The following is a 57,671-nucleotide window of genomic DNA, read 5'->3' as shown; positions in this document are numbered from 1 at the left end:
TTCTGGCATACTCATCGTAGTTACTATTTTCTATGTCGGAACATCCATTGCTCCTGAATTCACAAAAGCAGCTGCTCAATCAAATGTTAGTTCTATAAAAGCTTTTAGTTCCATTACCAATTTAGTTGGATCTGCAACAACTTGGATTGGATGGATTTTTATTAAAGGCAGCGAATGGATTGCCACACTTATTTAAATAGCAAGCTAACACAATCAATTTTTTATATGCTTATAAATCTTCATTTAAAGTATTAACGTATCTTAAAAATTAAAGTGTTTAAAATAATTAAGTATAAATTAGATGTGAATTTTAAAATTAGGTCGTTTTATTAAATTTAAAACTGAGGACTAATTCCCGATATTTAATCGGGGTTAGTCCCCTTTTGTCTCTGTCTTGATTCTTTTCCAACTGCTGTTCCCAATTTTTAAATTATTTTTTAAGCTGTAAATTGTCTCTAGTTTAAATTGCCAAAGAAGCCTTTTATCAACCTATTCAATATGTGATTGTCAAAAGTACCAGATTAAGTATGGACGACCAACTAAAGTTACTAGTTACATTACATTAATATGATGGGTAATACTAAACATTTATATCATAAGTACTAAAACTAGTATTACCCATAATCAAAATTCTCTATTTCTTATTTTTTAAATAATTTAGTAATAGAAGCTGTACTAATTATAGGGAACATTTCAAATAACGAATACTAGTTTTTTACTTAAAAGCCAATTAATCAATTTAATACAAATATTTTTTTACAGCTTCTGCAGGAGCCATTCCCGCACGAATTTTTAATTCCAATTCAATTGCTACATCCGCAATAATTGATTGGGGATCAATTATATTATACGGGTGGTCTGCCGCCTTTTCTTGTGCCAAAGATAACTCGGTACAACCCAGCAAAATAACCTCGCAGCCATACTCATCATGCATTTTGCGCAATATGCGGTGATACAACTCAGCATCAACAACACCCTTTTGCTTGATGTTGTCGTAGATTAATTCAGTTACTAACGGTTGTATTTCTGGGCCGCCTAATTCAGCTTTTCGCCCTACTTTGGCTAATTCATCAACATAAAGATGATCATAAATTGATCCTTCAGTCGCAATTAAACCAATTTTTGTTTCGTCCGGGTAATCTTGCACAAACCGGTGAACAGCAATCCGCATCATATGCAAGAAAGGAACATCGGTCAGCGCTGCCAAGTCATCATAAAAATAGTGTGCAGTGTTACACGGCATAATAAAGAAATCTGGCTTAAGTTGCGCTTGCTGTAAAACATCTTCACGCAAATTAAGAAAGAAATTAGGTTGCGAATGATCTTTAATATATGCTGTTCTATCAGGAATTTGAGCATCATTGACCAGAACGTAATTTAAGTAGTCCTGATCCTTAGTAATCTTAATTCGGTGATTTAATTGGCGAGCTAGGCTCTCCGTCGCAATCGTTCCCATTCCGCCAAGAATGGTAAAAAAGTTTTTCATATGTTCTGCTTTTCTCACTAATTAAAGTGCTCGTCTTGTCCTTCTAACTCGTTAATTATTTGCTGAGCAACAGTAATATCTGAAGGATAAGGGGTATTAATACCACGTACTTTCTGGAAGCCATCTTCACCCTTGCCACAGACTAAGACAACATCACCTTTTTTCGCCATGCTGATTGCATCGTGAATGGCCTTTTGCCGGTCAAGTTCAATTGTTACGTCCACTTTTGAATGATCAATACCAGCATCGATTTCCTGGCAAATTTCTAGTGGATCCTCAAAGCCAGGATCATCAGTAGTCAAGAAGGCCTTGTCGGCGTACGCATTCAGGCTTTTACTAAAACCGGGACGGCGAGAAACGCCTTTATCTCCAGGTGCACCGACAACCACAATGATTTTTGGATTATCAAATTCACGTTGCATGAAGCCCATCAGTGCCATCATTGAGGCTTCATTGTGTGCATAATCAACTACTACCACACCATGGTCCTTAGTTACTTCTGTCTGCATTCTTCCGGGAACACTAACATCGCGAATGCCCCTAGCAGCAGCATCATGTTCCATTCCAGCTAAGCCTGCACCAATCACAGCAGCTGTTCCGTTGGACTCATTAAAATCACCTAACATCTTTAGCTCGTAATCACCCGCAATTTTTAGCTTTTTAGCTTGGTCACTGATACATGAAACTTTGAACTTAGTCCGTGCCATATCAAGTTCTTCAGAAGAATACCGGAAATCAATTATTTGCGGTAAAGCAGGATTTTCAAACTTCTCATCAGCAAATAAATAAATGCTGTCAGGATCAGTCGTAGTGGTAGCTGCCGCATAAACCTCGTTAAAGTGCGCAGTTTGTGCATTGATTATACACTTACGTGCATTAACCAATAACTGCAGCTTGCAGTGTAAGTAATCCGCAAAATTAGGATGCTCGTTTGGACCAATATGATCTGGAGAAATATTCAAGAAGAACCCGAGATCATAAGTTAGGCCAAATACCCGGTTACGTTTATAAGCTTGACTAGAAACTTCCATTACTAAATGAGTCATGCCATTATCGACTGCATTACGCATGTCACGGAACAAATCAAGTGATTCTGGTGTGGTCAGGCTAGACTTGAATGTATCTTCTGGTTTTTTCCCCACAACATTATTAACGGAAGAAATTAATGCCGTTCTGCCGCCATTAACTTGGTCAAGCATCCCCTTTAAAAAGTATGCCGTCGTTGTCTTACCCTTAGTTCCAGTAATGGCAATTACGTATAAATCATCCTGTGGAAACCGGAAGAATGCTGCCGATAACAAGGCCATTGCTTTGGCAACATCACGTACAATCAAGGCGTGCATTCCTTTTCCTTCCGGATAAGGCTGTTCAGCAACATAACAATTAGCACCGTTATCTTTTGCCATTGATAAATAAGTTGGTCGAAAACCTGCTCCTTTGCAGAAGAACAAGGTATTAGTTTGGATATCACGTGAATCATATGAAACATATTCCATCCGCGTAATCACCGTATCTTGAACTGCACTGGACTTAAGCAGGTGATGTTCTTTTAAAATTAAAATACAGGTATTTAAAGAAATACTCATGCTATACCCCTCTATTAGTTATCTAGTCAAAATTATATCACAGCTAGGCGTGAGTTTTTGCATTCTTTGGATCTAATGGCAAACAAATGATAAAACGTGTCCAATTATCATCTGATTCGCAGTGAATTTTGCCATGATGCAAGTCGACAATACTCTTAGTAATCGAGAGTCCAAGCCCAGTTCCGCCAGTTTTGGTATTTCGGGAAGTCTCCATCCGGTAAAAACGCTCAAAAATCTTTTTTAATGACTCTTCGGGAATGCGTGCACCGTTATTTTCTACCCGCAGTTCAACTTCGTTATTATTGACTAAATTAGCTATCAAGTTAATTTGCGTTGCCCCGGTACCATATTTTAAAGCATTAGAAATCAAGTTATTATAGACTCTAACAAGCTTTTCTGGATCGGCTTGAATCGTTAGGTCCTTAGGTCTTGTTTCAATATTAAAAATAATTCCCTTTTCATCCGCTTCAAATTCGAAGCCAGCAGCAACTTGTTCTAGCATCGAAAAGATGTGTAAAGAAGACAAACTAAGCTTAGTACTAGTTGACTTAAGTGTCGTATATTCAAGCAGGTCATGAGCAAGTGATTTCATTTGCTCGGCTTTCATGTACGCAATATTGAGGTATCTTTGCTGGTCTTCAGGATCTGAGACCCCTGATTTCAATAAGCCCAAATAGCCAATAATTGAGGTTAGCGGCGTTCTAATATCATGAGAAACATTACTAATTAATTCATCTTTGGACTTTTCAATTGTTCTTTCTTCATTAATAGCAGTTACCGTGCTATCAACTAGCGAATTAATCGAGTCGATAACTTTTTGCAGGTCTGTTTTCACTTTAAAAGAAATGGTGTGATCAAAATGACCCTGAGCAATATAATGCAGTTCTGAAATAACGTGACGCAGCTGCATCTGGTGATAACGCCTGATGAGTCGCCAATAAAGGACAATTAAATCCCCAATACCCATAATCACCAAAAAGGTGTTTTGCCAAGACCAGAGATGCCGTCCGCCAGCAAAAGTAATTGTTTTCTTTAAAAAATAAATACCGTTTACCAAGTTTTTATTTTGCAGAATGGTCAGATTGATTAAAATAACGATTGATAAATTGAGCAGCAATAATAATACAACCGTAATTACGCCTTCAGCGAAAAGTTCACTTTTTTCCGCGGCTGTTAACTTGACACGTTCTTTTTTCATTTAGCTAAGCCTCAACCTTATAGCCTACGCCCCAAACAGTTTGAATGACATCTTCGCCACCAGTTGCTTTTTGAATCTTGTCACGCAAGTGCGAAACGTGAACCATGACGGTTTTGGCAGAAACAATGGATTCTTGCTGCCAAACACGTTCAAATATTTCATCGGCTGAAAATACCCGGTTAGGGTGACTGGCAAGTAAATATAAAATTCCAAATTCCAGTGCCGTCAACTGAATATCCTTACCGTCAATCGTTTTCACCTCATGTGAATCACGGTTAATAATGAGCGGTCCAATTTCAAGAACATCAGGTTCATCATCTTTAACCTGCTTTTGACTTCGACGTAACAGTGAACGTACACGGGCCATTACCTCTAACGGATTAAATGGTTTGGAAACATAGTCATCGGCACCAGTAATTAGTCCCTGGATTTTATCCATGTCGCCGGTCTTAGCGGAAACGATAATAATCGGAATATCCGAGTCTTTCCGAACTTCCTTAATTACATCAATTCCACTCATGCTAGGCATCATTACGTCCAAAATCATTAGAGCAATGTCAGGAGTAGTAGTGAGCTTAGTAATGGCTTCTTTGCCGCTATAAGCTACAACAGGGGTATAACCTTCATTTTTAAGGTAAATACTTAATAATTCAACGATTTCTTTATCGTCATCAACTACTAAAATTTTCATCGGGCATATTCCCTTCTTTAATTTTTTTTGTTAGATTTATCTAAATTTTTTTCGTTTTATTTTTGCTAACTATAGTGTAGCAGACTCTTTGCCATCTATTTTAGCCAATTATCTGATAATCACCTAATATTCAAGCATAACTTATCTTTTTATTAAAAAAGTTGGACAACCTGGTCCAACTTAGCTAGTTAAAATCATTTATTCCACTCAAATACCTGATAATCCATTGCCGGTCAATATAGCCCAGTACTTCATGATTCGAATTTTGAACAGCAATTGCTGGATGGTCGCTTAAAAGAGCTAATAAGTTAGCTAATTTATCATCAACACTAATTACAGGCGCCGCTTTAGTACTATCTCCTTGCTCCTCTTTAAGTGCATTAAACAGGATTGCTTGACGCACAGGCGTTTCGTATAAATCTTTGCCAAGACTTCCTTGGAAGAATTCGCGGACAAACTGGTTAGCAGGATGACGCAGAATCTCTTGCGGCTCAGCAACTTGCAATAAATTGCCATCTTTCATAACACCAATTCGGTCAGCCAGTTTAAGTGCTTCACTCATATCATGTGTAACAAAAACAATGGTATTATGCAGCTCCCGGTGAAGCTTAATAACAAGATCTTGGAGATTAGTCCGCGACAATGGATCAAGGGCACTAAAGGGCTCATCCATTAACACAATTGGCGGCTTAAAAGCAATTGCCCGTAAGATTCCAATCCGTTGCTGCTCACCACCAGATAGTTCTCGCGGATAGCGATCATAGTAGTTATCTGGATCGAGGTTGACTTGCTTTAATAAATTGCGTACCTTTTCGCGTTGTTCTTGTTCTTTACCCTTCACTTCGCCCTTGATTTCAGGGATTAAAGCAATATTCTTAGCAACAGTCATATTAGGAAAAAGGGCAATTTGCTGCAGCACGTACCCAATGTTCCACCGCAGTTTTTGGACATTATAATTAGTGGTGGGCTGATCATTAACTAGTACCCTACCGGAACTGGGGTCCTCCAACCGGTTAATCATTTTAATTGAGGTCGTTTTGCCACTACCAGAATTACCTACCAGAACAAATAGCTCACCTTGCTGAATGTCTAAATTGAAATCATTAACTACCACTTGATCAGCAAAGGCTTTTTTTACGTGTTCAAATTTAATTGCTGTTGTCATGGCTAGTTCTCCTTAATTAAATGATGTCGCACTAGATATTTATGGGCCACTTGGCTTGGATCCGCATTTTTGACGTTCACTTCATAATTCATTTCCTGCATTTCTTTTTCCGTAATTCTGCCTGCCAGTTTGTTCAAACTAGCTACAATCTGTGGGTGCCGTTTAGCAAAATCAGACCGCATGAGTGGTGCCCCCTGATAGATTGGGAAGTTATGCTTATCATCTTTTAAAATATTTAAGTGATATTGCCGCAGTTCACTATCAGTGGAATATGCGTCAACAATATTAACTTTTCCCTGCTCAATTGCCTGGTAGCGCAGTGCCGGTTCCATCGATTTAACCGGGAAATTAATCTGGTAAAGCTTTTTAATACCCTTAAAGCCATCACCACGATCAATAAATTCCATGGTCATTCCACCCTTTAACTGGTTCTGAATGTTTGCTAAATCACTGATTGTCTTTAGCTGGTGTTTTTTCATAAAACTGGCTTTAACCGCGAGCGCATAAGTATTATCGTAGGCCATTGGCTTAAGCAAAGTAAGGTTATCTTGCTTAGCAAGAATTGCACGCGCTTGCTGATAAGTTTGCTTTTCGGTTAAATTAGTCGTCGTGACCGGCTTTTTGGCTAAAGTTTCCAGTACTGTTCCGGTAAATTCCGGATAAATATCAATTTTGTCATTTTTAAGTGCACTAAACAAAAAAGTTGTCTTCCCAAAATTGGGCTTAAGGGTTACTTTGACGTGCTTATCACCGTCTTCAATCAATTCTTTGTACATATTAATTAAGATTTCTGGTTCTGCACCTAATTTACCGGCAATCGTCACCGTTTCCGTCTGGCTATTGATTGTTTGATAAACACCTGAACCGACCAAAAAAAGCAGGCAGACGCCGAAAACACCAAGGGTGATTCTAATTGAGGTATGTTCAAGCCACTTGATTAGCGCACTTAAAGTGATTGCCAATAGGCCGGAACAAACAGCACCGATAATGATTAAGGCAGTGTTATTGCGATCAATTCCTAGTAAGATAAAACTTCCTAATCCACCTGCACCAATTAACGCAGCCATCGTTGCTGTACCGATGATTAAAATTAGCGCAGTCCGAATTCCCGAAATAATTGTTGGCATCGCAAGCGGTAATTCAACCTTAGTCAGTTTTTGCAGTCTAGACATCCCAAAAGCATTGGCAGCTTCTTCAAGCGCGGGATCAATGCCGGTTAGTCCAACATAAGTATTTTGAAAAATTGGCAACAGGGCATAAACAACTAGGGCAATCACTGCCGGAACCGTGCCAATCCCAACTAACGGAATCAAAAGACCTAAAAGGGCTAAGGACGGAATTGTTTGTAAGATACTGGTTAACTGTAATAAAAATTCAGCCGCCTTTTTATGCTTAGTTGCCCAAAAGGCAAGCGGCATTGCTATCAACATTGCTAATAACAATGATACTAACGATATTTGTAAGTGCTGCAACAGGGCAACCCATAAATCTCCCCGGCGATCATTGAGGATTTGTATAATTTGGTTCATTGATAATTTCCTTTTTACTCAGCACTGCACTAGTTAACGGCTAAATCATTGCTAGGTAGCACTTTAACCGCAATAACACGTTAACGTAAATTTATTCTTTTATTACAATAACACAAACTGATGTTTTCATCTAAAAATGTGCTCTGATTAGATACTTTTTTAGTAGAAAGTTAATTTTACTTTGTTAACCTTAAGCTTCTTTAACCTTGCTCGCGTAAGCTTTAAGTGTACTAATATCAGCAATTATTCTTAAAAATCAGCAAACAAAAAATCCTAATATCTTTGACAAATTATTGCAGATATTAGGATTCTTATTAATTTATTTTATTCAATTTCTTTCTTGCCAGTGTAGAGTTCGTAGTAGTAACCCTTCTCCTTGAGAAGCTCTTCGTGGTTACCAGCCTCAATAATATGACCGTGGTCAAGAACTAAAATTAAGTCTGAGTTAACAATTGTCGATAAACGGTGCGCAATGACAAAACTTGTCCGCCCTGCTAACAGGTTATCCATTCCGGCTTGAACCAACTTCTCCGTTTGAGTATCAATGCTTGAAGTTGCCTCATCCAAAATCATAACCGGTTCATCAGCAATCATTGCCCTTGCAATACTTAATAGCTGCATTTGTCCTTGGGATAAATCGCCACCACTACCATCAATCACAGTCTTATATCCCTCATCTAAATTATGAATAAACTCATCAGCGTGTGAAAGGTGTGCTGCCTGGTAGACGTCATCATCGCTAGCTTCCATGTTACCGAAGCGGATATTGTCCATAATAGTTCCGGTAAACATGTGCGTTTCCTGCAGAACAATCGATAGTGACCGTCGCAAGTCATCTTTTTTGATCCGTTTAATTGGAATGCCATCATAGGTAATTGTTCCTGAACCAATTTCATAAAAACGGTTAAGCATGTTGGAGATAGTGGTCTTACCTGCACCAGTTTCACCAACTAGAGCAACTTTCATGCCTGGTTTGGCGTCAAGCGAGATGTTGTACAAAATCTGCTTATTAGGTGAGTACCCAAAGTTTACCTTGTCAAAAACAATGTGACCTTTAACGGTAACCTTCTTGACTGAACCATCTTTTTGCGGGACATTCCAGTACCATGAACCCTTGACATCGTTATTTTTCGAAATGGTGACATCGCCGTCATCAATTTCAACCGGTTCATCTTCCAAGTCGAAAATTCTTTTTGCACCAGCTAACGCCATAACAATTGAGTTTAATTGTTGCGAGATCTGCGCAATCGGCATAGCAAACTGCTTAGATAGCTGCAGGAAGGCACCAATTACCCCCAAAGACAAGGGAGCAATATGGTTAAGCGCAACAGCACCACCCAAAACGGCGATTAAGACGTAAAGCAAGTTACCAACATTTCCCATAATTGGGAATAAGACAGTAGCGTAAGTATTAGCTTTCCCTGCTGCATCTTCTAAGGCCTTGTTATAAACGTTAAAATCCTTTTCAACTTCAGGCTCATGACTAAAGACCTTAATTACCTTTAGCCCATTAAGCATTTCTTCGTTGTAACCGTTGACTTGACCCAATTCTTTTTGCTGCATTTGGAAGTAGTGTGATGAACGCGTAGTTAAAAAGCGCACAATTCCAATTGACAATGCAAAGATAATCAAGGTAAAAATAGTCAGCTGCCAGCTCAAACTAAACATCGCTGCTAAAACAAACACAATGTTGAGCATCGAGTTCATAAATTGTGGAATTGACTGCGAAATCATCTGCATCAGGGTATCAATATCATTAGTGTAGTGACTCATGATATCCCCATAATCATTCTCATCAAAATAAGAAATCGGCAATTTTTCCATATGTTCGAACATTTCGTTACGAACGCGATATTGTACTTTTTGTGCCAAAACGGCCATCAGCATTGCAAACAGGTAGTTTGATATAAAGCCGATAGCATAAAAGCCAAACATTACTGTAATTGCCTGCCAAAGTGGGCCAAAATTAGGATGAGCTTGCTTAGTCAACGGAATGATATAAACGTTAATTAAACGCTCGATAAAAAGCGAACCAATAACATTGGCACCGGCCGTCAATACAATAGCAATGATTGACGTAATTAACATCCAAGGGCTAGTATTCGCAATTAATTTGAGCAAGCGGTACAAGGTTGTGGTCCGCTGACCCTTCATACTTGTTTTTTTATTTTCTGCTGCTTTATCCAAATTTATCACCTACTTCTTTTGCTCTTCTTGGAATTTGGCAATTGAGCTGTAGAGATCATTACGCTCCATTAACTCGTCATGTGTGCCAATATCCTGAATCTTACCATCATCCATGACAACAATTCGGTCAGCATCCTTAATTGAAACAATTCTCTGTGAAATGATAATTTTGGTCGTTTCCGGCATGTCTTTTGCCAAAGACTCACGAATTTCCCGTTCAGTATGCGTATCAACCGCAGAAGTTGAATCGTCCAGAATCAAAATCTTTGGGTTCTTTAGTAAGGCACGAGCAATCGTAATTCTTTGTTTCTGACCACCAGAAACATTGTTTCCGCCTTGCTCAACCATTGTGTCGTATTTATCAGGCATTTCACGAATAAAGTCATCGGCGTGTGCAATCTTGGCAGCAGTTAGAATTTGTTCATCTGTTGCATGTTCATTTCCCCACTTCAAGTTATCCTTGATCGTACCGGAAAATAAAACATTGTTTTGCAAAACAACGGCAACATTATCACGCAAAGTCTTTAAATCATATGACTTAACGTTATGACCTGAAACGCGGACGGCACCAGAATCAGTGTCGTATAGTCGCGGAATCATTGCTACTAACGTCGACTTAGATGAACCCGTTTTACCAATAATTCCAAGTGTTTCACCCGGCTTAATATTCAAATTGATATTGTTCAAAGCAAGGTTTTTATCATCCGGATTGTACTTAAAATTAACGTGGTCAAAGATAACCTCACCATTAGTAACATGTTTTAATGGTTTACGCGGATTCTCAATTGATGGCTTTTCATTAATTACGTCAGCAATTCTCCGGCCACTTGCCGCAGAAACAACCAGCTGAGTAAAAATCATGGCCAAAATGTTTAAACTGTTCAAAACTGAGTTTGAATAAGAAAACATTGAAATTAATTGACCGGCTTGTAAACTGCCGCCAACAATTTCTTTAGCACCGAACCAGCAAATAGCCAAATTGGAAATATTCAATACGGCCATGACCACCATCGCGTTGAGTGACATAATCTTTTGTGCCGTTGAGAAAAGCTTATAAATAAAACCGGACGATTTTTTAAACTCTACGGTTTGCGGCTCTTCTTGAACGTAAGTCTTAACTTCGCGAATTCCCCGAATATTTTCGCGCACGACCTGGTTCATTCGGTCATATCCCCGAAAGATTTTAGGAAAATATGGATTGGCACTCTTAATAATCAGGGCCATTAAAATGACAAAGATTGGTGCAATAACAACAAAGATTAGTGACAAACGTGGACTAATGATCAAAGACATAATTATTGAAACTATCAGCATCATTGGTGCTCTGACCGCTATTCTGATTAGCATTTGGTATGACATTTGAACATTGTTAACGTCAGTCGTCATTCTAGTAACAAGACTTGAACTTGAGAATTTATCAATATTTTCAAAAGAAAAATCTTGAACATGATAAAACATGTCCTTACGCAAATTAGCTGCAAAACCAGCTGCCGCATGTGCAGAAAAGTAGCTGGCTCCGGCACCTAAAACAAGCGAAACGATTGTGATTATCAGTAGTAAAAGTCCAGCTCTAGTAATATAAGGCATATTACCTTTCATGATGCCGTTATCAATTAAAATTCCAACCAGATATGGAATTAACATTTCAATGATAACTTCACCAGTAACAAAGAGTGGCGACAATAAGGATTGTTTCTTATACTGCCTAATTGATTTACGCAGTGTGTTAATCATCAAATACCTCTTTCTATCTATGTGAAATGACTTTCATATGTGCCTAAATTTTAAAAGGATAAATAGATTTTAAAATCTATTTATCCCTAAAAACATATAGTTAACTTAGTATAGCGCTTTTTATATTAAATAGCACTTTATTTATTTTTTGAAGCCGGATTAAAAACGGAACCAATAATTTGGTAATGGCGTCTAAACAACCAACGAACGCCATAAGTAGCGGCAGCAATAATGATATCAGCAAAACCTGGTAAGACAGGATTAATCGCACGCAGAGCTGGAATTGACAATAGGTAAATAAGAACAATTAAAATTAGTACAATTGCACACATACCCAAAATCAATTTTGACCATGGTATCTTCCTATTTTTACCACCTGCAGGTAAAACCCAGTCATTATATTTCGTCATAAAAATGCCCATGCCGGCACCAACAATGACCAAAATTAAGATTCCCATTTGTGAGTTGTTCTTTGAGTTAGGTGTAAATAAAGCAATCACACCAAAAAGACCGACAAATAAAGCAATATATAACAGAGCGCTATCAACAGCATATTGCCAAAATGGAATATCAGCCGCAGTTTTTACCTTAGGCTTTAACATGTCGGCAGCCTTTAACTTAGGTGACATGCCATAAAACGTACTGGCCGGCTGCCCATGCCGTTGAGCTATTACCAAGTCAGCCAGAAGATTGTCTACATGTTTAACCGCCTCTTCTTCACTCATTGGTCCTTGAGCTTCTAGTTCTTTTTGCAAACGGTAAACATAATCAGAGTTTTTATTGCTAAGCTGCTCACGCAATTGTGCGGGCTCTGTTTGCTTAACTTCGTCCTCCATGTTTTGGCTTGCAACTTTTTCCTTCAGCTTTTCTTGCTTAGAATTATCAATCTTTGACTGTTCTTCGTTATTTTTTTCTGCCATTATTTCTTCCTAAACATTAAATCTAAATTCAATAATGTCACCATCTTGAACTTCGTAGTCTTTACCTTCAAGACGTAATCTACCAGCTTCTTTAACCTTTTGCATTGTTTCATATTTATCTAAGTCATCATAGGAAACAACTTCAGCCCGAATGAATCCACGTTCAAAATCCGAGTGAATAACACCAGCTACTTGTGGAGCTTTCATCCCTTCATGAAATGTCCAAGCACGTGTTTCCGGACCGCCAGCCGTAAAGAATGTTCTTAGACCTAAAATATGATAAGCTGCCCTGATTAACCGGTCAAGACCTGACTCAGTAACGCCTTCAGCTTCTAAAAATTCACTTTTTTCATCGTCATCGAGACCAGCAATCTCTTCTTCGGTTGCTGCAGAAATGCCGAGGCATTCAGCTTTTTCACTTTCAGCATGCTTTTTAACAATCTGGAAGTACTGATCACTTTTGGGATCAGCCATTGATTCTTCCGCAATATTAGCTACATAAATGACCGGCTTAGCCGTTAATAAAAACAAGCCCTTAACAATCTTCTGTTCATCTTCAGTAAAATCAATTGACCGAACGGCCTTGCCTTCCTCTAGGACCGATTTGATTTTTTGTAAAACATTGTATTCAGCTTTTGCTTCTTTATCATTTTGCTGGGCAATTTTCTTTACCTTATCAATGCGCCGGTTAACAGCATCAAGGTCAGCGATTGCCAGTTCCAAATTAATAGTATTGATATCTTCTTCAGGATCAACTTTACCGGTTACTGAGGTAATATTATCGTCTTCAAAAGCACGTACCACGTGAATAATTGCGTCAGTTTGCCGAATATTTTCCAAAAACTTGTTACCAAGGCCTTCACCCTTAGAGGCCCCCTTAACTAAGCCAGCAATATCGGTAAATTCAAAAGTGGTATGGACGATTTTCTTGGCCGGAATTAATTCTTGAATCCGAGCAAGACGCTTATCTGGTACTTCAACCATTCCCACGTTTGGTTCAATTGTAGCAAACGGGTAATTGGCCATTTCAGCGCCAGCTTTAGTAATCGCGTTAAACAAAGTAGACTTACCTACATTTGGCAAGCCAACAATACCTGCAGTTAATGACATTCTTATCCTCTTCTTTTTTAAAACTAGTTATTATCTTGATTTAAACCTGGTAAAGCAATATCTTCTTTAAGCACATATAGTTCTTTTTTCGTATTTACCGGATCATTTGCCTTATGCAAAACTTTCTTTAGGTTATGCGTAAATTTTGCTCGCGGCATCATGACGATATGTCCGCACCCCATACATTTTAGCCGAATATCAGCACCTAAGCGCAAAATTTCCCAATCATTGGTTTTGCATGCATGTGGCTTTTTCATTAAAACCGTATCCGCTAAATTATAAGTGATTTCCTTATTCATCAAGATCGACACCTAAAATATCTAAAATGCGGTTTAATTCATCGACCGATGAGAAGCCAATCGACAAGCGACCGCTTCCCTTCTTACTTTCAGAAATATTAACGTTTGAACCTAGCTTATCTGCCAACTGATGTTCACTTTCACGAATAAAGGCTGACTTTTGGACTGTCTTCTTGCGATGCTTTTTCGCGTTCAGGTTAGCAACTAGGGCTTCAACCTTGCGAACCGGCATCCCTTCTTTAACGACCTGCTTTGCTACTTCATCAATTTTATCTTTGTTCTTAAGCCCCAATAATGTCCGTGCCTGTCCCATTGACAGTTCACCGCGTTGCAAGAGGTGCTTAGTTTTATTAGGTAAAGTTAGTAACCGGAGATAATTAGCGATGTACGGTCGCGATTTACCCATTCTTTTAGAAACCTCTTCTTGAGTTAAGCCCAAGTTCTTTTGCAGCATTTCGTATGCCTGAGCTTCTTCCAGCGGTGTTAAATCTTCACGTTGCAAGTTTTCTAAGACAGCAACTTCCATCATCTGACTTTCAGTAAAGTCACGAACAATTGCGGGCACGGTCTTTTTCTTAGCCATCTTTGAAGCGCGGAAACGCCGTTCACCAGCAATAATTTCGTAGCCATTAACCGATTTGCGCACGATAATTGGCTGAAAAACGCCATTTTCTTTAATTGAATCTGATAATTCCTTTAGTGTCTTATCATCAAAGTTTTTCCGTGGCTGGTAAGGATTCGGGCGAATAGCACTCAGGTCGATATCTTGAATTTCCTCCTCGGTTTCTTCAATCTGTGGTTCATCTTCAAATAAAGCTTCAATTCCGCGCCCAAGGCCGCCTTTTCTTCTAGTCTCTTTACTTCTTGAGTCTCTTTCCATGATTCTTTAACACCTCCTTAGCTAAATCATCGTATACCTTGGCACCCCGCGAGTTAGGGGCATATTCTGTAATTGCTTCGCCGTAACTTGGAGCTTCAGCTAACTTAGTGATTCGTGGAATAATTGTTTTATACACTTTGTTAGTAAAGTAAGACTTCACTTCTTTAACAACTTCCGCACCCAAATTTGTCCGTGCATCAAGCATAGTCATCAATACGCCTTCAACGCCAAGATCTTTATTAAAGTGCTTTTGAACTAAGCGAATAGTATTCAGCAGCTGACTCAAACCTTCCATAGCATAGTATTCACTTTGCACCGGAATCAAGATTGAGTTGGAAGCTGTAAAAGCATTAATTGAAAGCTGTCCTAAAGATGGCGGACAATCAATAAAGATAAAATCATAGTTTTCACTAACCGTGTCAAGAGCTGCCTTAAGCCGAGTTTCACGGGCCATCATGCTGATTAATTCAGTTTCTGCACCAGATAAATTAATTGTTGCAGGCACTAAGTCCAGTTTTTCAGTTGATGTGTGGAAAATCGTGTCTTTTAAAGGAACATCATTAATCAAAACACTATAGATATCTTGATCGATTTCCGACTTTTCAATTCCTAAGCCTGAAGTAGCATTACCTTGGGGATCAATATCAACAATTAAAACGTGATAGCCACGTTCAGCAATCGAAGCCGCCAAATTAATCGTTGTCGTTGTCTTACCAACGCCGCCTTTTTGGTTAGCAACCGAAATTACACTTACCATATTTTCCATGCTCAACCTACTTTCTCTTCAATTCAATCGTGATCATATAATCATCAGGATTATTATTTTCTTTAACCTTAACCTTGATGCCTGATTCTTTGGCTAATTTAACGGCACGCTTAATCGTGTTGATCTGTACCTTTAAATCCTTAGGAATCCGGTTAACGGCACGCTTGGTCTTTTCCGCTTTATCCTGTTCATGCGTTTTCTTATCTTCAAAGTAGCCGTCAACGTCTTTAACGATTTTTTCTGTATCACTGACATTGAGGTTATTTGCTAAAATTTCATCCAACACACGACCTTGATCTTTTTGCGTTAAACCAACTAGACAACGGCCATGACGAGGAGAAATTTCTCCGCTAGCAAGGTAACTTTGCACTTTCGGCGATAATTTTAATAACCGCATTTTATTGGCAACATATGACTGCGACTTACCAATATTTTGTGCTAGTGCAGTCTGCGTTAAGTTATTTAACTTCATTAAATTATTATATGCTTGCGCTTCGTCAATTGGATTTAAATCTTCGCGCTGCAAGTTCTCAATTAACGCAAGTGAAGCTGCTTGTGCTTCATCCATATTGTTAACAATTGCTGGAATTTTATCCCAGCCTAAGTGCTTCGCCGCCCGGTAGCGTCGTTCACCGGCAATAATTTCGTATTTATCGCCTTGTTCACGAACAACAATTGGTTGAAGCAAGCCTTCTTTGTCTAACGTTGAAGCTAGTTCACGAATCGATTCATCGGAAAACTCGCGCCTTGGTTGATAAGAATTCGGAATGATTTTAGTTAATTCAATATCTTGAATTTGTTTATCTTTAGGAATTTCATCACGATGTCGTAAAGAAGAAAATAATGACATATAAGAGTCCCCCTATTTATTGAATTGGTTTACGATGCGGTGTGCCCGCTTGCCGTGGATACTTTTTAGGTGTTGCTTTCACCTTTTGGACCAGAATCAGTGTCCGTTCCTCACTGCTAGTTGGCAGTTGGAGTTCCTCGGTCTGGATTACATTGCCCCCTAAGAGACTAATTGCCTTTTGGCCATCTTGCAGTTCTTTTTCCGCTTTTGGCCCCTTAAGTGCAACAAAGTAGCCACTTTTTTTAACTAGCGGCAGGCAATATTCGCTTAAAACTGCCATATTAGCCACTGCCCTAGCCGTCACAATATCGAATTGTTCGCGATAAAGTTTGTTTTGACCAACATCCTCAGCACGCCCATGAACAAGTGTCACATCTTGCAATTGCAATTTTTCAATTAAATCCTGTAAAAAAGTTAACCTTTTCCCCAGTGAATCAACGATTGTTACCTTTAATTCTGGTTGCAAAATCTTGAGCGGAATCGACGGAAAACCCGCACCCGCACCGACATCACAGACCGTATCACCTGGCTTAAAGACTTCAGAAAAAGTAAATAACGGCGTAAGACTATCAAAAAAATGTTTTAGGTAAACATCATCTTCTTCAGTTATCCGAGTAAGATTGACCTTCTGATTAGCCGCAATTAAGCTGGTAAAATATTGGTTAAATTGGTTGATTTGTTTTTCATTTAATTTAAAATTACGCTTTGATAATTCTTGGACAAATTGTTCAGGATTCATTTTTCACCCGTGAAACCTTGTTTCACACCCTATAAATTTAACGCTAAAAATGGCTTATTGTAAAGCTATTACATCTCTATAATTATGAAATATTTTTCGACAGTCGTCAAAGTCTAAATGAACAAAATAAGCTATAATATCGTCAAAGGAGATAAACATGATTATTACTTTAATTGTTTTAGCCTACTTAGCCTGGAAAGCATATAAGGGCTATCATACAGGTTTTACCAAATTAATTATTAATTTAATATTTGCGGCAATCGTCTTTATTGCAGCAATTTTATTTCAAAATCCCGTCGGTAATTGGCTTTATGGTCAAATTACCGGTCAAAACATTCAAACTACACTGACTCCCAGCGCTAATTTAATGATTTTTCGCTTTTTAGCCTTTTTCGTCATTCTTTTTATCGGTAAAATGGTTACTAAAGTTTTCAAAAGTTGGTTTCCAAGTAAAAATCCCCATTCAACTAGTTTTGGCTCACTGCTAGACAGCGTATTAGGCGCAATTGTTTCCTTTTTTGCCAGTTATTTCTTTGTTTACATTATCTTATCAATGCTCAATGCTCTGCAAAATCAATGGTTTATCCAGCAGACCTTAGATTCACCGTTTTTACGGTTCATCATTTACAGTACACCAGGTCTGTCTAACGGAATGTTTAACTACATCTTTAGTATTAGTCGAACAGCAGCATAAGCAAACTTTGAAACGCTATTTACGAAGCCTGAATCTGACCAGATTCGGGCTTTTTTATCGCGTTTAGTTTACTAAAGTTGGCTGTTAACAAATCATATATACTTTAAAAATTTAATTAGCTATTTTATTAATTGTTGTAGTAAACTATTTTTGGACAAAAAATTAAGTAATTATTTATGCGGAGGATAAAGTGGAATCAAAAAATATTTTAAAAAAAGTCATGACGATTTCTGCTGCCGCTATACTGACGACACCAATTTATTGCAATAATTTAACGACAACTGTCAGCGCCGTAATAAATCCGCCAGCAAAACAAGATGCTAAACCTGCTATTGGTGCGGCCAAGCAGCCCGGTACAAATAACGCGATTAATGAAACTAATCTTGCAGATTCACAGACTAAAAAAGTTAAAACTTTTAAAGTCGCAATTGTCAAAAAGAATTACGGCATTTACCAGGGTAACTTCACTAATAAAAAGTCTAGCTCAAAGTATTTTCATCAAACCTTTAATGTTAACAAAACATTCACTCATAACGGACACCACTATTATTGGCTCAATCAAAAAGGAAAAAAAGCATTTGGTTATATTAACAAAAATGCTGTCGCTAAACCCAATCAAGCCAAAGTTGTTAAGGTTCCATATGTTAGCCAATATGTTCCGGTAAAAACGCCTTGGGGGTGTGCGGGCGCTTCAATGGCAATGCTTTTAGGCTCGCAAGGACAAAAAATCACTGCCAGCTTTTTAACTAAAGTTCAAAATCATCTGCCAATGCAACCCACTAAAGGTGGCCAAAAAGGTAATGTTTATACTGGTGTTGGCTTTGGGTATGTAATCAGCCCGGGCGCGCTAGCAAAATATGCACGAACTTTTAAGACCGGAAAAAAGGTAGTCAACATTTCAAGCAAAAAGTTGAGCCTAAACGATATCAAGATGTATGTTCAAGGTGGCAGCCCTGTCTTGTATTACGGCTTTTCTTCTTACCAAAAACCTGGGGATAATCACCGCAATCACTGCAAGGTAATTGTCGGCTACCGCAAAGGGAAGTTTCTTGTCTACGATCCTCTGTATTATTCTGCCAATGACGGTGCTGGCACTGGCGGTAAGAACATGAACTATGACCATGGCGCAAAAGCTTGGCTAAAGAAAGCGACAATTCAACAAGAGTTTTGTCATAAAGCAATTACAATTAAATAAATTGAACAACAAAAAAGTCGTAGCTAAATCTTACTAGTTAGCTACGGCTTTTTTAATTACTGCTTGTCACAAACGGATCAGCGCTTTTTATTGCTCAAAATTATCATACTCAACATGCTCATCGTTATAAACGAAAATTGCACCAATGCGGTCAGGATCATCATGCCAATTTGCAATTGGATGACCCGCAAAAAAGAGTCGCTTGCATTCAATTTCAGCTTGCACCGAATTTTTAGTAAATGTTGTCACGCCGGCCAGATCCGTTTCGACTGGATAGCCAGTTCGTGGATCAATCAAGTGATGGTATTTATGACCATCAACAATTAAATAACGTTCATAAGTCCCGCTAGTAACAGCAGAACATGCGGAAACCATGACTGAAGAAATATTTTTACCTCGTGGCTTTTTAGGATCTTGAATACCAACAGTCCATTGACCACTAGCTCGCTTAGGCGAATCGCCTACTAGTAAAATATTGCCACCAAGATTAATAATTCCTGCGCGTACGCCATAAGCACGCCAAAAATCACGAATCCGATCGGCAATCCAGCCTTTGGCAATTCCGCCTAGGTCAAGTTCCATACCTTCTTTTTGTAGAAAAACAGTCTGATTTTCATCATCTAAGTCAACACTGAAAGGATCCGTTAACTTCATTTTGGCTTTAATCTGTTCATCAGTTGGTACATGCGCGCCTTTAAAGCCAATCGCCCAAAGTTTGACTAATGGACCAATTAGGGCGTTAAAGCCAAAGTTTTCCCGACTTTGTTCTACGGCTAGCTTAACCAAATCATAAACCGCACTAGAGACCTGAACCGGCTTTTTACCAGCAGCATGATTAATATCCATTACTTCAGAATACTCACGGTTTACCGTTAACAGGTCTTCGTAGTGATCAATTAAATCAAATGACTCGTTAATTAATGTATCATCTGTTGTACCAAAAATTTGTAGAGTAATCGCTGTTCCTAAAGCGTGATGCTGTCCAACTGCTTGTTCTAAAGCTAAATTTTCAATCATTTGTGTGTTTTTCCTATTTCTCCAAATACTTTTCTCTAATCGTTTCTTGCAGATTCTGATCAATTGCAAGTTCATTAACAATATAAGAATCAAGACTGCCATAATTTTCATTAACAGTAATTAAACTAGTGTCAAAAAAGGCATTGGCAACTGAACCCAATACACGCATATTGGCGCGAAAGCGGTCATTTTCACCCGCCTTTTTAAATTGCCGATCACGGCTTGCCCGGTAATCATTTAGCAGATAATTTGAATACAGGTAGTCCTGCCTGATTACTTCCAGATCAACGCCCAAAATGTATAACAAGATCACGGTAACTAAGCCGGTACGATCCTTGCCTTCGGAACAATGATAAAGCGTTGCACCATCATCTTCTTGTGCAATTAGTTCAATAATATGGTGAAAACTATGCTGTGCAGTTTCAGTCAAAATATGATTATGATAACGCCGACACATCATCCGAAAGCCCGCATACTGATCACGTCGATATTCTGCGAACTCCTTTTGCATATCAAGACCGTTTCCACCAGTATTGTCTTCAACTGAAAGTGGGCAACTATAATGTTTTACTCCAGCAATTGCTTGGTCAGGGTTTTGCTTGCATTCAGCCGGTGAACGTAAATCAATAATCTGCTTTAAGCCGTAGTCCACTAAAAACTGTTCGTCACTGGGTACAATCTTACTCATATTACCAGTTCTCAGTAAGCGGTGCTTTTTTACTTTACGTCCCAAAAGACCCGTATACCCACCGATATCACGTGGATTGCGCACAGATTTGATTGGTAAAACTACTGGATCAGACATAAGAATTTCCCTTCTAACCAAAAATAACCGGATAGTTAATCCTATCCGGTTATTTTACTCTCTGCTAGTCAAACTAGCAAAAGATTATTTATTAGCTTGTTCAACGAACTTGAAGAAGTTGTCCATCATACCATCTAGTTGCTTGATGGTTGCGTCGTCAGTCAATTCACCAGTTTCCTGGTCAAACTTGCTTGGGGCCTGACCAATTAAAACTTCGTTACCTGGCAAAACATTAGCACTCATATCAGGTGAAAGTAAGATTTCACGAATATCTTCTTGGGCACGACCAGTACCTTGGCTACCGTATGAAGTACCTGCCACTGCAACAGGTTTCATCTTCATTACGTTAGGACCAGCATGTGAACCCAACCATTCAAGACTACTCTTTAATGCAGCTGGAATTGTGTGATCATATTCTGGTGTAGTAATAACGATGCCATCAGCACTCTTAATATCTTCGATCCAAGCTTTAATTGAATCATCAGCCATTTCTGTTCTGCAGAAAGGTGTCAATTTATCGATTTCTTTTACTTCAATATCTGCCTTATCACCGTAACGCTTTGCAATAAATTGTGCTAAAAAGCGATTGTATGAGAAAGCGGCATTTGTACCAACAATTGCTAAAATTTTCATTCTTGGCCCTCCTACTTAGTAACTTGTGCGTACCAATCATCAACTTCATCGAAGAAGTGACCTAAGAATTCAACAGAAGACTTATCAGTTAAGTCACCATTTTCATCAAATTGCTTCGGTGCAGTTCCCATCATAAATTCATCGCCATTAAAGATTTTTGCACTAAAACCTGGTGCAGTTAAAAGACTCTTTAAACGACTTTGTGAACGAGAACCACCCTGAGGCATTGGTGAAGTCGAAACAACTGCAACTGGCTTGCCCTTAAACGGGTGAGAAGTGCATGAAAGCCATTCTAAGGCACTACTTAAAGCACTAGTTACTGAGTGTTGTTGTTCTGGAGAACCGATCAATACTAAATCAGCATCCTCAATTTCTTTACTCAAGGTTTGGACAGACTCAGGAGCGTCTTCACCCTCTTTAAACATTGGCAATCCCTTAACTGTTGCTAGTTTAAAGTCATATTTGTCAGCAAATTGCTTAGCAATGAATTTAAGCAATGCCTCATTAAACGAATTATTGGCATTTGAGCCAGATAATGCAAGGATTTTCATAAAAACCACCTTTCAGAAACTAATTTCTTTAGCAATTATATCATATCTATATTTTTCTAGCTTAAAACACGATTCTCGTAAATAGAAGCTTATTTTTTATTGTCCTTATCATCAGTTTCAAAAAGAGAAACCGTGCTAGACTCACTTAACCAATCATTTAAAATTGCATCATTAATTTGAGCAGACAAAACGTTAATAATCTGCGTTTGTGAAAAGTTAGCAATTCCGTTGACAAGCAACGAAGCAATACCGATTGTGGTAATCCAATTGGCAATAACGATATTCATAATTTTCTTGTCTGGATGTTTCGTATCCCTAAATTGTTCCTTAAATTTTGTAACTCCGAGATCTATTAAGGTATCAGAAATTATTTTACTACCGAACTTCCCATCAACAAACATTGCCCGAAATAGATTTTCATGCTCTTTAGCAAAATCGATATATGATAAATCCATGTCAATCATGGGTTGACCAGTATATTGTTTTTGTAAGATATTGCTTTTCAAATTTTCCGCAATCTTACGCAGAACCTCTGTCCGTAGCTCGTCCATGCTATTAAACTCAAGATATAAAGGCTGCGTTGAAAAATGACCCGCTTTGGCAATATTACGCGCAGTGAGACTTTCAATGCCATCTTTAACAACCATCCGATAGGCAATATTTAAGATTTTACTTCTTCCAATTTCTTTTTTTCTCGCCATTATTGGTCTTCCTTAGTCAATTTCAGTATTCTTCTAATTGCAATTATCCAATTTGTAAAAAGCAATATTAGCAATCAGTAACTATTAATTATCTAAAAATTCATCATAATATGTTGAAACCATATCCGTAATTTCATCTTTACTCAATCCCTGTGATGCACAGAAGGAAAAAAAAGCAGCAGACAAGATGTAGCCCCGCTCGCGATCATCTGTTAAATTATCAGAAAAACGCATATTAATACTTTGATTTTCATAATCCGTTGATATTTCAATTTCTTTATCTTCTGGTATTTCTTTCATCATGATACCTCAATTATAAAATTAATAAGTACTATTTTAGATCCAACCACTATAGGTTGAAAAGCACCGGCTATTAAGCTATTGGTACTACAATACAATAAACATATTTATAGTTATAAATAATTTTTGTTATTTTTGATAAAAACAAGTTTTGTTAGATATTACTAATTTATTTTAAATGTAAATTAGATTTTTTAGTTTATCTAAAATTAATGAATATATGGTTTTATAAAATAACAATTAACTATCTATTAATTAGAATAGTAAATTTAAAACAGTTTTGTCAAGAACAATGTGTTCTTTTTACATTTAAAATAGTAACTCATACCAACTATAAATAATTATTTGCGTTATTAAAATCAATACTATTCCTTAAACTTAATTAATTAAAAATAAAAAATACGTAATTTTATTTTTTGTAAAAATTACGTATCCAATAATAATTTACCATAATATTTATAGCAATAAATTAATTTAAGAACTACTGTTTTTTTGTCATTTCGCCATCCATCATCTCATAGATATGGTCTGCATATTTTTCTAGACGCGGGTCATGGGTAACCAGGATTACTGCCTTATGATAGCTTTTAGCCAAATCCTTAAATAATTGCCCAACTTCATCAACTTTCGCGCTGTCAAGTGATGCCGTTGGTTCATCTGCTAGTAAGATTTGCGGGTTAGCATACAATGCACGGGCAATTGCTGCTCGCTGCTGCTGACCACCCGATAATTCACCTGGATATTTACTTACTAGGCTGGTAATCCCAAGTTTATCAAGCAATTGCTGTAGCGTTTCTTTTGTAATGTTGCCCTGCTTTTTAACGTGATCGACCAGTTCGAACTGTTCTTGAATGGTCAAAAAAGGAACCAAGTTATAAGCTTGCAGAACAAAGCCAATCTGGTTTAAGCGCAAAGAGTTACTCTGCTTAGTCGTAATATTAGCAATATCCTTGCCACTAATAAAAACCTTGCCAGTTGTTGGCTTTTGCAGTGAACCTGCAATAGTTAGAAAAGTACTTTTCCCAGCCCCAGAAGGTCCCATGATCAAAACAACTTCACCTTCATTGGCCTTGAAATTAATATCTTTTAGGGCCTGAACTTGTGCAGCGCCCTTGCCGTAAATCTTTTGGACATTTTGTAATTCAATGACTGTCATCTTATTCACCTATTGCTTTTGCTGGATCTACTTTTAAGATTGATCTGATTGGAATTAAGCTGCCAATAATGCCTGTTAAAAGCATGCCTAAAGTGCCGCTGAGCATAATAGTTGGCGTAAAACTCATTGGAACTGCCGCTGGTAAAACTTTAGCCGTTAACAGCATTGCTAGCAAGCCGATAATTACTCCGATTCCCACGAGAATAATAGCCTGACTAACCGTTGACCAAACCAAGGTTCCACTAGGAATTCCTTGTGCGCGCATAACAGCAAAATTATGCATTTTTTGCATAGTTAAGATGTATAAAAAGACCGCAATAATAATTAGTGAAATAATAAACAAAAATCCAATCATTAATTGAAAAGTCATATTTTGTGCTGTATACCCTGGCAATTTATTAATAAATTGTTTGATCGGATATGTCTTGCTGTTGCCATCGTTATAGCGGTAGTTGGCATTGCGGGAAATAATTGCTGAAGCACGCATATTTGGCATTCCCTGCCGTAAGGTTTTCCAACTGGCGAGTGTTCCGTAGATAATCGGAGCAATGTTAATCTTGGCGTTTTGAACAAAGCCCACAATCTTATACTTTTGCTTCATTCCGTTGAGTTCTAATTGATCGCCAATTTTGTAGCCCTTAACTTTAAAAGCCTGATCAACAACTACTTCATGAGCTTTGCGCGCTTTTCTTCCAGCAATTAATTCCTGATCATGGTAAATGAACTGGCTTTTCTTAACGCCAATGAACTGAGCGGAAACTTGGCTTCGCTGTTTGCTTTTTACCACCACGGGCGTTTGCCCAAGTAACGCCTCGTCTTTTCCAATCTTAGCCTTTTTTAAGTCATCCTGGTTTAAAACAGATTGGCTCATGCTTACATTAGCATTTTTATTTAGCACTACTTGCTTAGCATTCCATGATTCAATTGCCTGTGTGTTCTCGCTTGCTAAACCGAGAGCAAGGGACGATAGAACAAAAATCAAGTAGCTGATTAGAAAAATCATCAAAATGATTAGGCCATAACGCAATTTTTCCCTTTTGATTTCTTTAATTGCTAAAAACACTATTTAGTCTCCTTTTTTAACAGTAACAAGCCCGCTTGCAGCTGGGCAAGGATGGCACTTTTTAAAGTAGGGTTTGCCAAAATTTCCCTAATTGCTGCATGGCTAAGCATCATTGCACTCCAGTTTTGCGCGCTAAGTTTTACTAATTTCTCGCTTGCGAATGGCTGCTTAACTAAGCTTTCGTTATACAACACATGCATTTTAACCATTTTGGCATACTTACTGCACAAAGTTTGCTCAAGAAAAGTAACAACGCTTTGATAAAACATTTGCGGATCGTACTGCTCTGAAAGCTTAATCTCAGCATGAATCTGCTTTAACGCACGCTGGTAGATGTATTGGTAAGCATCAGTTAAATCAGCAAAATATTTGTAAAAAGCACCACGAGCAATGTCTGCTTCCTTCACAATTCGCGCAACCTGTGCCTTGGGAAGCGAATGATTGCTGAATTCATGAAGGAGCGCCTGCTCAATCCGCTCCTTCTTCTCTTGCGGTAAATTAATAAAAGTAGTCTTAACCATGAGCACACCTCTTTTTTGCAAAAAGTGACACCGTGTCACTTTGATAACAGAATACATTTACTAAACCTAATCGTCAAGTAAATGAACTTTTGCAAAAACATGCAGCCTAATTATTGCCATAAACAAATAAAAAAGCCGCGACTTTGCGGCTTTTAGCTGAATTATAGAACTAATACGCGATTATAATAATTAGTCCGGAAAATATTCTCACGTACTGAAATCTTGGCTAGAGCGCAGTTAGCCATTGTTTCAAAGGCATTAATATCACCATCAGTAAAGCAATGAGCGAACATCATTCTGATCAAAGTACCATGGCACACAACCAGAATCTTTTTATCCGGGTAATTTTGGTGTAAATCAGCTAAAAAATCACCACAGCGCTCGTTTAATTCAGCAAAAGTTTCGCCACTTGGTGCATATTTAACATAATTAGCGGCTGCTTTACCCCATGGGTCAATAGCATCGGGATATTTTTTACCCAATTCAGTTAAATATTGGCCATCCCATTCACCAAAATTAAACTCCATTAATCTTTTATCTAATCTGATTTCTTTTTGGCCTTTAGTAAAAATTTTTGCCGTTGTGACTGCCCTTTTCATCGGACTAGAAAAAACAAGATCGAAGCTTGAAGGATCAAAATTAGCGGCCGCCTTTTCGGCGTAAGCGCGTCCTTCGTGATCAAGATCATGATCAAAAAGTGCTCCCTGAATTTTTCTTGTTTTATTTAAATCGGTCTGGCCGTGACGTACAAAAACTATTTCCATGATTAACCTCATTTCTTACGTTGTCTATGCTATCCCAATAAGTAATTTACTATCGCCGATTGAAATCAAACTCAGTTCGAAAGACATAATTATCTGTGGTGCTTTCTTGGGCAATATATTGAAAACCAAAATCATTAAATTTCTGTAATTCCTCTGGCTTAGTTAATTGGTGTTCTGCAGCAAAACGAACCATTTCTCCTCGGGCCATCTTGGCATGAACCCCAACGGTTTTCCACTTACCCTTGACGAATTCTTGAAAGTCGATAGTAATCATTCGCCGCGTTTTTGTTACATAAGGCGCGATATTTTTAGAATATTCCTTAGAGGCCAAATTAATCAAAATATGATCCTCACCAAAAAGATTATCTGCTAGTTTTTCACCCCAATAGTGGTACAAATTTGGTTCGGTAAAACCAGTCGCCTTGTTCTTCATTTCTAAGCGGTAAGGCCAGACACCGTCAAATGGCCGTAAAACACCGTATAAGCCAGATAAGATGCGCACATTTTCTTGGACATAATCAAGTGCTTGCGCTGAAAATAAGTCAGGTGCCATATATTGATACTGAATCCCAAAATAAGAAATAATTGCTGGTGTTAAGTTGTCCGTTTTAGCTAGGTTAAGCTGCTTGATTTGCTCTTGTCCTTCTTTAGTCGTCCGCTCGCTTGACTGCCAGATTGCTTGTAACTGCGTAAAACTACATTGCTGCAAAAAAGCCGCCAGTTCTTTTGCCTGTTTAAGAAACTGAGGGTGTGAACGAGCCGGAAATGAATCACGGTCGACTTTCATCTTCATTGCTGGTGAGATAATAATTTTCATCTTTCGTATTTACCACCTTTTGGGTTAAACTTATTTAGTAATATGTTTTGAGGAGAGAGAATTAATGAATCCTGATTTTGCAATCATCTTAAATTTTAAACTAAAAAGCACGAAAGATGTAGACGCCGATTTTTTAGTTAAAACAGCGCGCGATATCGGTGCACGGGCAGTTGCCACTAATCAGCTGCAGGATGAAATTAAACTTGCTTGTGCTAAGTACACGGTTGCGCTCGTTGATGGTCGTGATGGCATTGATACAACAAGTGACGATGTCATCGACAAACTTGTTGCTAACCGCAAAATTGGGCAAAGCTCTTTTATTAATGTCGAGGTTGCTGAAAAAAATGCAATTAGTTCTGCAACAAAAGAGGCACTCACCACGGTTAATAACTGGATGCATATTTTTGGCCACGCGTTTAATGATAGCCAGCCATGCAATCTTACCGCAGATTCAGGCTTTGTTCTCCAAAATCGTCATTTACATTATCAAAAATACGTTTTTGTCAACAAGCCTTTGCCAAAGCAAGTGATTGTGTCTGGTCTAACAGTGGCACCTAATCGCGTTGAAATGATTGAAAATCGGTGTGAACCTGCATTCACGTTCCAAGATAACGCGTTGACCATTGACCTAACAGAAATTACTAGCAGCAATTTGCCTTGGCAAATTATTCGTATTCAAGAACATCGCCCAGAAGACGATATCAAAGAAACTAAATTTTAAATAGAAAAAGACTGAGAAAAAACTAGCTCTTTGAACATAAAAGTAGAAAAAACGTTGAACATGCAAGTTCAACGTTTTTTTGATAGCCCAGAAGAATAGTTTTTCCCAGACTATTTTTGTTTCAGATCATTTGTCCCTTTTTAAATCCAATTGGAGACAAAACACTGTTATGTAGCGCTTACATCAATAGGTATAATAAAATTGTCGGGAGGATAAAAGAAATGGTTAGAGATTTGAATCAGCCCATAATTGATTATTTGAAAGTACATCATGGTTTCAATTCTTCAGCTATGATTTCTCATCAATTAAATGTTTCTCGTAAAACTATAATTAGACGAATTAATCAGTTAAATGAATCTTTTCCAGAAGACATTATTGTTTCAAAAAGAAGTCAAGGATTTAAGTTGGTTTACAGGAATTATTTGAAATATGAAAATACTGGTTCAAATGATTATTCCGCAGCCAATGTTAGACAGAAAAGTATACTAACAAAATTACTTTTGGCAGCTCCTAGGTCAATTTGCATTTCAAATTTGACCAACAGCTTATTTGTAAGTGAGTCAGTAATTCAGAACGACGAAAAATGCATCTCTACTATATTAAAAAAATGGAATTTAACTTTAGAAAGAAAAAAACGCTTATTAAGCATTAAAGGAGAAGAAAAAGACATTAGAAATGCGATTATCGAAGAGATTTTACAAGTTAATCACACGACCGATATCAGCAACTTAAGAGGAAGTATTGGTGATCTTGATAATCAAGATTTTGATTTTGCTTTAAAACAGGTAAAGGTAGCTATGAAGGCCTTAAATAATAATTTGCCTTATCCCTATAATATTAACTTTTTTACGCATATTTATATTTTATTAAGTAGAGCAAGAACTTTCAGGTCCGTTGATTATACCGTTGAAGCAAAATCAGGTATTGAAAGTGAGACAAACGCTAATCCTCACATATTTGCAGTTTGTAAGCAAATAATCTCTAATATTGAACGTTATTTAAACGTCAAGCCAAATGCCTTAGTGGTTGAAACATATTACTTATTCGAATATCTAATTTCATCTCGCTTTAGTAAAAGTAAAAGTGGCATTTTACTGAATAATCAAGAGTTAACTGATAAAGTTTCCAAAGTTTACATTGAATTGGTTTCTAGCATTCTTCAAACAAAATTCAACAAAAACATTGAAAAAGACATTAGAAATCATATTTTCTCAATGATTAGTCGCCTGAAAATGAAAGTTAGTTTGCCGAATGCTCTTTTAAACGATATTAAACTTGAATATGCGGAAATTTACAATGCGACAAGAACAGCATCAAATCAAATAGAAACTAAATTCAACTTACCGCACATTTCTGATAGTGAGACAGGTTATATTTGTCTTTATTTTGTTAAATATCTTGAAGTAAAACCCAAAGAGGACAAAAAAGTAAACGTTTATATAATCTGCACAACAGGGATAGGTACTTCCGAAATAATTTCGGCAAAGATAAAAAAACTAATGCCAAATTTAAAAGTCGTAGGATTAGGGTCTAATTTGGAAATTGAAGATATTATACAAAAACATAAAAATATTGATTTATTACTTAGCACCGTGCCTTTGAAGGTGAAAGAAAATATTCCGGTTGAGTTAGTAAGTGCTTTTTTAACAAAAGAAGATGAACAAAATGTCAAACAAGCAGTCCGATCTATTCAGAACAAAAGATAGTCTATTTTTAACAATTGATATTCAAGACGCAGTTAACAAAGAAAACTTTTTCAAGAGGATTGCACAAAAAATTTCGAAAATGACTGAAATAGACAAAAAAGATATTTTACAAAGCATAAAAGGCAGGGAAGAATTAAAAAATACCGCTTTTTACTGTGGATTGGCATTTCCGCACATAATTTTAGATTATCCAATAGAACCAAAATTGATTGTTTGCAAACTGAAAAACAATATTAAGGATTGGCAATGTATTGACAAAACAATGGTTAACACCTGTTTGATCTTATTAATTAGTAAGAATATGACAAAAGACAATGCATCGATTAAAAGAATGACAAATATTTTTAAGAAATTTGCTGACGATAAGTTTGTTTCTGAAATAAGCAAATGCAATAGTGCAAAAGAAGTAAAGGAGAAATTATGAAAAGTGGACCGTAAAATAGTTTGTTTTTCAGTATAATATTTTATTTTTGGAGGTAAAAAAATGGTTTTGGTAACAGGAAAAAGAATATTAGATGTCGCACATAAGAATCACTTTGCGGTACCAGCTTATAATGCTGGCTCAGGGCAATTATTTACTGCCACACTTGAAAAGTGTATTCAAGATCAAACGCCTTTTATAATGGCAATTCATCCAACCGAATTATCTTTTTTGAGAGACAACTTTGCTGGACAGGTAATTCAAGCCGCAAGTAAAACTGACTTGCCAATTGCTTTACACTTAGACCACGGTGGCTCATTTGAAGATTGTATACACGCAATTCATTTAGGATTCACGAGCGTAATGATTGATTATTCAATGAAACCCTATGAAGAGAACGTTGCAATTACAAAAAAAGTAGTTGAAGCAGCTCATGCTACTGGCGTTTCCGTTGAAGCTGAAATCGGAACAATTGCTAATACTGGTTATGATGTTAATGGGCACTTAACCGATGATGTTCAATATACCTCACCAGAAATAGCCAGAGATTTCGTTGAAAAAACAGGAGTTGATTCTTTAGCAATTGCAATAGGAACGGCTCACGGACTATATCCTAAAGATGTCCAACCTAAGTTGAGACCAGAAATCGCCAAAGAGGTTTCTTCTGCGGTTGATATTCCTTTAGTTTTACATGGAGCATCAAACAATCCAGATGACCAAATTCAAGAAGCAATTGCTAATGGGATTAATAAAATTAACATTTCAAGTGATATAAAAATTGCTTTTGCCAAAGGATTAAGAAAGCTTTTAGCTGAGAGTGATCCAAACGAAATGCGTGAACCAAAGTTGATGTTCCCTTCTGCTATGATCGAAGAACAGAAAGTAGTCCATCATAAGAATAAACTATGTCAAGCAATTGACCGAACTAAACTATATTTTGAAAATGAAAATCCGATTGATGTGCCATATAAAATTACAAATTTCCAAAATGAATCTTATAAAGCATAGTTAAAGTAAACGGTAAAAAAATTATGGTTGATATAACTACAGTGTTAGATCCTCAAGTCATAACAATTGGATTAGATGCTAAAAATAAGCATGACGTAATTGTTAAACTAGCCAGAATTCTTAAAAAAGCAAATTACATTGGTGATGTCAATCTTTTCGTGAAGGATATATATCTTCGAGAAAATGAAGGCATTACGGGTATAGGCCAAGGAATCGCTATTCCTCATGGGAAAAGCAATGATGTTAAAAGAATTGGCGTTGCCATTGGAATTTTAAAGCATGGTATTAAATGGGAGTCTTTAGATGATGAAAAAGTAAAAATAGTAATTTTGTTCGCAGTAAACAAAAATGCAGATGCAGCTCGAAACCAACTAAAACTCTTATCAGTTTTTGCAGGTAAATTAGGAAACGAAGAGGTCGTTGCTAAACTTAAAAAGTCAAAAAGTGTTGATGACGTTATCCGGGCTTTTGCAAAATGAAGGAGATGAAAAAATGAAAATTGTTGGTATCACAGCATGTTCAGCCGGAATTGCGCATACTTATATCGCTAAAGAAAAAGTTGAACAAGCTGCCAAAGAATGTGGAGACACTATTCACATTGAAACTCAAGGAACTATTGGAACAGAAAATGAATTAACACCCGATGAAATTAAGGAAGCAGATGTTGTCTTATTGGCTGTTGATGTGAAAATTTCTGGTCGTGAGCGCTTTAAAGGTAAAAAAATTGTACAAATTTCGACTGACGTTGCCATTCAAAGCCCAGTAAAATTAATCAGAAAATTGCATTCAACTCTCAATATAAGTTAGAGGTAAAAAAATGGCTGAAAATAAATTAATAGTCAAAATAAAGGAACCGGCTTTAACAGCAATTTCTTATTTAATTCCTGTCGTTGTAGCAGGAGGCTTACTATTAGCAGTAGGTAATATTTTTGGAGGAAAAAGCGTTACTAATTTTACTGGAACTATTGGAATATGGGATGCCTTTAGTACCGCAGGAGGTCTAATTTTAGGGCTTCTACCTGTGGTAGTTTCAACTGGTGTTTCGTTTGCCATTGCTGATAAGCCCGGCATTGCTCCAGGGTTTCTTGTGGGCTTGATTTCAAATTTAATTAAAGCAGGATTTCTGGGCGGTTTACTTGGAGGATATGTAGCCGGATGGTTAACTGTTCTGATTTTGAAATCAATTAAAGTCCCAGCATGGGCACAAGGCTTGATGCCGACATTAATTATTCCATTTTTATCTTCTATCTTATCTGGTGCCGTAATGTTTTACATTTTAGGGACACCAATTGCGGAAGGGCAAAGGATTTTAACGCAGTATTTAACGCAGCTTCCTTCAAGTCAAAAGTTTATTTACGGGGCAATTATCGGTATTCTCGCTTCAGTTGATTATGGTGGCGCAATTAATAAAACAGTTTTTGCTTTTGTTTTAGCAATGCAAGCTGAAGGCGTTAATGAACCGATTACAGTATTAATTCTTGCATCAATGGTTACGCCTTTTGGTTTTACAATTGCATATTTCTTAGAAAAAATTTTTCATAAAAAAATTTATACTCAAACGGAAATAAATACGTTAAAAACCGCATTTCCAATGGGTTTATGTGAAATAACAGAAGGAAGTTTACCCATTGTGCTTAATGATCTTTGGCGTTCGATTGTTTCCACCGCATGTGGTGGAGCTGTCGGAGGCGGTTTATCAATGCTATGGGGAGCAGACTCAAAAATTCCTGCTTCAGGACTTTTTGCTGTCCCAACAATGACAAAACCAGTTCAATTTTTAATTGCACTATCAATTGGTAGCCTTGTAACTGGAATTATTTTCTTTTTATTGAAACGTCCAGTTACAAAGGAAAGCGAACAAAAAGAGGAAAAAGATGTTGACTTAAGCGACATCAGTATTGGATAAAAAATGAAAAATATAAGTGAAACTGATTTTGTTGGTAATCCAGCACAGCTAAATTCAGTTAAGTATATCCAATTTCTTGAAGGAAAAGCCACTGGTATGAAAGCTTATGAAGTAGTCACTGCCGGTGGCTTTTCCATTACAATTGCTATTGATAGAGGTTTGGATATACCTGAATTAAGTATAAAAGGTAAAAATATCTCATTTTTATCTTCAACTGGATTAGTCAACAGTACGTATTTTACAGAAGATGGCGATACTGGTTTTATGAAAAACTTTAATGTTGGTTTTTTGACAACTGGTGGGTTAGCTTATATGGGAAAATCTAATAAAAATAAAGGGTTACATGGAACGATAAGCAATACTCCTGCTTATAATTATTTTTATAAAATTCTTGATAAGGAAATTAAAGTTTGCGGTAATGTAAAAGAGTCTGTCATGTTTGGCACCAATTTAAGTATCTATCGTGAAATTACAATAAGTAAAAACGAGTTAGTAATTAATATTCATGATACTTTATTTAATAACGGAGACGAAAGTTTACCATATATGCTTTTATATCATAATAATTATGGCTATCCATTTTTAACTCCGAAAACAACATTGTGTTTCAATGCAACAAAGAGCCTTACTCGAAGCTATCAAGATACAGAAGCAAAAGATTTTCTTGATTTGAATGATCCTAAAAGCAAAAGACCCGAACAGGTTTTTTTTCACAAATTAAAAAACCCAGAATTTACGATAAATAGTCCAAATACTAATTTAAGTTTAAAAGTAAAGTATAGTGGAGACACACTACCCGTCCTGAATGAATGGAAGTTAGAGCGTACGAAAAATTTTGTTTTAGGAATGGAGCCCGGTACAAATGATGTAAATGGGTTCGAAAATGCCAAAAAAAATAATCACTTAAAAGTGATCAGCCCTAATGAGAGGATAGAATTTAATATTAATTTTAATTTTAAGGAGAATAAATGATGAAAAGATCGAAAATCAACCAAATTTTAAAAACCAACATTTCATTTGCTATAAATAGAGGCGTTTACTTTCCAAAATTCGCTAGTTGGAAGCTTGAAGATTGGACTAATCTGGATCAAAAGTATCGCGAAATTGTCGATAATATGCTGGGTTGGGATGTAACAGACTTTGGTAGCAATGATTTTAATAAATATGGCCTAGTAGCATTTACATTTCGAAATGGAAATTATAATCACAGTAGTGTTTACCCCAAACCCTATTGCGAAAAAGTTTTATTCCTAGAGGAGGGGCAAGAGCTGCCATACCATTTTCATAAACTAAAGGAAGAAGATACGATCAACCGAGGTGGTGGTAACCTTCTAATTAAAGTTTGGAATGTAGCTAATGATGAGAGTCTTGACAAAGTTAGCGATGTTACAATTGTTAAAGATGGAGAAAAACTATTACTTCCGGCTGGGAGCGTCATTAAACTTGAACCTGGAGAAAGCTTAACTGCGACCCAAAGAATATATCACAAGTGGAACGTTGAGCCAGGAACTGGCAAGGTAATGGCTTGGGAAGTTTCAACGACTAATAATGATAATATGGATAATCGTTTTTATCAGCCAATTCCCCGTATCCCCAGTATTGAAGAAGACGAAGAGCCATTTAGACTTTTGTTTAGCGATTATCCAGAATGGTCTAAAAAGTTAAACTTTAAATTTAATCCTTATTTAAATAAATAATTATGGAAAAATATGTATTAGGAATTGATTTAGGAACTAGCGCCGTTAAAGTAAGTTGTTTAGATCAATATGGTAAAATCAAAGTTCAAAAATCTATATCTTACCCAATTTTGATGCCCGAAAATGGATACAGAGAACAGGATCCAGAAATCTGGGTTAAAGCAACGGTCGAATGTATCCAGAAAATCATTAAAGAGATAGGCAAAAACAGTATAATTGAAGGTTTATCTTTCTCTGGACAAATGCATAGCTTGGTTCTTCTAGATAAAAATTATCGTGTAATACGACCTGCCATTTTATGGAATGATGCAAGAAGTGAAGAAGAAGCAAATTATATAAATGATTGCTTTGGTCAAGAAATAGTTAAAATTACGGGAAATAAGGCAGTAGCAGGATTCACGCTTCCTAAACTATTGTGGATTAAGAAAAATGAGCGAGAAAACTATAATAAAATTGCATTTTTTTTAATGCCAAAAGATTATGTCAGATACCGTTTGACCGGAAAAATAAACATGGATTTGTCTGATGCTACTGGAACCTTAATGCTGAATATTGAGAAAAACACCTGGAGTAAGCGGATTTTGGACTACTTTAAAATACCAGGTGAAATTTGCCCTAGTCTGGTTAATTCAACTGAATTTATTGGCAATCCGTTAAAGGAAATCTGTGAAAAAACTGGACTACAGATCAATACCAAAATTTTTGCGGGGGCAGGCGATAATGCCGCAGCAGCAGTTGGTGCAGGAATATATGATAGTAACAATATTTTATGTAGTATTGGCACGTCTGGCGTAGTTCTTTCTGACGAAAGAAAACCGCATGAGCCATACGAAGGATCGATTCAAATGGAGCATCATGCAATTGAAAATCGTTATTATTCCATGGGAGTGACACTATCAGCCGGAGATTCTCTTAACTGGTTTAAAAAAACATTATGTCCGGATTTGAGTTTTGATCAAATAATCGAAAAAGCAAGCCAGTCTCCCATTGGTTCAAATCATTTATTATTCTCACCTTACCTCAGTGGTGAAAGAGCACCATATTCAGACTCATATATACGTGGAAGTTTTATTGGACTAAGCCAAACAACAAGCATATCGGATTTTTGTCGAGCTGTTATTGAAGGAATTACATTCAGTTTGAAGGATCTTATTAACATTTATGAATCAAATTACAAAAAAATAAATAAAATTATTTCTATTGGAGGAGGAGCAAAAAGTCAATTTTGGCTTCAAATTCAAGCTGATATATTCCAAAAAGAGATTATTTGTTTAAAAAATGAGCAAGGACCTGGAATTGGCGCCGCAATGATTGCGGCCATGGGATGCAGATGGTTTAATGACTGGGAAAGCTGTATTAATTCTTTTGTTACATATAAAAGAGATGCAGTAAAGCCAAATGAAAGTTCAGCAAATGTATACGATAAAATTTACGGTATCTATCGTAAGATGTATGGAGCTACTGCAGCTATGACTAGGAAAGCTTTGCTGGTTGAATAAGAACAGAAATGACTGATAGTATTCATCTTGTATTTGGCTGCTATGGCATTATTGCCGACGTAACAAGTGGTCTAGTGTTAATAAGACGAATTGTCCTTGTATTAATTATTACAATTTGCCTCGTGGAAGTCTTGAAGATGGAGAAGGTCTAAAGCATTGCTTGGTAAAGGAATTTAAATAGAAACTGGCTCAGTTGTTTTACACTTTAAACAAATTGGGATCATTTCATTTCGGTATCTTTGGGATCATCAACAATGGTATAAGAATCAGCTTCAGTGTGTTTCTTATCAAGTTCAAAAATATCAAAGTGACTTGTTATACTAAGTAAAGCAATTTAAGGGCCAAGATTCATTAGAAGCAATTAAAGTGCCACTTAAGACATTCACAATTGATAATACTTCTCTGCTTGTCTTGAAGACCAAAGAAATTTAACTTCAACTAGATAAAATCAACTTTCAACCAAAAATATCAAAAAGAGACGGGGAACAAACTAGCTCTTTAAATAAAAAAGAAGGAAACAAAACACTGAAAAAATTGTTTTGGCTGCACTCTTAGATAGACTCCACACATGCAAAATATGTTCTTCAAATGGCCAAAGACCGTTTACACATCAATCTTATGTTGACCACATTTTCGTTTTCTTTCATTAACTCCTGATAGAGCGCTAATGCCTCAACCTGTAATTTAGTTTGGAAGCGGTCAACGGCTTTCCGTCAAAAAATATTTGTTGGCATCAGCTTCAATTTTGATACAATCAATAAAAAGGACCTATTCTTAAACTAGGTTCTCTTTCCAGAGCAGATTGTTAAAGTAAGGAAAACGCTATTTAATTAGCTAATACGCTTGCCTGCTTGCGCGAAAGTTATTAATCGTGTAGCAGGTCATTGTCTGCTTGTCAATTAAATAAATTTTCGGTTAGTATTTGGACGATCTAACGGCCAGAAAAGACTTTACGGCTATAGGCAAAAAGCAAATCCTGGGCATACTAGCAGGATAATATGTCGGACGGCCAGTGACTCGAGGGATAACCCCCAAGACCAACCAACTAGGGGAATGAAATCGATAAACTGACTAATGGCATGAACTAGGTGATTTTGCAGCATAGCAAAGTCTAAATTAAGTACTAAAGCAGACTGGTCTATGGTATTAATTTGGTATATTGTTCTTGGTCTCTAATCTATTTGAAATTTGGTAATTAAATAATAGCAAGACCAAGAGCGTATGTATACAGAAAAAGCGTTGAACCTGCAAGTTCAACGCTTTTTCGTGGCTTAAAGAATAGTTTTTCTAATACTTTTTTATTTTACCCTATTTTCGTTTAGCATGCGTCTTTGATTGCGCATTGTCCTGCCCGTAATACGCGTTTTGACCGTGCTTGCGGTAGTAATGCTTATCCAGCAAATACTGCGGCAAGTGGCTATTTGCCCGCGTTAACTGCAAGGTGTGGTAATCTTCCTCAGCCACCACTTCTAAGACTTTTGCATTATAAACTGCCTTAGCGGCTGTTTCACCCCAAGTAAACGGGCCGTGCTGGCTGACTAAACAGCCCGGCGTTGCTTCATAATCCAGGTGGCGCTCTTTAAAGGTGCGCACAATCGTCTTACCAGTGTTGCCCTCATAGTCTTCTTCAATTTCGGCTTTAGTCAAAGCATCAGCGGCCGGTACATCAGTATAGAAGGTATCGGCATGCGTCGTGTTTAGTGCCGGAATGTCCATTTGTGCCGCCGCAAAGGCTACCGCCCAAGGCGAATGCGTGTGGACAATCCCGCCAATCTCAGGAAAATGATTGTATAAATATGTGTGTGTCGGAGTGTCGCTTGACGGATTGCGGCTGCCTTCCACTACTTCGCCCTTTAAATTAACCACGACCAAATCCTCGGGCGTCAGTTCTTCGTATGGCACACCAGAAGGCTTAATAACAAATAACCCCTGCTTGCGGTCAATGCCAGAGACATTGCCCCAAGTAAAGGTGACTAGATCCAGCCTGGGCAGCTGCATGTTCGCCTCATAGACTTTTTGTTTTAATTGTTCAAGCATTTGCTCTTCTCCTTTACTTAAATTGCTTCCTGCTCGATGCCCACCTGCGCAAAGAGGCGGTCAAAGAAAGCTTTGGCAGCTTTGACTTCTTCCACTGCCTGTTCATCGCCGTTATCACCAGACCACATCTCAATGGTAAAACTGCCATTGTAGTTTAACCGAACAAGCAGACGCAGCAGACCGGCAAAGTCAACGCAGCCGTCACCAAAAGGCACGTTCTTGAACTGCCCCTCTGAAGTTGCCGTTACTGGTTTACTGTCTTTTAAGTGAATCGCGCAAATGGTGTCAATGTAGTTTTCTAATTCTGCCGGGACATCGTTTTCCGGCCAGGCACTTAGATTACCTAAATCAGGGTAAGCCTGCAACCAAGGACTTTTAACCAGGTCATGATAATGACTGATTTTGGCCAGGTTATTAATAAACGGGTCATCCATGGTTTCAATTGATAGCATAACATTCTTTTTAGCTGCCAGGTGAACGCATTTAGTTAGATTTTCAACGTATAATTCGCGCGATAAGGCACTTTTGTCTTCATAATAGACATCATAACCAGCCATCTGAATATTGTGAATGCCTAAATCAACGCATAAGTCGACGGCTTTGGCTAGCATCTGCACAGACTTTTGCCGGACAGCAGGATCCTTTGACCCCAGCGGAAAACGGCGGTGCCCTGATAACATCAGATTGTTGATCCGCATCCCTGTTTGCCACATCAGATCCCGCATGTGGCTGCGCTCTTCGTGGCTCCAGTCAAGCCGGGCCAAGCGAGCATCGCTCTCATCAACGGAAAATTCGTAAAAATTAAAGCCCAGTTCATGGGTGAGCTCAAAGGTCTCGCGCCAAGATAGGTTTTGTGGCAGGGCTTTTTCATAAATACCTAGTGAATTAACGGTCATTTTCTACTCCTAAATAATTTTTAGTGACCTAACAAAAAAGAGGCGCCAATGATTATTCATTGCTCCCCTTTATCAGTTAGCCCCAGATTCGCTTAATTTCGTCCTTAAACTGCTTGCTGACAGCATGAGGATCATCAGCACCAGTAATTGCGCGGCCAGCAATAAAAGTATAAACGGGAACACCTTTAAATAGCTGCAAAATCTCAGGATGAACACCACCAGTGACTGAAACCTTGAAGCCCATCGCAATTAAATTCTTGACGTTTTCAACGTCTTGCTCAGACCACTTTTGACCGGCAAATTTGGCGTCCCGACTTTGGTGGTAAACCACTTGGTGGATGCCGTGGTCAAGCCATTCTTGCATTCTATCCTTATTATCCCAGCCCTCATAAAGCTCAACCTGAACCTCAATTTCCTTTTGGGCATTACTCATTGTAGGGACTGTTGCGGCATTAATGCAGGTCATCCAGTCTGCCCCTGCTTCACGACAAGATACACCACATTTTGTCCCGGCATCGGCACATTTAACATCGGCTAAAACAATCTTATCGGGAGCCATTGCTCGCAAATTCTTAACGGCACTCATTCCGTCCCGGTAAACTAAAATTGTTCCCGCCTCAACGACATCGATTTGATCTTCTACTTGGCGTAAAACACTGATTGCCTGGGCCGTATCGTTACAATCCAATGCTACTTGCATCATTGGTAAATTCATTTTTTGCTCCTAATCTTTTTTAAACTTAGCTGGAATGTCTGAAGCATTAATTTTGTCTTCTACCTCTTTAGCGGAAATAACATTCTTAATGCCAATTACTTCTCCACCGCGCTTTTTTACCTCATCAAACATCTTAATGAATGGTATAGAGGTAAAAACAACATCATAGTTACGGGCAATTCCCTTTGCCTCTGAAATTGAAGTGTGATCAGCCTGAGTAATTTGGTAACCTAATTTTTCCATTGTCTTTTTTACTGTTCTGAGTAACATCAAACTTGTTCCAGAACCATTTGCACATGCAGTTAAAATCTTCATAACTAAATCTTTCCTTTCTAATTATTTTCTTTACCATTTAATTTTTGCCATTCTGGATAATCTTCAGTAATCAAGAAGTACCCTTCCGGATCTGCCCGGTATTGCAGCTGTGGTATTGCCAAAAGCATGATAATAATGAGTGCGACACCGAAGTAGCCCAAGTATTTCATGACGACAGTGAAGAATGGCCAAACTGTTGCCCAGTCGAACATGCCAAGGTAGCCACCATATTTAGCCATGCCAACCCAGGTAGCAATTAATGCCGAGCCGGCAACTTGAATCAGGCCGGAAATAAACGGCATAATCATTGCACATTTATAGCCGCCGCGATTATTGGAATACAAGCCGATAGCAGCGTTGTCAAAGAACAACGGAATGAAGCCAGCAATGACTAAGGTTGGTGAGTGGAAAACTAACAACAAAATAATCATCGTAAACTGACCTAATGCACCAAACATAAAACCAATGGTTTGTGCATTTTGGGAACCAAAACCTAGTGTTGCAGCAACATCGATACCAGGAACTGCCCCAGGTAGCCATCTGTCAGAAATACCGGTAAAGGATTCCGTTAATTCATTAACGAAAGTTCTAACGCCGAGCTGTAAGATTGCAAGATAAACGGAAAATTGTAGGGCAGTCTGTAAGATGTAGAAAATGAAACTTTGCCCTTTTTGCATAAAGTGCGCTTTGATCAAATAATCAGGTCCTAAGACTACCAGAATTGCACCAATAAAAATCAACATTAAGATAGAAGTTGAAACCATGTTGTCATTAAAGATTGACATGAAACTTGGCAATTTAATATCTTCAAGCCGTTTATTTTTGTTTTGGTTTTTCTTTAGCGCGTGCTTTTCAATAATCTCTGATAATTTAGCGAAGAAATATATTCCGAACATTTGCTGGTGCGCAACGGCAAAACCCGCACCGTCAGTTAATTCCTGCGTAATACCAACGGTTAAATTAGAACCAACAGCCCAGTAAAGGCCAAGAATTAAACTCATAATTGCTAAAATTGAAAAGCGGTTCAGTTTTGGAAAACAGAATAAAATTAACCAAAACGCTGTTGCTGCCTGTTGAACTTGGACATTACCGGTCGTAAAAACCGCCCGCAATTTAGTGTATTTAGAAAATCGCACCAATAAAATATTGATAATGTAAGCAAATAATAATAGCAGCATTGTATCCGCAAATGACCGGCCAAAGCGCTGCATGATTCCCGCGTTAACCGCATTTTGACCAAAATAAGGGTCAATAATCATGGCACTGAGATGGAAACGGTCTTTTAAGCCGACTAAGATGGGACGGAAAGTATTAACTAACCCGCCTGATCCCGCAGCTAAGATGAAATACCCAACAGTTGCCTTTAAAAAGCCTGATAGTACTTCGTACCACTTTTTGTGCTCTAAGATGTAACCAATCAAAACGATAAAACCAATCATAAAGGCTGGTTGATTTAATACGTTCGTGGCGAAGTAACTCCAAATAGCTAGTAAGACATTCAAAATATTTTGCATTTTCTTTACCTGCTCTTTTCTTTACTTTCGTCATGCTTAGCCATGACTTGTTGGTAATCGGTAAGATTTTTGACGTGACACAGGTCTTCAATCATGCCATCTTCCATTAGTAAGTTAGATAAATTAGCAATATTTTTCATATGGGTAGCATTATCCTTGGCAGCTAGCATAAAGAACAACTGAGCGTCTTTTTCTGGATCATTTTGGTCGAAGGAAACCGGTTGTTCAAAAATCGTTAGACCAATACCAGTCCCTAAAACCCCAGAACTATCAGCTTGTGAATGGGGCATTGCAACTCCGGGTACAATTACAATATATGGCCCATATTGCTTGACATCTTCTATGACCTGATCAATATATTTATCGGTAACAAGGTTATTTGCCTTCATTACTTCCCCGGAGACTCTGATGGCTTCTTGCCAATTTTGGGGATGCTTTTGACTGATATTAATCAGATGATTTTCAAAAAAATAACGTAACATGATTCCTCCTACCAGATAATTAACCAAAAAGTGAATTATAATAACTCTGGGAATGGCAAATCAGGATCATTCTTAAAGGCATCATGGAATCCTCTATCATACATGTATTCAAACTTGTCCTTATCTTGTGGGAAGTTAAATTCACCACCGACTTGCCAAATATATGGCTTAAATTGATATTGTAAGCGGTATCTCTTACGATCCCAAAGAGCCAAAATATCCTTTGGGTCACTGTAAAAATTACTCCAAATGTCATAGTGCATTGGAATGATAACCTTTGTATTAAGTGCTTCAGCCATTCTTAAAACTTGGGAATCATCCAACTTATCGGTAATACCGCGTGGGTTCTCACCATATGCGCATAAAGCAACATCAATTTTATTTTCATTACCATGCTTAACAAATGTGTTGGAATAGTGTGAGTCACCTGAGTGGTAGACATTGCCGCCTGAAGTTTCAACTAAATAGTTAACGGCAACTTTAGCCATTTCGATTGGTTTAGTACCGGCAAGCTTTACGTTAGGGTCATCTTCTGTTACCAGTTCAGTCCGGTCAAATGCTTCTAAAGCCTTAATTGTTACGGAACCAACCTTAACTTCATCACCGGGCTTGACGACCGTAATTTTTTCAGCAGGAACACCCCATTCTTCCCACTCATCGGCAACGCCTTGCGGGCCAATAAATTTAGCGTTCGGACAAAACTTGTTAACGCAAGCTGCAGTATAAATATCCAAATGGTCATGGTGTGTATGCGTCACGCAAAGTGCGTCTAAATCTCTAATTGCAAATGGATCAATGACATAAGGTTTATTACGAAGATTTGGTTGCATTGCCTCGCCACCAGTCATCCGCATCATTTGGTGACCCTTGCGCATTTTACCGTCACCATGAGTGTGTTTACCGGTACCGTTCCACATGTCAATCGCAATATTTGTTCCTTCGTGTGTCTTAAGCCAAGTACCCATACAGCCTAGCCACCAGATTGCAAATGATTTTGCAGGGACCTTTTTAGCTGCAATTTGTTCATTTAAAAAAGTGCCCCATTCTGGAAAATTATTTTCCGCAAAGACTTCTGGTGTAACTTGATTGATATTCGTTGGATTTGTCATGTTTTCCTCCTAAAATTTTTCCTTTAAGCTTGTTTTCATGGTAATTATATTTTAATCTGATAACGCTTTCAACCATATTAAATGATAAATAATGTTTTATATGATGTTTTAGCAAAAAACATCAATATTTATTGATAATTAATTGGTTTTATGATATTTTTCATAATCAACAAGTGTTATTCAAGAGGTTATAGGTAGCTCAAAATGAAAAATTCATATCAAGTAATCAAAAATCGGCGCAAAAAAATAATTGACTTGCTCAATCATCAAAAAAACATCTCCTTAGATGAACTTTGTCAAAAACTGGGCGTATCAATCATGACTGTACGGCGAGATTGTAGTAATTTAGCTAATCAAGGCAAAATCATTCAGGATAAAGGGACAGTTTCGCTGGTCAAACCTGAAGAAGTGCCTTTTACCGATTCTGTCAGTTACATCAAAAAGCGACTCGGTGAAGAAGCAGCGGGTCACATCGAAAAACATAAATGGGTTTTCATTAATTCAAGTACAACTGCTTTCGAAGCAATTCCTTATTTATTACAAAAAGACGTCAATATTCTGACCAACAATGGCTATGCTGGTAATCTCGATATGCGTAACAGCAACAGCAAAATTATCCTTAGTGGCGGCAACATCAGTCGCAAAATGATTATGAGCGGTGATCTAGCAGTTGATCCGTTCCTAAAAATTTACGCCGATTGGGCAATTATTGGTTGCGCCGGATTAAGTCTTGAGCATGGCATCTCAACTCCCTTCATCGAAGAAGCCAAAGTCAACCAGGCAATTATTAAGCATTCACGCAAGCTAATTGTGGTTGCAGACTACAGCAAATTTGGTCAGTTTTCGAACTTTACCATTGGTCACGTAGAAGACATTGATTTACTAATTACTGACTCTTTTACACCGAGTCAAACAATTACGGAGTTTTTCAAAGCTGGTGTTCAGGTAGTCCAAGTTCAGTTATAAACAAAAAAGAATCTGAGCAAAAACTCTTCTAAACCAAAAAATCCTATTAAATTTCGGTATTGCTAAACCTTGATTTAATAGGATTGCTGCTTTTAGTTAAAAGATATTTTGGTAATAAGTCTCAGATTCTTTTTTATTTATCTCCTACTGGTTATGGGTCACCGCCATATTTTTTCCGTAATTTCAAATCATGATGGATTGCTAAAACCATAATTAGTGTCCAAACTATGCAGAGTATGATTAATGGCCAAACATCTAGTACACGCTTGACATAAACAGAAAAATCAGCTTTTAATGGAAAAATAAAGTAACCAATTAATGCAGCCCATGGAACTAAAAAAGGTATACAAGATAAGAATAGTTCAACCTTTTTAGGATAGAGCCTTGGCCTACTATAGATTTCTCGCTCATGTGTTTTAACGTAAAAAGCTGCAATTACTACGCCAATTATTAAAACTAATTGGCCAGCTTGAAAAATGTTTATGAATAGTTGTTGACCGGCTTGCATTAGCTTTCACCCCACTTTGGTTTAAAAATCAGCATTTTAGCTAAATTTAATCATGCCAAACTCCTTCTGAATCTTGTGCTACCCAATTTGCATCTTGATATCTTCTTGCTTTTTATGACACCCGTTGTAACTAGATAGATTATCTACCCATGTTTATGAGTGATTTTGAGCAATAGATGAACCTATAAAATTCAGCCCGCACATTGTCTAATTGTGTGGAGACATCTTGAACAGTTAAAAACATAAAAATATCGTAATAAACATTTACTCTAGTATTGACTGCTGGATTACTGCGAAAGATTGACCTTAATCTACAAGATTCAATTCGATTTTAATTTGCTGATAATTTACGCGTTTTTAATGACATCATATTTGCGGGTTTTGTTAATGGATTAATAACTAATCCATTGTCTTTAACAAGCTTGTTTGAAATATTAAGTTGCTTTTGAGCACCTTCAATTACATTAGGTAAAAACTTAGCACTATTAGGAATAGCAATTTCAAAATGATTGTTCTTAACAATAACATATTTATTGATTTTCTCATAGTGATCACCTCATACCAAAGTTATAAACTTTTACCTAAAAACGTATAATAAATTCAGTAATATATTTAAGGAATTTATTCAAAAAGAACTCTAGCATAATATAATTCCTAATTTCATAATATCATGCAATCAGTTTTTAATGTGTTCAAATTTTGCACATCATGTATTTGAAATAATTATAAAGGATACATTAATATTTATTTTTAATAAAAATTACAGGTGTATAAGTAATTCTGAGTATCAAATTCACAAGTTGGGAGTGTCACACTGACTAACCCAAAGGTAATTAGCAAAAAATATGATGACATTAATAGAATTGCTATAAGTCTTCAAGCTTTATTATTAATAAATCAAGCTAAAAAATTAATTCCAATCTATTTTGTTTAATTATTTGTCAAAAATAAAAATATTCACTATTACATATATCTATTTTATAAATAATGGCATTATTATTGATTATTTATAGTTACACCATAATCATTATTTTATAAAATACCTTTATAATAGACGCCCTTAACAAATAATTAGTGAATGCACTAGCTAAATCTTGCTCTAATGGCGTTAAAGAATTATTTAGATAGCAATTACCTTAAGTATGCTACTAATGGCTGAACTGGCTGATTTTTTAGACTATCGTTCTCATAAAAACCGCTAGGTGCTGTTGTTAAGACTATAGAATATGTAAATTTAATTCACAAATAGCTTAAAACTTAAATTTAGAAATTAAGAGAATTTAAGATCCTGTTTCAAAAATGTAGGGTATCTCCCTTAATCGACTAATAGATGTTAACTTCTTGTACAAAATCAGTTAATCATGCAAAGATATAGCTATAAAGAAGGTGTTTTAAAAAATGGCTCTTTGAAGTAAAAAGAAGCCAACAAAACACCAAAAAGTTGTCTTATCTGCTTTTTATTCTTCGTAACAACCGAAGAAACAAAAAATATCAATTACTATAACAAGCTAAGAGGACTAACCCGATTGAATGTAGGGAATTAGTCCTCAGCTGAAATTTATTAAACTGTCGTAATTTTTGGGCCCATATCAGGCTTTTTATTGCTTTTTTAGATAATTTATCTTGGCCTGATAATCATCAATCAGTAAGTTAAGATTTTGTTTTCCCCTATGACGACCATAAACGATTATGACTGACCCCAGCATGCCAATAATCAGTAAAATAACCCCTAAAATAAATAGCCCAACTGTCTTAGAGTAGAAATAGTAGCACAGGACAAAACCAATTGCACCAGTTGCTAAGAAAAACTGCAGCCAGTACTGAAGATTTTGCAGCATTTTCTTTTGGTAGTTTACCTCGGCTTGATATCCCTTGGTTATTTCTTTGATTTCCATTCCCATTTGCTCCTGATTTAGTACTTCAAGCCTGGATTGAAGACGCCAAGTACAACACCAATAAAGGCAACACCGATTAAAATAATCATTGTCCAGATGGCAGAGACATGTTTTTTAGCCATTAACCACCAGCAAAATAACGTGATAATAACAGTTAAAATTCCGGGAAAAATACCATCTAATTGCTTTTGCAAATCAAGAAAGACATGACCAGTATTATCTTTTAATTGCAATGAAGTTGTTACATTAACCCAAGTTGCCAAGACGCCACCAACAACCATACCACCAACAATTGAAATTGCTCGGCGAACGGCCTTTCCTTGCTTACCAACAAGAAATCCTACAGCCTTATCGCCCAGCTTATATCCACGGAAGTATAAAAAGCGCTGACCAAAATAAGCAATTAAATCCCAAGCAATAATATAGAAAATTGCTCCAATCGGGGATCCATTTCTGGACATCCCTAGGGCAATACCTAACAAAATTGGAATTAACGTACCATCAATTAGCGAATCACCAATGCCAGCAATTGGGCCCATCAAACCTGCACGCATATCATTGATTGTCTCACCATCAATATTTTCACCATTTGCCCGTGCTTCTTCCAAACTAGCTGTTGTACCAATAATAATTGATCCTAACATTGGATTAGTATTGAAGAATGCAGTATATGCCTTAATGTTTTCGGTCTGTGTCTTATTATCGTTGGGATACAGTTCCTTAATAATTGGCAGCATAGAGCACAAATAACCGAATGTCTGCATATGTTCTTGTGAAAAACAGGTTAATGCTCCCCAAAACCACAAGTTAAAAGATTTGCTTAAGGTCTTATGACTTATTCTTTTCTTTCCTGCATCCATCGTTAAATATCCTCCTCTTCTTCATCATCAATAGTCTCATTGGTAGAAGCAAACTTTGTATTTGCAGATGATTTTCCAGAATTTTTAGCCATTTCGATTTCATACATAATTACTGCAAATAATAATGAAATGACCGTCACAGCAACAAGATTAAGGTGTAACGATGCCGCTAATGTAAAGCCTACTAAAAATGGAATAAAATCTGTAGCTTGGTTAATAATTTGACGCAATAAAATTGCTATCCCTACACATGGAAGCATGGCACCAACGGTAAACAATGTTTTCATCGGAATACCGTCCATTGGAAGCGCAGTTCTTAATGCCGTAACTGCTTGTGCACCAAAGTGCGTCATCAGTAAAGTTGGCAAAAAAGAAAATACCAGGTGAGAAACCCATGGCCAACCAAAGTCAACACTATATAAGCGATTCAATTTACCATTTTCAATATCTTTCCAGCCAAATGCTTGCCATATTAAGTTCATAAAGGCTACAGCATAGAACAATACTGACCCAACTGTTCCTACCAAAGTAGCAAGTGATTTTGCCATATTGGCGGCATCCGCACCTAGTGGATTCAATCCACGAGAAGAAATTGCCACCATTGCTAAAGGAATACCAATATATGAAATTGCTCGAACGTCAGCTGCAACTGTTCCACCGGGTGTAACAAGAGCAATATAAACTAATTGCGTAGCAACGCCACATGCAATGCCCAGAGGAATATTGCCTAAAACAATCCCGCAGACTAGTCCACCAACTAACGGGCGGCCGATAGTATAATTACCTACTGCTTGACCTGCCATACAGGAATTTGAACAAAGACATGCAAAAATTCCAAGAATGGCGGCTTGTACCCAACTTATAGTCATTTTTTCTCCTTCTTCTAAAAATTAAAAACTAACTTTTTAAATTAACTAAACTGAAACTTAATAGGACCAACTCTAATAGCCAAATTTAGCTTTAAATTTATCCCAATAACCTAACTGTTTATCCGGAAGTAAAGCAAAATGGACTTTATACCCTTTTTGACTGATAGCTTCAAATGCATCTCCTTCTTCTTGCGTAAACGACTGATTGCTTCCCAGCTTAATAGCACCTGGACGATCATTACCTGGTCCCACAATTAGTTCTTTTTGTTCACTCGGGACAAAGTTAAGATCAACCAAAATATGTTTCATATCTTGCGGGGTTTTGGTAATCAAGAAATAGCGCGTTTGGGAACTTAAGACTTTTTCTCTAACATCATTAAAATGTTTCATGGTCCAAATAAAAGTTTTCTTACCTTGATCTTCGCCAGCAGATTTATAAGCTGACTTCAAGATTGGATTAGAAGCAGCCTGATCATTTACAGCAATAATTCCGTCGCACGGACGCTCTTTAGCCCAGCGAGTAGTGATTAAGCCATGAATAATTCGGTCATCAACCCTAATTAATGAAACTGTCATTTTTTCTCTCCTAAAATCTAAATATCATCTTCGTCATCTGTTAGTTGTGAAATTTTATATTGTTTGATTGCTTTTTCTCCTTCACTTAAAGCCGCTTTTGCTAGTTCTTCTTTGCTCATAATGCTTAAAGAAACAATAGCAGTTAGGGCCATTGAAAAATTCATTCCACCTAAAACTACTGCCTTTTCTAGGTATCCTTTTTTAGAAAATGAATCCAAAAATGTAGTCAGCGGACTTCCGCCAATAATATCTGCTAAAATCACGAATTCATCATTCTTTTTAAATTGCTGCTCCTGCAAAAAGCGGTCAACTTTTGTTTCAAAATCTGTAGCCGATTCACCATTATGAAGACACAATGCAAAGCACTGCTTAGTGGAATCTCCAGCAAACATTTCAAGCGAAGTTTTAATGCCCTCCGCAAACTTGCCATGAGAAACCAATATTAAATATTTCAATTCGTCATTCCCCTCTTTTCTTATTGCAAGTAAAAATTATCACAGATTTTGGATGCGCTACCAGTGCTAAATGTCATCAATCTGAGTGTGACATTTGTCACTATTTAAAGCGCTTTCCTGAATATTGTTGATTGAACAGGATTTTTCAGCAATAATAATTTATATGAAAAGCATCAGCTTTTTACTATTAATAAATAAACGAGATGTTGACATTGAATTTGCCGAAACCAAAAAAGCAGCATAGAAAAAACCAAAACCCTTATACACGAATTTTACTGGGCATCGAACTGTTTTTCGCTGCATTTTTTATTTTGTTAGTCTACTTAGTCTTTATTGTTAATCCAAGCCAAAATAAGCAAACAAAGATTGGCTCTACCTACATGACAATGAACAATAGTTTTTACCCTGTTTTAAATGAACAAATCGCTAATTACATCGATAACCGTCATGGTCGATTATATAATCGCGATCCTGCTTTAATTGTTGATAAACAGGTCCAGGAACTTAATTCATTTATCAATCAGGGTGTCAACGCAATCATTATTAATCCCGTTGATGGTAATAGTATTAAAATCCAAGAAGCCCTGCATAAAGCTAAAACTAAGGGTATTAAAGTTATTGTCGTCGACTCGCAAATGAAATCTTCACGTTATGTTGACTGTACTATATTGTCTGATAACTATCGGGCAGGACAGCTTTGTGCTGAACATTTATTAAGAAGCAGAAAAAGCGCAACTATTCTCCTTCTTGAGCATTATTCAGCTTATTCGGCTAATAACCGTATTCAAGGCTTCACTGATACTCTCAAAAAATCGCCTAATCACAGAAATTTCCATGTCGTAGGTAAAATTAATACTTATGGCCAGTCCGAGATTACTTTACCGCTAGTAGAAAAGGCCTTAAAGAATGGAGCTAAATTTAACACCATTATGGCTTTAAATGATCAGGCTGCAGTTGGAGCCCTAGCTGCAATCGATGAGGTAGGAGTAAAGCGACAGATTGATGTGTACAGCGTAGACGGTTCAGAAAACATGAAAAAGCTGCTTGGAGTTAACCACAACGCGATTGCTAGTTCCGCGCAAACACCAATTAATATGGGAAAAACAGCCGTTAGAGTCGCTTATAAATTAATTGCCGGCAAAAGAGTCCCCCCAAAAATTATCCTGCCCGTTTATTTGATTACTAATAAAAACATTAATCACTACAATGTTTTGGGGTGGCAGTGATGCCAAAGTTTAAGTATTTGATTGTCTTGCGAAGAATGATGTTATGGCTAAACTTCTTTGCAATTTTGTTCAACGCAACCTTGTTTATTTATGCCACAGATTATGTTATTAAAACTGAACAGTCTTACCAGTTGCTTTCCTCTTTACACCACATTCCTGATTCTCCTCAAACTATTTTTTGGCAGAGTATTATTAGTTTTGTAGTTTTAGCTTTTGTAATGCTATTTCATCATCATACCCAAAAATTTAGCCATAATTCGCAGTTGAACAACTTAATCATACTGATCGAATTTATCTTGGCTATTATTGTTTTTGTTACACTACGAATGACTTATAATGGTATTTTTTTACTTATTTTTGTTGACTTTATTATCAGCAACCGTAACCAGTACAATTTTCGCGACTATCTGATCTGGGTTTTAGTTGTTGGCTTTTTGCTTATCATATTGCTAGTAACAGATTATTCAATTTTGAGTCACTTCATGACATTGCCGGATATAACTACTTATTTAAGTTTTTTGCCCGGAAAAATTGGACCTTCGCTTGTTTTCTGGAAAAACTTTATCACTACTTTAAATTTAACTTTATTTATCCTAATTTTAATTTATTTCGCAATTTATCAGCTAAATCAGGAAAACGACATTCAAAACAAACTTGCCTTAGCCTCTAAGGCAAACTATGAATTAAAAAACTACGCTGCTTTTTCCGAATACATCGCCAAAGATAGAGAAAGAAAACGAATTGCTCGTGACATTCACGATTCAGTTGGACATGCTTTGACAGGAATTGCAGCAGGAATTGATGCTACTTTGGTTTTAATCGATATTGATCCTGAAGCAACTAAAAAGCAGCTAACCAAGATTCAAGTGGCAGTAAAGCAGGGAATTAAAGATGTCCGCAAAGCCGTAAATCGTATAAGACCAGGAGCACTTACCAACTATACGCTTGAAGAATCATTAAAAAAGATGTTGAAGGAATATGCTGACATTTCCCGAATCGAAATTAACTTTTCCTACCACTGGGGATCAACCGATTTTGAGAAAACGACCGAAGACGTGGTCTTCCGCATCATTGAAGAGTCGATTACCAACTCACTACGCCACGGCCATGCCAGTGAGGTAAGCATCAAATGCACTAAAAGCGAAAGCAATATTTACCAGATGATAATTAAAGATAACGGACTAGGAGCAACAAACTTCAGGCCGGGTTACGGAATTACACAAATGAAGGAACGTGTAGCGATTATTAATGGTAAGATCAGCTTTGATGGCAAAAATGGTTTTACTACTAAGGTTGAAATTCCAATAGAAGGTGACACAGATGATTAAAATTATGATTGCAGATGATCAACAACTGATTCGCGATTCGTTAAAAATTATTTTAAACGCTAATCCAGACTTTTGCGTAACGGATACGGTTGCAAACGGTCAGGAGGTTTTAGATAGTATTAAAAAGAAGATGCCTGATATCATCTTGATGGACGTTAGAATGCCTAAGATGGACGGTACTGTCTGCACCAAGTATGTCAAGGAAAAATATCCTAACATAAAGGTAATTATTTTAACCACATTTGATGACGACGACTTTATTTTTAGTGCTTTAAAATATGGAGCTTCTGGCTACCTTTTAAAAGGTGCATCAACCCAAGATTTATATAGAGCTGTCAAAACTGTTTATAACGGTGGGGCAATGATTAATCCCGATATTGCAGAAAAAGTTTTCAAGCTATTTTCTAAGATGGCTCAGGCAAATTACGCAATTCAGGTTAATGACAAGGACACTAAAAACTTTTCTAAGCATGAGTGGCGCGTGATTCAACAAGTTGGGTTTGGACTTTCCAACAAAGAAATTGCTGCCAAGCTGTTTTTATCAGAGGGAACAGTTCGTAACTACATTTCTAAAATTTTGGATAAGTTGCAGCTGCGGGATCGTACACAGCTAGCTATTTGGGCTGTACAAACTGGAATCACTAGCGAATCAATTGGTGATGATGATGAAAGTTAAGAAAAGATTATTTATCATCATCGCGTTAATTATTGTGTTTATTACGAGTGTCGTTGTTTGGAAGCGTCATATCACTGAACAGCAAAAAACTTTAACCATCGGCCTCTATACTAGCAGCAGCTGGGACGTGCCCAATGGCCACCAATACCACGTAATCGATTATGCAATCAAGAAGTTTAAAAAAGAACATCCAGAAATTAAAATCAAGTATGAGGGTGGAATCCAGCAGGACGATTATCGCAACTGGCTTAGTGAAAAGATCATTGAAAATAAGACTCCTGACCTAATCATTGTCCCCAACCGAGATTTTAATGCCCTGGCCAGTGAAGGCGCATTTAAAGACCTACGTCAAATGATGCAAAAGGATCGGATTCAGCCTGCTGTCTTTTACCAGAGCACCCTAAAAGCCGGACAATATAATGGCCAACAACTTGCTCTGCCCTATGAAGCTAACCCGACTTTAATGGTAATGAACAAAACTTTGCTAAAAAAATTAAAGATTGCTACGCCGAGTGAAAATTGGACGCCAAGCCAATTTTACAGGCTTTGCCGACGCGTTGTTTATTCCACAAAAAAGCGAAAATACTATAGCGTTACCATGAATTATAATTGGCAAGATGCCCAGCTAGCATATGGGAATCAACTTTTTAGTAAAGATGACAATAACGTGCAGCTAACTACTGATACCGCCAGGAAGGCCTTTTCCTTAATTGAAAATATCACTAACGACCAGCCCTCATACAATGTCACCTCTCGTCTTTTTGATAAAGGCAGCGTAGCGTTTATGCCTTTAGGTCTGGCCCAATATCGGACTTATACTTCCTATCCATTTCACATCACACGTAACAACAATTTTGTCTGGGAGTGCACAAAAATGCCCGGAATTAGTCACGCACTGGCCACACCAATGGAGACTACAATGTTTGCCATTTCCAGCAAGGCGAAAAACGCCCAAAGTGCGTGGGAATTTATGAAACTTTTATGTACGAATAAGAACATTCAACGCGAAGTAATGAAAACCAATATGGGCACTTCAGTTTTATCCAGTGTCGTTAACAGTCCTGCTGCACAAAAGATACTCGATGAAAAAGTAATCAGTTATCATAATTTAACTACCAAAAAACTGGATTTGATTATGAAAGACGGAGCAATCAGCCCAAAATTTAAGTCTTATAATAATAAGCTAGAAAGACTAGATTATAAGATTCAAAATGCTTTAAAATCCGGCGACTTAGAAACTCAATTGTTTAATATTCAGCTCCAGGTCAACCAAACTGACGAAGAATAAAAAGCAAAACAAAATCCATTTTCTATAACCTTGAGGTTAAGAAAATGGATTTTTTAATTAGCAAACTTTAAAAATTTGCTTTCTTCACAAACGCATTCTTACCAACTATGTAATACTTTTTACCATTAATCTTAATGGCAGCGCCATATGTTCTTACTGCAGATTTTTTCTGCAGTAACAGCTTCTTAATTCGTTTAGCTTTGTTATCGTAGACAAACGCATTATGCTTCAGTTTTCTTTTTGTCCCAGAAATATTGGCAGCCAAAATGCAGCGCTTATTGGTTAGAACATAATATCTTTTACCATTAATCTTCTTTATGCCATAAGTTCTGACGATTGAGCCAGCTTTAAGTTTATATGATGTCCTTTTTTCTTCAGTAGTATATATAAAAGCATCGTGCATTACAGTCCTTTTCTTAGCTTTTTTGTCATTAGTATGATCTGCAGGTTGTTTTGGTTTACCCGCCTCATTTTCGACTTTTCCAGCATCAACATTTGAAGTAGTATTGTCATTACTTGTGCTGCCCGTATTTTGCGTATTATTACCTGTTGAACTGCCACCTGTGTTATCGGTATTTCCCGACTGTTGCTCGAAACCCACTAGTTTCGTGCCTACTTGATCATAAGCAATGTCAAACTGGTTGACTTTGTTTTCATCTTGGGCTTCCACCTTGACGTCTTGCACATTATTGACGCAAAAACGGGCTAATGTCGCAGTTTGACCGTTGGAAAAGAACAATTCAATGACATTTTTATCCGTGAAGGCAGTTATTGAAAAGTCGTTAATGCCTTTCAGGCCGGAATCATTAATGTAACCCAAGCCGCTAGCCAGACCATTCTTATAGTAATCAGCCGCACCACCGGATAGCTCGCTGCTTTGTCCCGCAATACGATATTTTCCGGTTGCCGGATCAAAAATAATAAAGTTGCTGTCTTTACCTTGAGTGAAAGATATTTTAACCGCACCCTGATAATTTTCACTATTTTTAGTAGAAAAATGCAGATTAAATTTGCTGTTAACAGGCTGTTGGGTTAAATTAAGCAGTTCATAATAATTGTTTTTAGAAGCAGGCTGATTTCCAACAGTGCCAGTTACCTTTTTGTCCGGATCTTTTTCAAGATTCTCAGTAACTGGCGAGCTGGAGATAGTTAAATCATTGTTTAAAGTAATTTTTCTAGCTAACGTATAAGTTCCAAGCCGGGTTGAATTTGGTGAAAAACCACTTTGATTTGCCTTAATGCCAGAATTTGTATAGTTCCAGTTTCCTACCCAACCCATTGTAATGAGTGAATCATCGGCTTGAGTCAAGTCATCGCTGCCAGTGAAGTTTGCACCGTAATAATCCGTCCCTTGGTCCATTCTTTTAGCATTAGTTTCTGGTACAAACAGACCCTGATCATTTAAGTGACCGACAATATAATAGGTGCCGGTAGTCTGCCCAGCCTGTGGTGCCTTAGCACCAAAGAATAAAACCTGTTTAGTGCTGCCATTGGTCATCTTCATACTTCTGACAGCTGGACATTCAACGGGTGCTTCAAACGGTAGTCCTTTAAAAAAGAGATCACTAGATAATTTGCTGTCAGCCTGATTAGTATTAGCGTTGGACCAGACAAGTCCATCTTCAGACTTATATACCCCGATCTTATCGCCTTCTGCAGCGTACATAATCAACTTACCCTTCCAGTAAAAGACAGAAGGATCACGTTCATCTGAACGATTAATCGATGTCCATGGCCAATAATGGTCTAGAATAATTTTCTTGTCATTTAACGGGTGGCTAAAAGTTTTCCCATTATCATCCGACCAAGCAGCCCATATATTTTGTTGATTATCTTTATTGCTCAAGCCGGAAAAATATGCGACTTTAGCCCCCTTAGGTACACCAGCAATATTACCTTGATTAGTAATAATACTTCCAGTCCAAGCACTGCTCCAAGCATCACCAATGTCACCTTTTAAATCAGCAATTGCAATATTAGGCTTGCTAAAATGGATAAAGTCCCTAGTGGTTACGCGCTCCCAATTCTGCTTGGCACCCGTATCACCATTGACTACTTTTTCTGTATGAAGATAATAGATATTCCATTCTTTATTTTCGCTATCAAAAACAATAGTCTGTAAATCATTTGACCAGCCCTCTTGCGTATCCAGATGAAAAGAACTTGTCCGTTCGGAGGAAGTATCACTTGGCTTCAAAAATGTATACCCATTATCACTATATCCATTTGAAACATACTTGCCATCAAGCAAAGGGTCGTTTTCATCAGCCGTAGAAGTTGCTTGAGTGTTTTTCACCTGTTCCAATAAAGTACTTGGGATATTTGTGGTACTTGCAAAAACTTTAACTGCTTTCATATTTACGAGACCAACACTCAAAATGGCTGTTACCGCAATCGAAGTAGCTAACCGGAGCTTATTAATTATCATTATTGTGCCTCCAAAAATTCTATTAGTATTTTTTAAAAGCGCTTTCTAAGTCATGACAACTTCATTATATATGTTACTCAGTAGGTATAGTAGATGATAAATGTCACTTTCTTATGGACTTGTGATTTTGTACAGTCGACTTCAAAAAGCACCGTTACAAGCTCCTTATTATAAAAAAGTGTGCCCAACAGGTTAATTGCTAAGCACATTTTGACATCATTTTTACGTTAAATATTTAATTACTTGGTCAATATCTTGTTCTTTTTTACTTTGCGATATTTCGTTATTTTTTAATATTTCAATCGCATGCTGAACCATGGAATATACTTGCTTATCATCATTGCTGTCAAGGATAAGATAACTGATTTTAAAATACGATTCTAAGTTTGATGTGTTCTCTTCATCAAGCGATTTTTTAATTAAATACCTAAATATTGCTTTCAGGTTACGTGTTCTTTTGCGTTTTTCCTGCTTTTTATCATAAACTGGTAAAAACAAAGCAACACATACTGCTGCGATCTCTGCAAATGCAGTAACCCACTCTGACAATGGTCCAATATTCATAATAGCACCCCACAAATTTAACCTAGTTACATGAAACAAAACGCCTGGGCAACAAGACGTTTTTGATAATTATAAGACTATAATTACTATTTCACCATTTTTCTATAACTAATAATCTGTCTAGAAAAAATGTGAATTATCGCCACAATTATCTCTATATATGAACTGTTTATTTAGAATCAAAATAAAGGAGATAAAAATGATAATAAAAAACTGTTTTATAAGAGATGGTGGTTTTGGCTAATTACTATTGTGGTAATCTTCATTACAAATGGTATTAGAAATGGTTCTGAAGCTGAAACTAATAATAACAGTGAACCAAAATCAGCAAAAGTTGAAACGAATACTGCCTCTAAAAATTCAAAGGAAAAGAAAAGCAGCAGTGTAAAAAAACTTGCAGCTAAGAAAAAAGCAGCTGTCGAGGAAACTGCTCAAAGAAAAGCAAGACAAAAAAGCTTAGCTGCAAGGGCTCAAAAAGAAGCTAAAATAAGACATAATAGGCAGTTAAAGCTGCAAAGAAAAAGACAGCAGAAACAACTAAAACAGCAACAACAAAAGCAATCTGCTGAAAACAAGCGTAACAATCAAACTGTCTATGTAGCACCAAATTCCGGCAGAAGGTATCACTTTGATCCAGATTGCAGAGGCT

The 57,671-nt window shown here is 37.2% G+C and carries 61 protein-coding genes (2 of these 61 running past the window's edge); 20 read left to right on the top strand and 41 right to left on the bottom strand.

Annotated features, from left to right (window positions below):
• A protein-coding gene (locus J3U71_RS02810; protein WP_267392502.1) for a PTS transporter subunit IIC crosses the window boundary here: on the top strand, positions 1–196 show its 3' end. Its footprint begins 1,076 nt before the window's first position; the window shows 196 of its 1,272 coding nt (coding positions 1,077–1,272); its start codon lies beyond the left edge, outside the window; it ends in the stop codon at positions 194–196.
• Positions 197–739: 543 nt separating this feature from the next.
• Here the strand turns inward: J3U71_RS02810 and J3U71_RS02805 are convergent.
• From J3U71_RS02805 to rsmG, 15 genes are all read right to left on the bottom strand, one after another.
• On the bottom strand, positions 740–1,486 hold the full coding sequence (locus tag J3U71_RS02805; protein ID WP_267392503.1) for an aspartate/glutamate racemase family protein: 747 nt from the start codon (positions 1,484–1,486) through the stop codon (positions 740–742).
• Between the two features lie 17 nt (positions 1,487–1,503).
• Positions 1,504–3,072: a UDP-N-acetylmuramoyl-L-alanyl-D-glutamate--2,6-diaminopimelate ligase gene (locus J3U71_RS02800; protein ID WP_267392504.1), complete on the bottom strand. Its 1,569-nt coding sequence runs from the start codon at positions 3,070–3,072 to the stop codon at positions 1,504–1,506.
• A gap of 43 nt (positions 3,073–3,115) precedes the next feature.
• Positions 3,116–4,270: a sensor histidine kinase gene (locus J3U71_RS02795; RefSeq protein WP_220220650.1), complete on the bottom strand. Its 1,155-nt coding sequence runs from the start codon at positions 4,268–4,270 to the stop codon at positions 3,116–3,118.
• 4 nt (positions 4,271–4,274) lie between these two features.
• Positions 4,275–4,961 carry a response regulator transcription factor gene (locus tag J3U71_RS02790; RefSeq protein WP_103752875.1) on the bottom strand — a complete coding sequence of 229 codons (687 nt, stop codon included), beginning with the start codon at positions 4,959–4,961 and terminating at the stop codon, positions 4,275–4,277.
• A gap of 184 nt (positions 4,962–5,145) precedes the next feature.
• Positions 5,146–6,126, bottom strand: coding sequence for an ABC transporter ATP-binding protein (locus tag J3U71_RS02785; protein ID WP_267392505.1), 981 nt, complete (start codon positions 6,124–6,126; stop codon positions 5,146–5,148).
• Positions 6,127–6,128: 2 nt separating this feature from the next.
• The gene (locus J3U71_RS02780) at positions 6,129–7,655 is read right to left on the bottom strand and encodes an ABC transporter permease/substrate-binding protein (RefSeq protein ID WP_267392506.1); all 1,527 of its coding nucleotides are present in this window, start codon (positions 7,653–7,655) and stop codon (positions 6,129–6,131) included.
• A 324-nt stretch (positions 7,656–7,979) separates the two neighbouring features.
• Positions 7,980–9,809, bottom strand: a complete 1,830-nt coding sequence (locus J3U71_RS02775) for an ABC transporter ATP-binding protein (RefSeq protein ID WP_220269663.1) — start codon at positions 9,807–9,809, stop codon at positions 7,980–7,982.
• A gap of 42 nt (positions 9,810–9,851) precedes the next feature.
• Positions 9,852–11,576, bottom strand: coding sequence for an ABC transporter ATP-binding protein (locus tag J3U71_RS02770; RefSeq protein WP_220269071.1), 1,725 nt, complete (start codon positions 11,574–11,576; stop codon positions 9,852–9,854).
• A 137-nt stretch (positions 11,577–11,713) separates the two neighbouring features.
• Positions 11,714–12,496, bottom strand: coding sequence for a DUF1129 family protein (locus J3U71_RS02765; RefSeq protein WP_267392507.1), 783 nt, complete (start codon positions 12,494–12,496; stop codon positions 11,714–11,716).
• A gap of 9 nt (positions 12,497–12,505) precedes the next feature.
• Complete coding sequence (gene ychF / locus J3U71_RS02760; protein WP_220269069.1) at positions 12,506–13,606, bottom strand: redox-regulated ATPase YchF; 1,101 nt, start codon at positions 13,604–13,606, stop codon at positions 12,506–12,508.
• 23 nt (positions 13,607–13,629) lie between these two features.
• Positions 13,630–13,905: a DUF951 domain-containing protein gene (locus tag J3U71_RS02755; RefSeq protein ID WP_220269068.1), complete on the bottom strand. Its 276-nt coding sequence runs from the start codon at positions 13,903–13,905 to the stop codon at positions 13,630–13,632.
• Positions 13,898–14,785 (bottom strand): ParB/RepB/Spo0J family partition protein, encoded by an 888-nt coding sequence (locus J3U71_RS02750; protein ID WP_267392508.1) that lies wholly within the window; start codon positions 14,783–14,785, stop codon positions 13,898–13,900. Before J3U71_RS02750 ends, J3U71_RS02755 begins: the two co-directional genes overlap by 8 nt.
• Positions 14,763–15,542, bottom strand: a complete 780-nt coding sequence (locus J3U71_RS02745) for a ParA family protein (protein ID WP_220269662.1) — start codon at positions 15,540–15,542, stop codon at positions 14,763–14,765. Before J3U71_RS02745 ends, J3U71_RS02750 begins: the two co-directional genes overlap by 23 nt.
• Positions 15,543–15,558: 16 nt before the next feature.
• Complete coding sequence (gene noc, locus J3U71_RS02740) at positions 15,559–16,401, bottom strand: nucleoid occlusion protein (RefSeq protein WP_267392509.1); 843 nt, start codon at positions 16,399–16,401, stop codon at positions 15,559–15,561.
• Positions 16,402–16,417: 16 nt separating this feature from the next.
• Entirely contained in the window at positions 16,418–17,140 is a 723-nt protein-coding gene (gene rsmG / locus J3U71_RS02735; RefSeq protein ID WP_267392510.1) for a 16S rRNA (guanine(527)-N(7))-methyltransferase RsmG, read from the bottom strand.
• Positions 17,141–17,297: 157 nt separating this feature from the next.
• Between rsmG and J3U71_RS02730 the strand changes: the two genes are divergently transcribed.
• Positions 17,298–17,834 (top strand): CvpA family protein, encoded by a 537-nt coding sequence (locus J3U71_RS02730; protein WP_220269064.1) that lies wholly within the window; start codon positions 17,298–17,300, stop codon positions 17,832–17,834.
• A gap of 190 nt (positions 17,835–18,024) precedes the next feature.
• Positions 18,025–19,029 (top strand): C39 family peptidase, encoded by a 1,005-nt coding sequence (locus tag J3U71_RS02725; RefSeq protein WP_220269063.1) that lies wholly within the window; start codon positions 18,025–18,027, stop codon positions 19,027–19,029.
• A gap of 87 nt (positions 19,030–19,116) precedes the next feature.
• Here J3U71_RS02725 and J3U71_RS02720 read toward each other — a convergent pair whose 3' ends face one another.
• From J3U71_RS02720 to yaaA, 11 genes are all read right to left on the bottom strand, one after another.
• Positions 19,117–20,046: an FAD:protein FMN transferase gene (locus J3U71_RS02720; RefSeq protein ID WP_103752864.1), complete on the bottom strand. Its 930-nt coding sequence runs from the start codon at positions 20,044–20,046 to the stop codon at positions 19,117–19,119.
• Between the two features lie 13 nt (positions 20,047–20,059).
• On the bottom strand, positions 20,060–20,851 hold the full coding sequence (locus J3U71_RS02715; RefSeq protein ID WP_267392511.1) for a tyrosine-protein phosphatase: 792 nt from the start codon (positions 20,849–20,851) through the stop codon (positions 20,060–20,062).
• Positions 20,852–20,935: 84 nt separating this feature from the next.
• Entirely contained in the window at positions 20,936–21,484 is a 549-nt protein-coding gene (locus tag J3U71_RS02710) for an NADPH-dependent FMN reductase (protein ID WP_267392512.1), read from the bottom strand.
• Between the two features lie 11 nt (positions 21,485–21,495).
• Complete coding sequence (locus J3U71_RS02705; RefSeq protein ID WP_220269061.1) at positions 21,496–22,035, bottom strand: NADPH-dependent FMN reductase; 540 nt, start codon at positions 22,033–22,035, stop codon at positions 21,496–21,498.
• An 89-nt stretch (positions 22,036–22,124) separates the two neighbouring features.
• A complete protein-coding gene (locus tag J3U71_RS02700; protein ID WP_220269060.1) occupies positions 22,125–22,736 on the bottom strand; it encodes a TetR/AcrR family transcriptional regulator in 612 nt (203 codons plus the stop codon).
• 84 nt (positions 22,737–22,820) lie between these two features.
• Positions 22,821–23,036, bottom strand: a complete 216-nt coding sequence (locus J3U71_RS02695; protein ID WP_220269661.1) for a hypothetical protein — start codon at positions 23,034–23,036, stop codon at positions 22,821–22,823.
• Between the two features lie 481 nt (positions 23,037–23,517).
• A complete protein-coding gene (locus tag J3U71_RS02690; RefSeq protein WP_220269059.1) occupies positions 23,518–24,192 on the bottom strand; it encodes an ABC transporter ATP-binding protein in 675 nt (224 codons plus the stop codon).
• Between the two features lies 1 nt (position 24,193).
• Positions 24,194–25,255 (bottom strand): FtsX-like permease family protein, encoded by a 1,062-nt coding sequence (locus J3U71_RS02685; RefSeq protein ID WP_267392513.1) that lies wholly within the window; start codon positions 25,253–25,255, stop codon positions 24,194–24,196.
• Positions 25,255–25,776 (bottom strand): TetR/AcrR family transcriptional regulator, encoded by a 522-nt coding sequence (locus J3U71_RS02680; RefSeq protein ID WP_220220637.1) that lies wholly within the window; start codon positions 25,774–25,776, stop codon positions 25,255–25,257. The genes J3U71_RS02685 and J3U71_RS02680 overlap by 1 nt, the downstream gene beginning before the upstream one ends.
• Positions 25,777–25,937: 161 nt before the next feature.
• Positions 25,938–26,540, bottom strand: coding sequence for a histidine phosphatase family protein (locus J3U71_RS02675; RefSeq protein WP_267392514.1), 603 nt, complete (start codon positions 26,538–26,540; stop codon positions 25,938–25,940).
• A 49-nt stretch (positions 26,541–26,589) separates the two neighbouring features.
• The gene (gene yaaA / locus J3U71_RS02670) at positions 26,590–27,357 is read right to left on the bottom strand and encodes a peroxide stress protein YaaA (protein ID WP_267392515.1); all 768 of its coding nucleotides are present in this window, start codon (positions 27,355–27,357) and stop codon (positions 26,590–26,592) included.
• Positions 27,358–27,421: 64 nt separating this feature from the next.
• On the opposite strand from yaaA, the gene J3U71_RS02665 reads away from it, so the two are divergent.
• From J3U71_RS02665 to J3U71_RS02615, 11 genes are all read left to right on the top strand, one after another.
• Positions 27,422–28,078: a hypothetical protein gene (locus tag J3U71_RS02665; RefSeq protein WP_267392516.1), complete on the top strand. Its 657-nt coding sequence runs from the start codon at positions 27,422–27,424 to the stop codon at positions 28,076–28,078.
• A 221-nt stretch (positions 28,079–28,299) separates the two neighbouring features.
• Positions 28,300–29,784: a BglG family transcription antiterminator gene (locus J3U71_RS02660; RefSeq protein WP_267392517.1), complete on the top strand. Its 1,485-nt coding sequence runs from the start codon at positions 28,300–28,302 to the stop codon at positions 29,782–29,784.
• Positions 29,744–30,208, top strand: coding sequence for a PTS sugar transporter subunit IIA (locus J3U71_RS02655; protein ID WP_267392518.1), 465 nt, complete (start codon positions 29,744–29,746; stop codon positions 30,206–30,208). The genes J3U71_RS02660 and J3U71_RS02655 overlap by 41 nt, the downstream gene beginning before the upstream one ends.
• A 60-nt stretch (positions 30,209–30,268) precedes the next feature.
• Positions 30,269–31,213 (top strand): ketose-bisphosphate aldolase, encoded by a 945-nt coding sequence (locus J3U71_RS02650; RefSeq protein ID WP_267392519.1) that lies wholly within the window; start codon positions 30,269–30,271, stop codon positions 31,211–31,213.
• A 23-nt stretch (positions 31,214–31,236) separates the two neighbouring features.
• Positions 31,237–31,692, top strand: a complete 456-nt coding sequence (locus J3U71_RS02645; protein WP_220269050.1) for a PTS sugar transporter subunit IIA — start codon at positions 31,237–31,239, stop codon at positions 31,690–31,692.
• Between the two features lie 13 nt (positions 31,693–31,705).
• Positions 31,706–32,020 carry a PTS fructose transporter subunit IIB gene (locus J3U71_RS02640; RefSeq protein ID WP_220269049.1) on the top strand — a complete coding sequence of 105 codons (315 nt, stop codon included), beginning with the start codon at positions 31,706–31,708 and terminating at the stop codon, positions 32,018–32,020.
• A 10-nt stretch (positions 32,021–32,030) separates the two neighbouring features.
• The gene (locus tag J3U71_RS02635) at positions 32,031–33,119 is read left to right on the top strand and encodes a PTS fructose transporter subunit IIC (RefSeq protein WP_267392520.1); all 1,089 of its coding nucleotides are present in this window, start codon (positions 32,031–32,033) and stop codon (positions 33,117–33,119) included.
• A 3-nt stretch (positions 33,120–33,122) separates the two neighbouring features.
• Positions 33,123–34,091 carry a DUF4432 family protein gene (locus J3U71_RS02630; RefSeq protein WP_267392521.1) on the top strand — a complete coding sequence of 323 codons (969 nt, stop codon included), beginning with the start codon at positions 33,123–33,125 and terminating at the stop codon, positions 34,089–34,091.
• Positions 34,091–34,816 carry a D-lyxose/D-mannose family sugar isomerase gene (locus J3U71_RS02625; protein WP_220269659.1) on the top strand — a complete coding sequence of 242 codons (726 nt, stop codon included), beginning with the start codon at positions 34,091–34,093 and terminating at the stop codon, positions 34,814–34,816. The genes J3U71_RS02630 and J3U71_RS02625 overlap by 1 nt, the downstream gene beginning before the upstream one ends.
• A gap of 2 nt (positions 34,817–34,818) precedes the next feature.
• Positions 34,819–36,315, top strand: a complete 1,497-nt coding sequence (gene xylB, locus J3U71_RS02620) for a xylulokinase (protein ID WP_267392522.1) — start codon at positions 34,819–34,821, stop codon at positions 36,313–36,315.
• An 8-nt stretch (positions 36,316–36,323) separates the two neighbouring features.
• Positions 36,324–36,467 (top strand): hypothetical protein, encoded by a 144-nt coding sequence (locus J3U71_RS02615; protein ID WP_267392523.1) that lies wholly within the window; start codon positions 36,324–36,326, stop codon positions 36,465–36,467.
• Positions 36,468–37,623: 1,156 nt separating this feature from the next.
• Here J3U71_RS02615 and J3U71_RS02610 read toward each other — a convergent pair.
• From J3U71_RS02610 to ulaG, 7 genes are all read right to left on the bottom strand, one after another.
• Complete coding sequence (locus tag J3U71_RS02610) at positions 37,624–38,352, bottom strand: L-ribulose-5-phosphate 4-epimerase (RefSeq protein ID WP_267392524.1); 729 nt, start codon at positions 38,350–38,352, stop codon at positions 37,624–37,626.
• A 17-nt stretch (positions 38,353–38,369) separates the two neighbouring features.
• Complete coding sequence (locus tag J3U71_RS02605) at positions 38,370–39,248, bottom strand: L-ribulose-5-phosphate 3-epimerase (RefSeq protein ID WP_267392525.1); 879 nt, start codon at positions 39,246–39,248, stop codon at positions 38,370–38,372.
• 76 nt (positions 39,249–39,324) lie between these two features.
• Positions 39,325–39,963, bottom strand: coding sequence for a 3-keto-L-gulonate-6-phosphate decarboxylase UlaD (locus J3U71_RS02600; protein ID WP_220269044.1), 639 nt, complete (start codon positions 39,961–39,963; stop codon positions 39,325–39,327).
• 9 nt (positions 39,964–39,972) lie between these two features.
• Positions 39,973–40,278, bottom strand: a complete 306-nt coding sequence (locus J3U71_RS02595) for a PTS sugar transporter subunit IIB (protein ID WP_220269043.1) — start codon at positions 40,276–40,278, stop codon at positions 39,973–39,975.
• 17 nt (positions 40,279–40,295) lie between these two features.
• Complete coding sequence (locus J3U71_RS02590; protein ID WP_267392526.1) at positions 40,296–41,792, bottom strand: PTS ascorbate transporter subunit IIC; 1,497 nt, start codon at positions 41,790–41,792, stop codon at positions 40,296–40,298.
• 5 nt (positions 41,793–41,797) lie between these two features.
• Positions 41,798–42,274, bottom strand: coding sequence for a PTS sugar transporter subunit IIA (locus J3U71_RS02585; protein ID WP_220220629.1), 477 nt, complete (start codon positions 42,272–42,274; stop codon positions 41,798–41,800).
• 35 nt (positions 42,275–42,309) lie between these two features.
• Entirely contained in the window at positions 42,310–43,383 is a 1,074-nt protein-coding gene (ulaG, locus tag J3U71_RS02580) for an L-ascorbate 6-phosphate lactonase (RefSeq protein ID WP_220220628.1), read from the bottom strand.
• Positions 43,384–43,587: 204 nt separating this feature from the next.
• Between ulaG and J3U71_RS02575 the strand changes: the two genes are divergently transcribed.
• Positions 43,588–44,349, top strand: coding sequence for a DeoR/GlpR family DNA-binding transcription regulator (locus J3U71_RS02575; protein ID WP_267392527.1), 762 nt, complete (start codon positions 43,588–43,590; stop codon positions 44,347–44,349).
• A 151-nt stretch (positions 44,350–44,500) separates the two neighbouring features.
• Here J3U71_RS02575 and J3U71_RS02570 read toward each other — a convergent pair whose 3' ends face one another.
• The 6 genes from J3U71_RS02570 to J3U71_RS02545 all read right to left on the bottom strand — a co-directional run bounded on the left by J3U71_RS02570 (position 44,501) and on the right by J3U71_RS02545 (position 49,512).
• The gene (locus J3U71_RS02570; RefSeq protein WP_103752844.1) at positions 44,501–44,857 is read right to left on the bottom strand and encodes a hypothetical protein; all 357 of its coding nucleotides are present in this window, start codon (positions 44,855–44,857) and stop codon (positions 44,501–44,503) included.
• 1,598 nt (positions 44,858–46,455) lie between these two features.
• Entirely contained in the window at positions 46,456–46,752 is a 297-nt protein-coding gene (locus tag J3U71_RS02565) for a DUF202 domain-containing protein (RefSeq protein ID WP_267392528.1), read from the bottom strand.
• Positions 46,753–46,769: 17 nt separating this feature from the next.
• The gene (locus J3U71_RS02560; RefSeq protein WP_220235091.1) at positions 46,770–47,612 is read right to left on the bottom strand and encodes a PTS system mannose/fructose/sorbose family transporter subunit IID; all 843 of its coding nucleotides are present in this window, start codon (positions 47,610–47,612) and stop codon (positions 46,770–46,772) included.
• Between the two features lie 2 nt (positions 47,613–47,614).
• Positions 47,615–48,481, bottom strand: a complete 867-nt coding sequence (locus J3U71_RS02555; protein WP_220269038.1) for a PTS mannose/fructose/sorbose/N-acetylgalactosamine transporter subunit IIC — start codon at positions 48,479–48,481, stop codon at positions 47,615–47,617.
• A 72-nt stretch (positions 48,482–48,553) separates the two neighbouring features.
• Entirely contained in the window at positions 48,554–49,057 is a 504-nt protein-coding gene (locus J3U71_RS02550) for a PTS sugar transporter subunit IIB (RefSeq protein ID WP_220269037.1), read from the bottom strand.
• 17 nt (positions 49,058–49,074) lie between these two features.
• The gene (locus tag J3U71_RS02545; RefSeq protein ID WP_220269036.1) at positions 49,075–49,512 is read right to left on the bottom strand and encodes a PTS sugar transporter subunit IIA; all 438 of its coding nucleotides are present in this window, start codon (positions 49,510–49,512) and stop codon (positions 49,075–49,077) included.
• A gap of 212 nt (positions 49,513–49,724) precedes the next feature.
• Here J3U71_RS02545 and J3U71_RS02540 point away from each other — a divergent pair, with 212 nt between their 5' ends.
• The 4 genes from J3U71_RS02540 to J3U71_RS02525 are packed head-to-tail and all read left to right on the top strand — an operon-like array spanning position 49,725 to position 54,030.
• Positions 49,725–50,738: a substrate-binding domain-containing protein gene (locus J3U71_RS02540; protein WP_220269035.1), complete on the top strand. Its 1,014-nt coding sequence runs from the start codon at positions 49,725–49,727 to the stop codon at positions 50,736–50,738.
• Positions 50,738–52,066 (top strand): sensor histidine kinase, encoded by a 1,329-nt coding sequence (locus J3U71_RS02535; protein WP_220269034.1) that lies wholly within the window; start codon positions 50,738–50,740, stop codon positions 52,064–52,066. The genes J3U71_RS02540 and J3U71_RS02535 overlap by 1 nt, the downstream gene beginning before the upstream one ends.
• Positions 52,059–52,742 (top strand): response regulator transcription factor, encoded by a 684-nt coding sequence (locus tag J3U71_RS02530; protein WP_220269033.1) that lies wholly within the window; start codon positions 52,059–52,061, stop codon positions 52,740–52,742. The genes J3U71_RS02535 and J3U71_RS02530 overlap by 8 nt, the downstream gene beginning before the upstream one ends.
• Positions 52,732–54,030 carry an ABC transporter substrate-binding protein gene (locus J3U71_RS02525; protein WP_267392529.1) on the top strand — a complete coding sequence of 433 codons (1,299 nt, stop codon included), beginning with the start codon at positions 52,732–52,734 and terminating at the stop codon, positions 54,028–54,030. Before J3U71_RS02530 ends, J3U71_RS02525 begins: the two co-directional genes overlap by 11 nt.
• Before the next feature lie 67 nt (positions 54,031–54,097).
• Here J3U71_RS02525 and J3U71_RS02520 read toward each other — a convergent pair whose 3' ends face one another.
• A complete protein-coding gene (locus J3U71_RS02520) occupies positions 54,098–56,458 on the bottom strand; it encodes an SLAP domain-containing protein (RefSeq protein WP_267392530.1) in 2,361 nt (786 codons plus the stop codon).
• Positions 56,459–56,680: 222 nt separating this feature from the next.
• Entirely contained in the window at positions 56,681–57,022 is a 342-nt protein-coding gene (locus J3U71_RS02515; protein WP_267385630.1) for a hypothetical protein, read from the bottom strand.
• A gap of 252 nt (positions 57,023–57,274) precedes the next feature.
• Here J3U71_RS02515 and J3U71_RS02510 point away from each other — a divergent pair, with 252 nt between their 5' ends.
• Positions 57,275–57,671 carry the 5' portion of a hypothetical protein gene (locus J3U71_RS02510; protein WP_267392531.1) on the top strand. 86 nt of this gene lie beyond the right edge of the window, so 397 of the gene's 483 nt are visible here — the first part of the coding sequence; the start codon lies at positions 57,275–57,277; its stop codon lies beyond the right edge, outside the window.

This window comes from Lactobacillus sp. B4015 (assembly GCF_026536055.1).
In the GTDB taxonomy this organism is placed as follows: domain Bacteria; phylum Bacillota; class Bacilli; order Lactobacillales; family Lactobacillaceae; genus Lactobacillus; species Lactobacillus panisapium.
The sequence above is the reverse complement of the archived record's forward strand: the minus strand, read 5'-3'. Positions and strand labels throughout refer to the sequence as shown.

Bases quoted from the DNA above. Each gene is read 5' to 3' on its own strand.
- ychF (WP_220269069.1), bottom strand. From the start codon at position 13,606: ATGTCATTAACTGCAGGTATTGTTGGCTTGCCAAATGTAGGTAAGTCT.
- J3U71_RS02610 (WP_267392524.1), bottom strand. From the start codon at position 38,352: ATGCTTGAACAATTAAAACAAAAAGTCTATGAGGCGAACATGCAGCTG.
- J3U71_RS02605 (WP_267392525.1), bottom strand. From the start codon at position 39,248: ATGACCGTTAATTCACTAGGTATTTATGAAAAAGCCCTGCCACAAAAC.
- J3U71_RS02710 (WP_267392512.1), bottom strand. From the start codon at position 21,484: ATGAAAATTTTAGCAATTGTTGGTACAAATGCCGCTTTCTCATACAAT.
- J3U71_RS02615 (WP_267392523.1), top strand. From the start codon at position 36,324: ATGACTGATAGTATTCATCTTGTATTTGGCTGCTATGGCATTATTGCC.
- J3U71_RS02675 (WP_267392514.1), bottom strand. From the start codon at position 26,540: ATGGAAATAGTTTTTGTACGTCACGGCCAGACCGATTTAAATAAAACA.
- J3U71_RS02640 (WP_220269049.1), top strand. From the start codon at position 31,706: ATGAAAATTGTTGGTATCACAGCATGTTCAGCCGGAATTGCGCATACT.
- J3U71_RS02805 (WP_267392503.1), bottom strand. From the start codon at position 1,486: ATGAAAAACTTTTTTACCATTCTTGGCGGAATGGGAACGATTGCGACG.
- J3U71_RS02635 (WP_267392520.1), top strand. From the start codon at position 32,031: ATGGCTGAAAATAAATTAATAGTCAAAATAAAGGAACCGGCTTTAACA.
- J3U71_RS02780 (WP_267392506.1), bottom strand. From the start codon at position 7,655: ATGAACCAAATTATACAAATCCTCAATGATCGCCGGGGAGATTTATGG.
- J3U71_RS02690 (WP_220269059.1), bottom strand. From the start codon at position 24,192: ATGACAGTCATTGAATTACAAAATGTCCAAAAGATTTACGGCAAGGGC.
- J3U71_RS02590 (WP_267392526.1), bottom strand. From the start codon at position 41,792: ATGCAAAATATTTTGAATGTCTTACTAGCTATTTGGAGTTACTTCGCC.
- J3U71_RS02550 (WP_220269037.1), bottom strand. From the start codon at position 49,057: ATGACAGTTTCATTAATTAGGGTTGATGACCGAATTATTCATGGCTTA.
- J3U71_RS02585 (WP_220220629.1), bottom strand. From the start codon at position 42,274: ATGTTACGTTATTTTTTTGAAAATCATCTGATTAATATCAGTCAAAAG.
- J3U71_RS02800 (WP_267392504.1), bottom strand. From the start codon at position 3,072: ATGAGTATTTCTTTAAATACCTGTATTTTAATTTTAAAAGAACATCAC.
- J3U71_RS02665 (WP_267392516.1), top strand. From the start codon at position 27,422: ATGAATCCTGATTTTGCAATCATCTTAAATTTTAAACTAAAAAGCACG.
- J3U71_RS02745 (WP_220269662.1), bottom strand. From the start codon at position 15,542: ATGGTAAGTGTAATTTCGGTTGCTAACCAAAAAGGCGGCGTTGGTAAG.
- rsmG (WP_267392510.1), bottom strand. From the start codon at position 17,140: ATGAATCCTGAACAATTTGTCCAAGAATTATCAAAGCGTAATTTTAAA.
- J3U71_RS02535 (WP_220269034.1), top strand. From the start codon at position 50,738: ATGCCAAAGTTTAAGTATTTGATTGTCTTGCGAAGAATGATGTTATGG.
- J3U71_RS02600 (WP_220269044.1), bottom strand. From the start codon at position 39,963: ATGAATTTACCAATGATGCAAGTAGCATTGGATTGTAACGATACGGCC.
- J3U71_RS02565 (WP_267392528.1), bottom strand. From the start codon at position 46,752: ATGGAAATCAAAGAAATAACCAAGGGATATCAAGCCGAGGTAAACTAC.
- xylB (WP_267392522.1), top strand. From the start codon at position 34,819: ATGGAAAAATATGTATTAGGAATTGATTTAGGAACTAGCGCCGTTAAA.
- J3U71_RS02695 (WP_220269661.1), bottom strand. From the start codon at position 23,036: ATGAAAGAAATACCAGAAGATAAAGAAATTGAAATATCAACGGATTAT.
- J3U71_RS02765 (WP_267392507.1), bottom strand. From the start codon at position 12,496: ATGGCAGAAAAAAATAACGAAGAACAGTCAAAGATTGATAATTCTAAG.
- J3U71_RS02705 (WP_220269061.1), bottom strand. From the start codon at position 22,035: ATGAAAATCCTTGCATTATCTGGCTCAAATGCCAATAATTCGTTTAAT.
- J3U71_RS02575 (WP_267392527.1), top strand. From the start codon at position 43,588: ATGAAAAATTCATATCAAGTAATCAAAAATCGGCGCAAAAAAATAATT.
- J3U71_RS02715 (WP_267392511.1), bottom strand. From the start codon at position 20,851: ATGTCTGATCCAGTAGTTTTACCAATCAAATCTGTGCGCAATCCACGT.
- J3U71_RS02770 (WP_220269071.1), bottom strand. From the start codon at position 11,576: ATGATTAACACACTGCGTAAATCAATTAGGCAGTATAAGAAACAATCC.
- J3U71_RS02560 (WP_220235091.1), bottom strand. From the start codon at position 47,612: ATGGATGCAGGAAAGAAAAGAATAAGTCATAAGACCTTAAGCAAATCT.
- J3U71_RS02755 (WP_220269068.1), bottom strand. From the start codon at position 13,905: ATGAATAAGGAAATCACTTATAATTTAGCGGATACGGTTTTAATGAAA.
- J3U71_RS02655 (WP_267392518.1), top strand. From the start codon at position 29,744: ATGTCAAACAAGCAGTCCGATCTATTCAGAACAAAAGATAGTCTATTT.
- J3U71_RS02625 (WP_220269659.1), top strand. From the start codon at position 34,091: ATGAAAAGATCGAAAATCAACCAAATTTTAAAAACCAACATTTCATTT.
- J3U71_RS02525 (WP_267392529.1), top strand. From the start codon at position 52,732: ATGAAAGTTAAGAAAAGATTATTTATCATCATCGCGTTAATTATTGTG.
- yaaA (WP_267392515.1), bottom strand. From the start codon at position 27,357: ATGAAAATTATTATCTCACCAGCAATGAAGATGAAAGTCGACCGTGAT.
- J3U71_RS02720 (WP_103752864.1), bottom strand. From the start codon at position 20,046: ATGATTGAAAATTTAGCTTTAGAACAAGCAGTTGGACAGCATCACGCT.
- J3U71_RS02775 (WP_220269663.1), bottom strand. From the start codon at position 9,809: ATGAAGGGTCAGCGGACCACAACCTTGTACCGCTTGCTCAAATTAATT.
- J3U71_RS02730 (WP_220269064.1), top strand. From the start codon at position 17,298: ATGATTATTACTTTAATTGTTTTAGCCTACTTAGCCTGGAAAGCATAT.
- J3U71_RS02595 (WP_220269043.1), bottom strand. From the start codon at position 40,278: ATGAAGATTTTAACTGCATGTGCAAATGGTTCTGGAACAAGTTTGATG.
- J3U71_RS02750 (WP_267392508.1), bottom strand. From the start codon at position 14,785: ATGGAAAGAGACTCAAGAAGTAAAGAGACTAGAAGAAAAGGCGGCCTT.
- J3U71_RS02790 (WP_103752875.1), bottom strand. From the start codon at position 4,961: ATGAAAATTTTAGTAGTTGATGACGATAAAGAAATCGTTGAATTATTA.
- ulaG (WP_220220628.1), bottom strand. From the start codon at position 43,383: ATGACAAATCCAACGAATATCAATCAAGTTACACCAGAAGTCTTTGCG.
- J3U71_RS02555 (WP_220269038.1), bottom strand. From the start codon at position 48,481: ATGACTATAAGTTGGGTACAAGCCGCCATTCTTGGAATTTTTGCATGT.
- J3U71_RS02795 (WP_220220650.1), bottom strand. From the start codon at position 4,270: ATGAAAAAAGAACGTGTCAAGTTAACAGCCGCGGAAAAAAGTGAACTT.
- J3U71_RS02785 (WP_267392505.1), bottom strand. From the start codon at position 6,126: ATGACAACAGCAATTAAATTTGAACACGTAAAAAAAGCCTTTGCTGAT.
- J3U71_RS02700 (WP_220269060.1), bottom strand. From the start codon at position 22,736: ATGGCGAGAAAAAAAGAAATTGGAAGAAGTAAAATCTTAAATATTGCC.
- J3U71_RS02520 (WP_267392530.1), bottom strand. From the start codon at position 56,458: ATGATAATTAATAAGCTCCGGTTAGCTACTTCGATTGCGGTAACAGCC.
- J3U71_RS02515 (WP_267385630.1), bottom strand. From the start codon at position 57,022: ATGAATATTGGACCATTGTCAGAGTGGGTTACTGCATTTGCAGAGATC.
- J3U71_RS02680 (WP_220220637.1), bottom strand. From the start codon at position 25,776: ATGGTTAAGACTACTTTTATTAATTTACCGCAAGAGAAGAAGGAGCGG.
- J3U71_RS02645 (WP_220269050.1), top strand. From the start codon at position 31,237: ATGGTTGATATAACTACAGTGTTAGATCCTCAAGTCATAACAATTGGA.
- J3U71_RS02660 (WP_267392517.1), top strand. From the start codon at position 28,300: ATGGTTAGAGATTTGAATCAGCCCATAATTGATTATTTGAAAGTACAT.
- noc (WP_267392509.1), bottom strand. From the start codon at position 16,401: ATGTCATTATTTTCTTCTTTACGACATCGTGATGAAATTCCTAAAGAT.
- J3U71_RS02650 (WP_267392519.1), top strand. From the start codon at position 30,269: ATGGTTTTGGTAACAGGAAAAAGAATATTAGATGTCGCACATAAGAAT.
- J3U71_RS02630 (WP_267392521.1), top strand. From the start codon at position 33,123: ATGAAAAATATAAGTGAAACTGATTTTGTTGGTAATCCAGCACAGCTA.
- J3U71_RS02570 (WP_103752844.1), bottom strand. From the start codon at position 44,857: ATGCAAGCCGGTCAACAACTATTCATAAACATTTTTCAAGCTGGCCAA.
- J3U71_RS02530 (WP_220269033.1), top strand. From the start codon at position 52,059: ATGATTAAAATTATGATTGCAGATGATCAACAACTGATTCGCGATTCG.